We start from the raw sequence: 54,444 nt of genomic DNA on the forward strand, positions 1-54,444 counted from the left end.
GCCTGCCTGACTGCGAGACTGACGAGTCGAGCAGAGACGAAAGTCGGTCATAGTGATCCGGTGGTCCCTCGTGGAAGGGCCATCGCTCAACGGATAAAAGGTACGCCGGGGATAACAGGCTGATGATTCCCAAGAGCTCATATCGACGGAATCGTTTGGCACCTCGATGTCGGCTCATCACATCCTGGGGCTGGAGCAGGTCCCAAGGGTTTGGCTGTTCGCCAATTAAAGTGGTACGTGAGCTGGGTTCAGAACGTCGCGAGACAGTTTGGTCCCTATCTGCCGTGGGCGTCGAAATTTGAGAGGAGTTGACCCTAGTACGAGAGGACCGGGTTGAACATACCTCTGGTGTACCTGTCATCGCGCCAGCGGTGCAGCAGGGTAGCTATGTATGGACGGGATAACCGCTGAAAGCATCTAAGCGGGAAGCCTCCCTCAAGATTAGATTTCATAGAGTCGTCGTAGACCACGACGTTGATAGGCTGGGTGTGGAAGTGCAGTAATGCATGGAGCTAACCAGTCCTAATTACTCAATTCGCGCTTGAAGAGTCCCACCATCAACGACAGTGCGGATCAGCAATGATCCTCGCACCGTCCGGTGGACGAACTTCAGCCCGATACGCCTGATAGAACAGTGTAAACGTGCATCGATTAAACCCCTTATGCGCCGGCTTCATTGCTTGGTGACCATAGCGTCTGTGACCCACCCGATCCCATCCCGAACTCGGACGTGAAACCAGACAGCGCCGATGGTACTGTTGCTTAAGCACCGGAAGAGTAGGTCGTCGCCAGGCATTGCAGCCGGCGCATCAGGGAAAACCCATTCATAATGATCATCTTTAGATGGCCTCAGACGCCGGCAGCCGCATCCGCGGCTTTGGCTTCCGCGCTATAAGACGCGACGGCCGTCCGGCCTTGCGAAGCCTCCGGCTTCGTTCCACTCCTGAGATCATCGATCAAATCCAAGAGGCCCAAGCGGTCTCCCTATCGCGGGATGGAGCAGTCCGGTAGCTCGTCAGGCTCATAACCTGAAGGTCGTAGGTTCAAATCCTACTCCCGCAACCAAACACACAACCGGCGGTCCCAAAACCCGCCGGTTTTTTTGTGCCCAAAATCCGCAGCCTTAAAAGCCGCGCCCGACCAAAGCGCCAGCTTGTATCCAAGATGCGACGGCGCAAACCCAAGACGATCGTAAAAACGATGCGCACCAGTCCGCCGCCGATCCGTCGTCACCTGAACGATCGAACAACCGCGCTGGCGGCATTCCTCGATCGCTCAGCGGATCATCGCCTCTCCGATCCCACGACCGGGTCGATCCGACGCCACGCGAACCGCCTCGATCTGACCGCGCGTCGCACCGTTCTCAATTAGGCCGGCGAGTAAACTAAGCTGGAGCGTCCCATCAGAGCGTCGTGCTCTTCGGCGACGCGCAGAAACTGGTTTGGGTTCGCATCGATCCGCGTGAAGGCCTGTTCGTAGCCCCCGAAGCCCGTCGTTCGATTATGCTCACATAATGAGCAAGGGGGGGGGCGCCGGACGCGCGCCGCCTTCGTCTGAACGGTGGCTAGGTGGCGTGGGCAAATTCGCCTGCATTGATTGACCTTTGTTGGGCGGCCGACAAACGATGCCCGGTGACTGAAGCTGGGGTGGAAGGCGGTCAAATGCGGCGAAAAGGGTTATTGCGAACCCACTAAGTGCGACCAACTACCGTAGCGCCCGTTAACCCTACGGCAGAGACAATGCCGACGTAGCCAATGGCGAGCGCTCCCGCGACTAGTAGAAAGCCAGTCCGATATGAAACCATCGTTCCTTTCGATGAGCGCATTGCCACTGCTCGCCATTTTAACGGCAAGCATGGCAGGTGATTCGAATGTCCGCAACGGTGGCGTCTATTGAAGGGCCGGTTTCAGTGAAGGAAGCGATGATGGCGACCAGGGAAATGGCCAATAGACTTTGTTCTTGCGGCTTTAGCGCGATCACCCCTGCTGGCCGCGCGACAATCTGCGCGCCAGCTTCTTCGTGTCGATGAAGCCCACCGCCAGCCCCGCGATCACCATGCCGGATGCGATAAGCTTCCACATCGGCAACGGCTCGCCGAGTAGGATCACCGATGCGCCGATGCCGAAGACGGGCACCAGCAACGCAAAGGGGGCAATGGTCGCGGCGGGGTAGCGCGCGAGGAGGGTCGCCCAGACGCCGTATCCGAACAGCGTGTTGCCCACGGCCTGCCAGACGATCGCCGCCCAGGCGCGGAGACCTGCGCCCTGGATGCCCGCCATTACCGTGTCCGGTCCTTCTGCCACCAGCGCTAGGATCAGCAGCACTGGGGCGGGCGCCAGGCTGCTCCAGACGATATAGCCCAGCATGTCGGCATCGCCCTTGCGCCGGGCGACCATATTGCCCGCCGCCCAGCTCGCCGCGGCGAACAGGACGAGGAGCAGGCCGAGAATGGTGGTGTCGCCTTCGATATGCAGCGCGATCACGCCGATGCCTCCGGCGGCGAGGAGGAGAGCCATGATCTGCATAACCTTCAGCCGCTCGCCGGTCAGCCAAACCGACAGGCCGATGGTCATGAACACCTGCATTTGCACGACCAGCGAGGCGAGGCCGGGCGTGATCTGCCCGTCCATCGCGATGAACAGCACGCCGAACTGGCCGACGCCGATCAGGAGGCCGTAGAGGATCAGCTGCGCCCACGGCACCGGCGGCTTCTTCACGAACAGGGCGGCAGGCGCGAAGGCGAGGGTGAAGCGCAGCGCAGCGAACAGCAAGGGGGGCAGCACCGCCAGCGCTTCGTGGATCACCACGAAATTCGTGCCCCAGACGGCCATAACCGCAACGGCAAGCAGAATATCGCGAAGGCGCATGGGAAGGGACTTTCCGGTGGGGGAGAGCGCGCCCGTTCGTCCGGGCGTCGGCATAATCGTCTATAGCGGGATCGGCGCGCTGGCCGCGGCGTTCCTGTATCAGGGACTGCATAGGCCAAGGGGGGCGCGAAAGGAATGACGATGCGCCGAGCGATCTTTGTCTCACTACTGATGGCGGCGGCGCTGTCCGCCCCGGCGTCTGCGCAGGACGAGGTGCTGCCCGACGGTACCGTGGTGCGGGCGATCCCCGTCGCGGTGTACGGCAATGATGCCTGCCCCAAGGGGGAGGATGACGAGATCGTCGTGTGCGCGCATCATCCGGAATCGGAGCGCTATCGCATTCCCGAAGGCGTGCGCGAACAGCATCTGGATGCAACCGACCGCAGCTGGACCGACAAGGTGGAGGGGATGGAGGATTCGCTGCGCTACACCATCCCGGGCAGCTGCAGCGCGGTGGGCACCGGCGGCCAGTTCGGCTGCACCGCGGCGATGCTGCGGCAATGGTTCGCGGAGCGGCGGCAGCCGCAGGCCCAGTAAAGCGCGGATCGCTCAGCCGCGCTCAGGCTAGGATATCGGCCAGACCCGGCACGAAGATGCGCCGCCCGCCCCCGAATTCGGTGCGCACGACGATGTGCCCGGTCTTTTCGAAATGTTCGAGCAGGCGGCGGATGCGGCCCGGGGAGCTGCTGCCGTAGACGCGGGCGAGCTCCTCCTCGTCCGGCGCGTCCAGCCCCTCGGCGGCGGCGCGCGCGATGACGAGGAAAGGGGCGAGCACATCGTCCGAAAGATCGCCCGCCAGCTGCAGAATGGTGGCGCGCGTTGCCCTGTCCAGCCGGTCCAGATCGGCGCTGGCGATCGAGAAGCGGCGACGGAATTCGTTCAGATCCGGCGGCACCAGGCCGATCTTCTGCTGGCGCACGCGCGTCGCGAAATCCTGATAGAGCCGGCTCGGAGAGCGGAAGGTGGCGTTCGCCTCGCGCGCCATGGCGGTGAGGACCGCGTCCATCGCGTCGCGGGCATCGGCGGAGGATTCCAGCGTCTGCGGCGGATCGGGCGCGCGGGCGAATTCGGCGATGTCGCTGACCAGCTCCTCGGCGGGGCGCGGTGGTGGAGGAGGGGGCGGTGGCGGCGTAGCGGCGGCCAGCTCCTCGTGCAGTAGCGCCTCCATATCCTCCGCCTTCACTTCCGGCAGAGGCAAGAGGCCGGCTGCGGCGGTGCGCGGGCCGGACTGCACGGGGCCGATCTTCACCGCCACGGGGCGGCGGCTGATTGCGGGGCCGAGGCCGAGAAAATGCCCGCGCTCCAGATCGCGAATGCGCTCGGCCTGCCGCCGCTCCATGCCGAGCAGATCGGCGGCGCGCGCCATGTCGATATCCAGGAAGGTGCGGCCCATCAGGAAGTTGGAAGCTTCCGCCGCGACGTTCTTGGCGAGCTTCGCCAGCCGCTGCGTGGCCACGATGCCGGCCAGCCCGCGCTTGCGGCCGCGGCACATCAGATTGGTCATCGCCGACAGGGTGAGGCGGCGGGTGTCCTCGCTGATTTCCCCGGCGACGGCGGGGGCGAAAAGCTGCGCTTCGTCCACCACCACCAGCGCGGGAAACCAGTGTTCGCGCGGGGCATCGAACAGCGCGTTCAGGAACTGCGCGGCGCAGCGGATCTGCTGTTCCACCTCCAGCCCTTCGAGCGCGAGGACGACGGAGGCGCGGTGGGCGCGAATGCGCGCACCGAGCGCCTCGATCTCGGCAGGCGCATAGCTGGCGCCGTCGATCAGGACATGGCCGAAATGATCGGTGAGCGACACGAAATCGCCCTCCGGATCGATGACCACCTGCTGCACCAGCTTGGCGCTTTCCTCCAGCAGGCGGCGCAGGAGGTGCGATTTGCCCGATCCGCTATTGCCCTGCACGAGCAGGCGGCTTGCCAGCAGTTCCTCGATATCGATCGGAACGGCGGCGCCGGATGCCTCATGGCCTATTACGATATCGTGGCTCATCGCGGATCACGCTACCGCCTGCGCGCGCCGCCCCCAAGACCCGCGGCGAAATGGGTGGGGGAAAAGCCTGTGGATAGCGGCGCGGTTCAGCGCTTCAGCGCGGCTTCCACCTGCGGGGCCACCTTGTCCGCGATCAGCTTTGCGCCCGCCGGATTGGGATGGATGCCGTCGCCCAGCATCAGATTGCCCTTGCCGAGCACGCCGTCGAGGATGAACGGATAGAGCGGCGCGTCATATTTCGCGGCGAGATCTGGGTAGATACTCTCGAACTTGGTGCGATAGTCCGGGCCCAGATTGGGCGGGGCGAGCATGCCGGTGAGCATCACGGGAATGCCGCGCTTTGTCAGCTCCTCCATGATCGCGGTCATGTTTTCGCGCGTTTGCTGCGGGTCTATGCCGCGCAGCATATCGTTGCCGCCAAGCCCGACAAGCACCAAATCCGGCTTCCGGTCCAGCCCGTCGAGCGTGAAGGCGAGGCGCTGCAGCCCCGCCGCCGTGGTATCGCCGGAAACGCCCGCATTCACCACCCGCGTCGGCACGCCGTCCGCATCGAGCGCGGCCTCCAACTGCGGCGCAAAGCCCTGGCCGGGATCGAGCTGATAACCCGCGTAGAGGCTGTCCCCGAACGCCACGACCAGCTTTTCATCCGCCGCGGGCGCGCTCGCGTCGGCTTCGGGCGTTGCCTCCGCGCTGCTCTCCACCGGCGCGGTGGCCGTGTCGCTTTCGGAGGAACAGGCGGCAAGCGGCTGGAAAAGCAGCGCCGCCGCCACATATAGAACGGACCGAAATCGCAAAGGTCGAATCTCCCACATGTCGCAATCCTCTATCGTCGTCGGCGCCCGCAATGTCACGCTGTCGCTGGGCGATGCCGCCGCGCGCGTGGACATCCTTCACGGCATCGATCTCGAGGTGCGCCAGGGCGAAAGCGTCGCGCTGCTGGGTCCGTCGGGTTCGGGCAAAAGCTCGCTGATGGCGATCCTGGCGGGGCTGGAACAGGCGAGCGGCGGGGAGGTGCGCGTGGCGGGCGCGGATTTCACCGCGCTGGACGAAGATGCGCTGGCGCTCGTTCGGCGCGAGCGGCTGGGCATCGTGCTGCAGAGCTTCCATCTGCTGCCCACGATGACGGCGGAGGAGAATGTCGCGGTGCCGCTGGAACTGGCAGGGGCCCCGGACGCCTTCGAGCGCGCGCGGGCGGAGCTGCAAGCGGTCGGCCTCGGCCACCGGCTCACCCATTATCCCGCGCAGCTTTCGGGCGGCGAGCAGCAGCGCGTGGCGATCGCCCGCGCCGTCGCGTCGCGCCCGTCGATCATCTTCGCCGACGAGCCGACCGGCAATCTGGACCGCACGACCGGCGAGGGCATCGTCGAGCTGTTGTTCGAACGGCGCTCCGAAGCGGGCGCCACGCTGATCATCATCACCCATGACGAAAGCCTGGCGGAGCGCTGCGAGCGGGTGCTGGAAATGCAGGACGGCCGGATCGTCTCGGACCGGCGGGCATGACAGCGCTGAACTGGTCCGCCGCCTGGCGGCTGGCGCGGCGCGATCTCAGCGCCAGCCTGCGTGGCCTGCGCCTACTATTCCTCTGCCTGTTCCTGGGCGTCGCGACCCTGGCGGCGATCGGCAGCCTGACCGCTTCGATCACCGGGGCACTGACCGACCAGGGCCGCGAACTGCTCGGCGGCGATGTCGAAGTGGAGATGAGCCAGCGCACCGCCAATGAGGAGGAGCGCGCGGCGTTCGCGCAGGCCGGGACGGTCAGCGAGACTGTACGCATGCGCGCCATGGCCCGCGCGCCCGAAGGCGGCGAATCCGTGCTGACCGAGTTCAAGGGCGTCGATGGTCGCTATCCGCTCTACGGCACGCTGACGCTGGCCGACGGCAGCGCCGCACCCACGCTTGGCGACGACGAAATCCTGATCGACCGGACGCTGGCCGACCGCCTGAACCTGCGTCCGGGATCGCGCCTGCGCTATGGCGAAGCGGATTATACCGTGCGCGGCATCATCGGGGAGGAGCCGGACCGGGTGGGCGAGGGCTTTACGCTCGGCCCCGTCGCGATCGGCTCGCTTGCCGGGCTGCAGCGGGCCGAGCTGATCCAGCCGGGCAGCATGTATGAAAGCAAATATCGCATCCGGACGCGCACCGGCCTCGCGCCCGATGCGGTAACGAAACGCATCGAAAACGCCTTTCCGTCCGCAGGCCTCGACTTCCGCACGCGGGACCGCGCCTCGCCCGGTGCATTTCGCTTCTTCGAGCGAATGGGGCAGTTTCTGGAGCTGATCGGGCTCACCGCGCTTATTATCGCCGGCATCGGCGTGGGCAATGGCGTGGCCTCCTATCTCGGCGGCAAACGCCCCGGAATTGCGACGCTGAAGGTGCTCGGCGCGCGTTCGGGCGATATCGCCCGCATTTATGGGCTGCAGGTTGGCGCGGTGGCGGCGGGCGCAATCCTGCTGGGCCTGATCGTCGGCGCGGCGCTGGTGCCGCTGCTTGCCTGGATGATCGGCGATCTGCTGCCGGTGCGGCCCGAGCTGGGGCTGTTCGGACTGCCGCTCGCCAAGGCGGCGATCTTCGGCGCGCTCATCGCGATCGTCTTCACGCTGCCGCCACTGGCGCGCGCGCGGCTGCTGCCCGCCGCCTCGCTGTTTCGCGGGGTGGTGGAGCGCGGTCGCGGCGGCTGGCGCCCCGGCAACTGGCTCGCGCGCTGGCCGGTCCTGCTCGCCGTCATCGCCATCGCGGCGCTGGCGATCGGTACGGCGCGCGATCCGCTGTTCGCCGCCTCGGTGCTGGGCGCGAGCGCGCTCGTCCTCGCGATCCTGCTCGCTATCGGCTGGGCTATCGCCAAGATCGCCGCGCGCGTACCGCGTCCGCGCAATCCGTTGTGGCGGCTGGCGCTCACCAACCTTCATCGGCCCGGATCGCAGACGCCCGCGCTAGTCGTGGCGCTGGGTCTTGCGCTCACCCTGTTCGTCACGCTGGCGGCGATCCAGACCAGTCTGAATAACGAGATTGCGTCCGTGGTGCCCGAGCGTGCGCCTGACTATTTCGTGCTCGACGTGCCGGTGGATCAGGAAGCCCGGTTCGAGCAAATCGTGAACCGATATGCGCCGAACGCCGATCTCAACATCGTGCCCACGCTGCGCGGTTCGATCGTCGCGTATAAAGGCATTCGCGTGGCCGATCTGAAGGAGATACCGGAAGGCGCCTGGTTCCTGCGCAGCGAGCGGGGCCTTACCTATTCCGATGTTCTGCCGGAAGGCAGCGATCTGACGTCCGGGCAGTGGTGGCCGAAGGATTATAGCGGGCCGCCTTTGATCTCGCTCGATGAGGAAGCTGCGAATGTGCTCGGCCTGAAGCTGGGCGATCCGATCACTGTGTCGATCCTGGGGCGGGAGATCACCTTCACGCTAGCCTCCACCCGCAAGGTGAATTGGGACACGATGGGCTTCAACTATGTGATGGTGGTGACGCCCGATACGCTGAAGGCAGCGCCGCATAATGTGGCGGCGACCATCGCGGCGGATCGCACCGACGGGCTGCAGCGCGCGCTGGTTGAGGCCTTCCCGTCGTCGTCGATCATTCCGGTGGGCGAGGTGGTGGGGCAGATCACCACACTGATGCGCCAGATGGCCAATGCCATTCTGGCGGCGGCTTCGGTGGCGATCCTGGCTGGTATCGCGGTGCTGGTCGGCGCGATCGCCGCTTCCCGCCAGGCGCGCAGCTATGACAGCGTGATCCTGAAGACGCTGGGCGCCACGCGGGCTCAGGTGCTGAGCGCGCAAGGGTTGGAATATGCGATGCTGGCCTTGGCGCTGGCGCTGCTGGCGCTGGCGCTCGGTGGACTGGGCGCCTGGGTGGTGATCGTGCAACTGTTCGAATTCAGCTGGCGGCCGGACTGGGGCACGGTGATCGCCGTACTCGGCGGCGGCGCGTTGCTGACGCTCGGCATCGGGCTGGCGGGATCGGTCCCGCTGATGCGCGTGCGCCCCGCGCGGGCGCTGCGGGCGTTGTGAGGGGGCTAACAATCCAACGTCATTGCGAGGCCGAAGGCCGAAGCAATCCAGAGCCGTTGCAGCGCTGTATCCGGCCTGGATTGCTTCGTCGCCTGGCGGCTCGCCGCAATGACGGCGGTCTTATAAGCAATCGCTGTCCTACACCCACTGTTTCGGTTATGTTCGCCCACATGACCATCGCGGATCATCCTCGGCCTCAGTCAACTATTCATAATGGCGGCCCGAAAGCTGAACGATTTTCAGCCGCTGGACAGTGTGAACTGTGTGAAGCTGGCTTCGACACATGACACCGCGGCTCCCTTCGCTGCGTGGCGCGATCGCGGAGGAGGTGCGCAGTCTGTTCCGCGAGGAGGGGGACGATGCCTCAGTCTACGAAGGAGAGGGGCTGTTCCCGCCCGGCGCGGTGATCCGGGACGTGCATGGCGATGTGATGACCATGATGATCGGCGGCATCGCGGGACTGTTCCTGCAGATGCTCCATCCGCTCGCGCTCGCTGGCGTGTGGGACCATAGCGATTTCCGCCGCGACATGCAGGGGCGGCTGCGGCGCACCGCGCGCTTCATCGCCACCACCACCTACGGCAACCGTGCGCAGGCCGAGGCAGCGATCGACCAAGTCCGGCGCATCCACGGCTATGTCACCGGCACACTGCCCGACGGCACGCCCTATCGCGCCGACGATCCGCGCCTGCTCGGCTGGGTCCACATCACCGAGGCAGTGAGCTTCCTCGGCGCCTGGATGCGCTACCGCGAACCGATGATGAGCCGCGCGCGGCAGGATGCCTATTTCGCTCAGATCGCGCAGATCAACGCGCGGCTGGGCGCCGTCGACCTGCCGACCGACCGGCGCGGCGCGATGACCTATCTGAACGGCTTTCGCACCGAGCTGCTGGTGGATGAGCGCACCGAGGCGGCGAAGCGCGCGCTGCTCGATTACCGGCCGGAACGGGCGAGCCTCGCGCCGATGCAGTCGCTCAGCGTGCAGGCGGGCATCGATCTGTTACCCGGCTGGGCGCGGCGGATGCACGGGCTTTCGGTCCCACCGCTCACGCGGCCGCTGCTGCGCACCAGCGCCTTCGGGCTTACCCATACGCTGCGCTGGGCTCTCGCTGCGCCATGATCCGCGGGCGTGGCGCTTATGTCGCAGATAGGGACGCATTCGACGCGGCGCGGTCGAACCGGCGGAACAAGCAGTCGTCTGAGGCGCTTGTCCAGTCCAGTGACCCGCAGCTTCTCCCCCATTCAGTCGCCCCAGGCGCAAACCGCGTTCCCCGATGAAAGTGGCGCGCTGAACGCACGCCTGCTGCGCGGCGTGATGGACGAGGCGCTGGGCTTCTCCGCGCTGTGCGATGCCGATGGCCGCATCCTGACGGTCGACCGCAAGTCGCTCGAGCTCGGCGGCCTTACGCTCGAGGAAGCGCGCGGTCAGTACTACTGGGAAGGGCCCTGGTGGGCGCATGACGAGGCGGCGCGCACCTGGATTCACGAGGCCTGCCGTGCCGCAGCGCAAGGTGAGACCCGCGGGCGGGAGCTGCATGCGCAGCTCGGCGACGGCAGCCAGCTATGGATCGACTTCCAGGTCAAGCCGCTGCGCGATGCAGACGGTGTTATCCGCCACATCGTGCCCAGCGGCATCGACAGCAGCGTGCTGCTGGAGCACCGGGCGCGGATCGACACCCTGCTGGGCGAGGTCAACCACCGCACCAAGAACCTGCTGGCCATCGTCCAGTCGGTCGCCCGCCACATTGCCGCGCATACCGCGCCGGAGGACGTCGCGATGGAGATCGCGCGGCGCATCGGATCGCTCTCGGCTACGCAGGACCTGTTCATCGCGACGAACTGGGGCGGGGTGGATCTCGCCAAGCTGGCGCATGTCCAGCTGGTCGAGTTCGGCGATCTGCCCGAAGAGTTGGTCGAAATCGACGGCGAGCGGGTGGAGCTGAGCCCGCAGACGGCGCAGACGCTCGGTCTGGCCCTGTTCGAACTGGGATGCGGCGGTGCGGCGCGGCTGAACGCCGAAGACGTGCCGCGGCGGTTCGGCCTCAATTGGCGGATCGAAGGTGATCAGTTCCACCTCCGCTGGACGGAGGTCGACGGCGAGATGGAACCGCGTCCACCGCTCAACCCGTTCAGCGCGTTGGTGCTCGATCAGATGACGCCCGCCGCGCTTTACGGCTCCACCGCATGGGAATCGGGTGAAGGACAGCGCGCTTGGGCGCTCGATTGCCCGCTTTCGAAGATTACTGTTCCCGTTCTGGACTGATTAGGCTATAGTTCGGCTCGGAATGCCGAAAGGAGGTCGGCCGTCGCTATGCGTGTAATGATTATCGACGACGAACCGTTGATCGCAGCGGATATCGAGATGACGCTCCTTGGCGCCGGCTATCAGGTGGCGGCCAACGCCCAGCATCTTTCGACCGCGCTCGAGGCTCTGGAACAGCATGAGGCCGATTTCGCGATTCTCGACGCCAATCTTGGCGGGGAAAGCGCAGAGCCGATTGCCAATGATCTGCATCGGCGTGGTATCCCGTTTCTCATTCTGACGGGATACACGCGGGATCAGATCGGGCCGTGGGCTAGGGATAGCGTGGTTGTCGGCAAACCGGTGACGTCCGAGATGCTGCTTGCGCACATGCCGCCGAAAGCCGTGCTGAATTGAAGGTATTCGGAAGCGCGGGTAGGTATCGCTAAGCCTTCCTCATTTCCGCAGCTTATGTAATCGCCGTATCAACAGATCGGCATCTGTGATCGTCACAATCGCAGCGTAGTCGGATCGACCCGCAACGATTGGTGCGAGGCTATTTGCCGAACGGCGCGAGATGCTGCCGATAGAATTGCTCGGCCGGACCGTAGGTGCCGTCGCAGATTTCAATCAGCTTGTCGCGATTTAGCATTTCGATCTGGCCACGGTACAGTTTGATCGCGCCGGTTTCCTCCAACTGATGCACGGTGTTGGTCACCGTGGGGCGGTAGGAGGATATCATCTGGGCGATCTCCTCATGCGTTATCCGGATGAAATCGCCGAAGGTGCGATCGTGACACATCAGCAGCCACCGGCAGATACGTTCCTCAACACCCTGCTGGTCCATACAGGCGATCGTCGTGTTTTTCTCAACGAGCTGGAAATACAGATAGTCCAACAGCATACGCTCAAGCTTTGACTGGCCTGCGACCCATTCTCGGAATGCCGTGACATCGACTACATTGGCTTCCAGGTCGCCCAACTGAGGCAAAACCACGTAACCCCGCGGCGGATGCATATCTAATACAAGGCCCAGGGGGAAAAGACCTTCGAAGCCGCACATGCTGACCTCCGACGTGCGGCCTGTCCGGGGGGATCGCAGCAGTGTAGCTGCCACGCCCTTTTCAATGATGAATGCGTGTTCACCGTACAGAAGTTCGTCTGGGATGCGCGCGCCTGCCTTGAACGACATTTGCTTCGCGACCGGCAGCGACCTGCCGTCCGATGCCTCGATCATCAGGCGAACCAGTAGATTGGATGTTTGCATACCGAGAACCCCTTGGATCGCGAGTTGTAGATGCCCTATCGAAATTCGGTCAATGTACTGCAACATACGCTAAAAGCATTTTGTCGAACACCGATAGGCTACGAACAAACAAAGAAACTATTGACAGATTGTTCCTATATATTTTCTGCTGCCGCCGTAGAAACGGTAATCTACTGAGCTCTAAGGGAAAAAATCTGGAGTGAGAGCGGTTTGTAGATGACCTAATTTATGATTGGTCGCGCCGGAAATTTTAACGGTCGTCTGTCTGAGAGACTTTGTCGGCTAAATGCGTGACCAATTTGTCGGATTTTCGTGCAGGCAACCTGCACTTCGCGCGAGACTAGGTAGGCAGGGATATGGCTCGATAAAAAATGGACTTGGGGAACAATTCTAATGGATATTTCGCATCGGTTCGCGAGGCCTATCGGTAAGACAGCTCACTCTTCCGCAAGCCCTCCATCGGTAAGAGATCCGCTGATGGCGCGGTTTCAGCGCACGAGGGCGCTGATACGCACATTCCAGTTCGATCCGTGCGCGCAGCCAAATTGGGCGCCGGACGATATCCTCTTCCAGCTTGAAAAACGCATCGAAGCCGTTGCCCGCAATCGTACCGAGCCGGAGGGCGAACATGACAAGCGCTCCGGGCTCGAACTGATGGCCGCACGCGTGATGGAGTTCACGCGGCGTCTTTCCACGGACCGCGGGGCTGCCGAACGGGCCACGGAGGGCATCGAGGCAGCCTATTTGCTCGGCATGATCGCGATGATCGAAGAACTACAGGACCTTCTGGCGAATTAAGCCTCTTCCGGCAGAGGGCGGCTCAGCAGTTCTTCCCAGCTTTTCAGTTCCTTCTTGGACGGGTTGCCCAAGATTTCGAGCGCATGGCGCAGGCGCTCGCGCACGATGTCGCGGCCGAGATGCACGGTTGCCTCGAACAGCGGAACCGAGGTCGGGCTGCCGGTGATGGCGATGAAAAAGGCACGGACCATGAACTTGAACTTCAGGTCCAGCCGGGTTGCCGTGTCGCGCAATACGCCCTCGACCGAGGGCTTGTCCCATTCGGCCAGCTTGTCGAACTGCCACAGGGCAAGTTGGTAAGCCTGGCGCTGTTCCTCGGCTTCGATCTTCACGTCGCGCAGCTTGGTTTCATCCATGTCGAGGCGGTTCTGGAAGAACATTGCCACCAGTCCGCCAAGATCACCCAGCTTTTCGACACGGCTTTGCGCCATTTCGGCAATGGGCAGCAGATACTCCTCGTTGAGCGCCCATTCGCGCACGCGATTAAGGAATTGCGGTGCATCCATCGTCTCGCGCAAATAACGGGCATTTAGCCAGTCCAGCTTGCCGACATCGAACACCGGCCCGCCCAGCGAAATATTGGTGAGTGCGAAATCCTCCCGCAGTTCGGCGAGCGACGTCATCTCGTCGCCCTCGGAAGCCGATTTTGCGGCGAGGCCCAGGAAGTTGATGAGCGCTTCCGGAAGATAGCCGGCGCGCTGGAAAAACAGAATGCTGGTCGGATTCTTGCGCTTCGAAAGCTTGGACTTGTCCGCATTGCGCAGCAGCGGGAGGTGTGCCCATTTCGGCGGTTGCCAGTCGAGATATTGGTACAGAAGCTCATGCTTTGGCACGGAGCTGATCCATTCCTCGCCGCGGATCACATGGGTTATGCCCATGGCGTGATCGTCCACCACATTGGCCATATGGTAGGTGGGAAAGCCGTCCGACTTCATCAGGATCTGCATGTCGACCTTCGACCATTCGATGCTGATCGGATCGTCGCGCAGTTCGTCCTTGAACGTGCACACGCCCTCGCTCGGCACTTTCATGCGCAGGACGAAGCTTCCGTCCGGGCTTTCCGCCTTGGCCTGCTCCCGCCCTTCTTCGGTGAGGCAGCGGCCGTCATAGCGTGGCGGTTCGCCCGCTTTCATCTGCTGCTTGCGCATCGCATCGAGCCGCTCGGCCGTGCAATAGCATTTGAAGGCGTGGCCGTCGGCTTCCAGCTTCGCGGCATGCTCCTGATAGAGCGCGGTGCGTTCGGACTGGCGATAGGGGCCGTGGGGGCCGCCGACATCGGGGCCTTCGTCCCAGCCAAGGCCGAGCCAGCGCAGCGCCTCCAGGATCATCCGTTCCGATTGCGGCGTCGAGCGCACCTGATCGGTATCTTCCACGCGCAGGATGAACTGCCCGCCATGTTTCTTGGCGAACAGCCAGTTCATGAGCGCGATATAGGCGGTTCCGACATGCGGATCGCCGGTTGGCGAAGGCGCGACGCGGGTGCGGACGGTGGTCATGGGAATGAGCTTTCGGTGCTGCGTTCAGGTGCAGGAAGGGCGATGTTCGAGCGCGCTCCTACCAGCGTGGCGGCAAAGCGCCAAGATCAGACCTTCAGTGGCTCCAGCGCGAACAGCTTGCCTGCGGCATATTTCTCGTCGTTCGGATTATAGGTCGTGGCAGGCAGGAAGCTCTGTTCGTGCACGGCGAGATCCTTAAGCCCGTCGATCTTGTAGGTGCCCATCTTATATTCGCGCGGCGGCTTGCCATCGCGTTCCAGCGCGACCGCGTCGACGAAGAGATCGTCATGCCGGGTCCACAGCACATGGGGAGCCAGCTTGACGTTCTGCTTGTTGTACGTCGCCGTGATGCACTTCTGGCGGGCGATGGCTTCTAGGACGATCTGGTTCGGTTCCATGGTGTAAGAATGATGAGGCGGGCAGGTGGTTGCAAGCAATTTTGTGCGCTGCACCATCATTGCGCCGGGACGGGACGGAATCCGTTTCGATTGACTTTTTGCGCCGCAACATCCATGTGGGCTTCAGCGAGGGCGGCAGGGCTGCTTTTGGATGCGCGCAGCGTGTGGGCTGGAAATTTCCGGCATCGGCCGTATCCTTCATCGCGAACCTTTTCACGGCAGCCTGATCACGCGGGTCGCTTTCTTTAGCGATCCGGCCGCATGCGCGGCGCGATCATCCGTACCCGCAGGTCTTGCGGCGAACCGGATGAGGCGCTTCCAGGCAGCCGCCTTATTTCGAAAGATTTCATGACCAATTTTTCCGATTTCGCGCTCGGCGCGACCTTTCAGAATACCCTCAAGAGCGAAGGCTATGAAGAGCCGACGCCGATCCAGCAGCAGGCTATCCCGTTGGCGCTGGAAGGCCGGGACATCCTCGGCATCGCGCAGACCGGCACGGGCAAGACGGCGGCCTTCTCGCTGCCTTCGCTCCACCGCCTGAACGAAAAGAAGCTCGGCACCGGGCGCAATCAGTGCCGCATGCTGGTGCTGGCACCGACGCGAGAGCTGGCGAAGCAAATCGCCGACAGCATGGTCACCTATGGCCGCGGCACGGGGCTGTACGTCACCACCGCGTTCGGCGGTGTGCCGATCAACCGGCAGAAGCGCGCGCTGGCCAAGGGCGTGGACGTGCTGGTGGCAACGCCGGGCCGTCTTCTCGACCTGTACGACCAGAATTCGCTCGATCTTTCGATGGTCGAAATCCTGGTGCTGGACGAGGCGGACCAGATGCTGGACCTCGGCTTCATGCAGCCGCTGAAGCGCATCGTCAAGCTGCTGCCGTACAAGCGCCAGAGCCTGTTCTTCTCGGCCACCATGCCGAAAACCATTGCCGAGCTAAGCCAGCAATTCCTGCGCGATCCTGCCAAGGTCTCCGTCGCGCCGCAGTCGACCACCGCCGAAAAGGTGGACCAATATGGCCTGTTCGTGCGCAGCGAAGACAAGCCGCAGATCCTGGCGAGCCTGCTTCGCAGCGAAGACCCGGACCGCGTGCTCGTGTTCACGCGTACCAAACATGGCGCGGATCGGCTGGTGAAGCATCTGGAGCGCGTGGGCATCGATGCCGTCGCGATCCACGGTAACAAAAGCCAGCCGCAGCGCGAAAAGGCGCTGAACGCCTTCCGCCGCGGCGGCGTCTCCGTGCTGGTCGCGACCGATATCGCCGCGCGCGGTATCGACGTTTCGGGCGTTTCGCATGTCTTCAATTACGAACTGCCCAACGTGCCGGAGCAATATGTGCATCGCATCGGTCGGACAGCGCGCGCGGATGCCAGCGGCACCGCGATCGCGCTGGTCGGGCCGGAAGAGCGCCAGTGGCTGCGCGATATCGAGCGGACCATCAAGATGAAGCTCGAAATCGCACCGCTTCCCAAGGGCTTCGACAAGCCCGAGATCGAGGAGCTTCCCCCGCCGCAGATGGGCGGCCAGCGCCAGCAGCGCTTCAAACCGCGTCCTGCGGGAGCGAAGGGCAAGCCGGCCGGTCGCGACGGAGCGCGCAAGCCCTCCGGCGATCGTCGTGGCGGCGAGGGCAAGGGTGGCCAGCGCGCCGGTGGCCAGAACCGCGGCCCGTCCGCCGGCAAGCCCGGCGGCGGTAACCGACGTCGCCGGACGAACCGCGGCGGCGGTGGCGGTGGCGGCGGACGCCCTCAGGGCTAAGACCTGTTGCGAGTCGCGGGCGCTTGTTGCGACTGGAAAGTCGCAAAGGTCCGTAGACAGGGTAGGGCCTTCACCTTCCCGCTTCGGCTTCTTGCTGGAGCCGTTGGCAACTAGAACTGATCGACGATTGGAAAGAGCCGCCGCACCTTAATGCCGCTGCTTTTGTGTAGGACAGCGATAAACTCTCCTGCCGGAGAGAGCGGCGCGCGGATCAGGCTTGGGTCAGCACGCGTTCGCCGCGCCGCGCGGTGAGGTTTTGCGAACCGGTGATCGTGCTGGAGCGCTGAGCGATATCGCTCACGAAATTCCAGTCGCAGCTGGCGGCCGTTGGCGTCAGTTCCACCGTCATATAGCCGCGCTTGCCGAAATTGGCCCATTTGAGCATCGGATTGGTTTCGCGGATCGCAGCCTCCAGCGTCGCGGCGGGCACGGTGGAGAAATAGCTCTCCATGCCGGGCGAGGTGACGCTGTGGCCGGCAAATTCCACGCCCACCGGGCGGCCGTCCTCGGTCAGATCGAACGCCCAGCCATTATGGCTGTCGCCCGATAGCACCACCAGATCGGCGTCCGCGTCCTGCGCCGCCTTGAACGCCCGGCTGCGCGCGGCGGGATAGCCGTCCCAACTGTCGAAATTGAAGGGCAGGCCCGCCTTGCTCGCCAAGGCGCCGACGGCGGAGCGCTGCTTCACATAGTCCGGCGCACTTTCCGGAATCCACTCCAGCGTCTGCTGCGGCATCAGCAAGGTGCCCATGACCGTCTGCTGCGCCCAGACCTGCCATTTCTCGCCCGCGCCGACGGAGCGCTTGAGCTGATCCGCGAACCAGCCCTCCTGATCCAGCCCCAGCATGGTGTGGGCGGGATCGCGATAGGTCTGCTCGCGAAATTCCACGAGCGCGGCCTCGATATTGCCCTTGCCCTGCAGCACTTCGGACAGATCGAACTGCTTGGCCCGCGCGTGCAGGCGGCTTTCGGTCAGCAGGATGGTGGCAAGATCACCCACGCGATAGCTTTTCCACTGGTCTTCGGTGTCCGGCAGATCGTGCACCGGCATCCATTCGCGATAGGTGCGCCGCGCGATGCGCTTGCGCATCTCGTAATCGCCTTCGTTCGGCTGATGGTTCTGCGCGCCATGCTCCCAGGCGTCATTGGCGATCTCATGATCGTCCCACTGCGCCAGCATCGGCCAAAGCTGGTGGACGCGCTGCAGGTCCGGATCGGCGCGGTAGCTTTGATAGCGCAGGCGATAATCGGTCAGCGTCAGGATTTCGTGATCCGGCTGCACCGCGCGGCCCGGCAAGGCGACATCGGGATAGGTGCCGGGGCCATATTCGTAAAAATAATCGCCCAGATGCATGATGATATCCAGATCATCGCGCGCCGCCGCTGCGGCATAGGCATTGAAATAGCCGAAAGGCATGTTGGAGCAACTGAACACGCCCATGCGCCATTTATCGGTCTCGCCATCGGGCAATGTGCGTGTGCGCCCTTGCGGCGAGGCGCTGCCGTCGGGGGCAACGAAGCGATAATAATACCACCGGCCGGGCTGCAGGCCGTCGACCACCAGCTTGGCGCAATAGTCACGTGTCGGAGAGGCGGTGGTCGAACCGCCGCCGACCACCTTGCCCGTGGCCGGATCGGTGACTTCCACGGTCAGGCGCGTATCGCCGCTGCCGACATAGCGCGTCCATAGCAACACCGAATCCTGTCCCGGCTCGCCCGACGCAACGCCGTGCGAAAAGCCGGTGGCGGACTGGAAGGCGAAGGCGGCACCGGGAATGGTCAGCGCGCCGATGCCGAAGGTGCCTGCCTGCAACAACAGGCGCCGATCGATCTGGAGGGTCATGCGAAATCCTTCTGTGTCTGGCGTGGACGCCTCATGCACCCGCTCCGTGACCGCAGCATGACCTATCCCGCAAGTCCGAGGCCGAGAAGCAGGAAGGTGAAGATAAGGCCGATCACCGGGATAAGGGAAAGTAGGACAACGAGGCGCAACAACGTGGAAAGCCGCGAAAACCCGTAAGCGTGGCGCAGCTGGCGGTAGAGATGGATTGGCGGGAATATCAGGCCGATGGGTATCAATAGACCCGAAGAAACGCCCGCTTTGCCGAGCAGCGTCAGCGCCAGGAACAGGAGCACCATGAAACTAAGCGAGTAGGTTGTGAAGACGGCGTGATCGTAGAAGCGCACGCTTTTGGCGCCGATCGTCACCAGCCAGATGAAGGGCAGGGACAGCGGGATCAGCAGCCAAGCGAATTTATAGCCGTTCGACTGCATCTTATATTGGATCAGCCCCGGATTGGCCTGAAATTTGTGCGCTGCCGTCTCAACTATGTGATCCAGAAGAGGGCTGCCGGTGTTGATCGCCTCAGTTCCGTTTTGGCCGACCCTCTCATCTACGCCGATCATCTCCGGATAAGGCATCGGCTCCTGACGTAGCATGGCAATGCCATTGCGGGCCGCCATCTCCTCACGCAGCGCCTCTTCCAACCCCGCGCGTCCGGTATCGCCGGGTGGGAGAGCCTTCAGCGCCGCCGAGTCTTTGTGGATCTTCTGATCGAGCTGTTCCGATTCCCTTTGATAGGCGGCATCGGTTTCCGGGCTCTGCATGTTTTCGAACGGGCCGCCGGTGAAGCTGAAGATCACGAACATCAGAAAGATCGCGAACAGGAACAGAGCCATCGGGGAGACGAAGCGTTTGCGTTCGCCATCGATATATCTGCGGGTCAGTTCGCCCGGGCGCCAGACGAGCAGCGGCGCGCTATGCCAGAAAGCACCTTCGAAATGCAGCACGCCATGGAGGAAATCATGACCGAGCGCGGACAGTGTGCGGTGGACATGCGCGTGCTGCCCGCAGGCATGGCAGTGCGATCCGATGAGCGCTGTGCCGCAATTGAGGCAGGCGGTTTCCGTCGTGTGCCCATCTTCGGACAGGTCCGTCTGTCTTTCGTCGTTCACCCCGAAGTGCCCCCATTGCCCTGTCCCCGTGGGATTATCAGCCCGGCCGGGTCAGGGCAATGTGATGGCCTTTCGCTATCAAAAGCGAGCGGCGAGTTGGACCCCGTACAGACGCGGTTCGCCCGCGATGTAAGTAGTGGTGCCGAAGGAGCCGCCGGTATTGCCCGCATCGATCAGATAGTCCTTACCGAGCAGATTGCGGGCAAAACCGCTGATCTCATAGCGGCCGTCGTCGAACGTCACGCCGCCGCGCAGATTGACGAGGACATAGCCGTCCTGGCTGGTGGAGGGATCGTTCGGCACCTCGAAGAACACGCGGCTCTGATAGGTGGCGGTGGGCGTGAAGAAAATCGCCGTGCCGCCGCCCAGGTCCGCGTTGAATTCGATCCCGCCCGACGCGCTATGTTCGGGCGTCAGACGGAAACGGCTGTCCTGGAAGGAGAACTGGCTGGCCGTACCCTCCGCCGGCTCGCCGATCTTGGCGTCGATATAGGCGTAGTTGGCGAACAGACGCAGCGCGCGCGACACGCGGTAGCTGGTTTCCACCTCAATGCCGAAATTCGATGCCTGGCCCGCGTTTACCGGAATGACGGTGCCGGCCGGAATGGGGTTGCCATTCTGATCCACCGTGTCCTGCTGGGTAATGAGGCTGGTCTGGAAGTTGCTGTAATCCTGATAAAAGGCGCCGATCGAGCCGGTAAAGCCGCCAAAGCTGCCCTTGATTCCGCCTTCATAGTTCCAGACCGTTTCCGCATCCACGATGGTCAGGCTGGGCTGCGGACCGGTCTCTCCGGCGCGCGGGCCGCGCGCGGTGAGGTTCAGCACCGGCGAGCGGCGCCCCTTGGAGATGGTGGCGTAAACGTTCACGTCCCGCGTGACGCGGTAAAGCGCGTTGAAGCGCGGCAGGAAGGCGTCGAAATCGTCGCTCGCCCGGAACGTCTGCCCCGCGGTGTCCACCGCGCCGAGTAGCGACACGCCCGGCACGCCGAGGCCAGCAAATACCTGGCTACCCGGCTGGCGCGAAAAATAGGTCGATTGGCGTTCCTCGTAGAGGTAGCGCAGCCCCGCCGTCAGCTCGAGTAGACCGAAGATTGCCGTGCCGTCTGCAAATACCGAGTAGCTTGTGTTCTTGCCGCCATTTTCGAAGACGCTGGAATAGGGAATGATGCTGGCCGCCCCGCGCGTCAGAATAGCGCTGGCATTGGGTGCGGTGTAGCCGACGGCTGCGCTGTAGCATGGATTGGCGCCGCCCTGTGCGCCGGAGAGTACGGCCTGAACCGGTGCGAAGGCGGGGAAGGGCGCGCAGGCGATGTACGTGCCTTCATCGGTGGAGAAGGGCACCCCTTGCGTGCCTTCCTCGTGAAAGATGTTGAAACCCGCAAAACCGCGGAAGCGGTCGCTGTCATAGCTGATGCGGGTTTCGTGGCTCATCTGCTGGCCCTTCGCATCCTCTGCAAATTCCAGGAAGAAAAGGCCGGAACCGTCCGCATCGAACACCTCAAGGCTGTCGAACTTGCGGTAGCCGGTGATCGAATCGAGCTGCCAGGCATCGCCGATCGGGAATTCGATGCTGAGATTGGCATCGTAAACCTCGCGGTTTAGCCCGAGTTTTGGCAGGCCGAGAACGCTTTCGCTGAATGGCGATCCACCAAGTTCTGCGAAACTGTAGGGGCTGGTGTCGCCACCGGTGGGCGGCAGCGTGCCGGATTTGAATGCGGTGCCGGGATTACGCTGTTGTTCGTAGGTGGCGATGAAATCGATATGCCCGCCCGCGGCCGGATTGATGCGGATCGAGCCGCGCACGCCGAACTGATTCACCCCGTTCAGATCGTCCTGCTCGATGCCGACCTGATTGCCGCTGACCGTGCCCGGCTGGCCGCCGATATTGCGGACATAGCCGTCACGATATTTGTAGACGGCGGCGAGGCGCCCGGAAATGAACTCGGTGCCCCCGTTCACCACCGCATTGGCCTGCACCGCGTTAAGATTGCCGTAGCTGACCGAGGCGGAGGCGCTTTCTTCCGGCGTCGGCCGGTTGGTGATGACGCTGATCGCGCCGATCGTCGAGGCGGTGCCGAACAGCGTCGCCTGCGGGCCCTTCACCACCTCGATCCGTTCAATATCGAACAGATCGAAATAGGAGCCGCGCGAACGGGAGACGTCGATGCCATTATAATAGATGGAAACGCGCGGCGCGATCTGCGCGCTGCCGGAATCCGACGTAATGCCGCGGATCACGAAGCCGGGATTGTTGGGGCTCTGCTCCTGCACAATCAGGCCGGGAATATAGGCGGCGACCTCATCGAACTCATCGACGCCGATCTCCTTGAGAGCCTCTCCGCTAAGCGCGCTCACGGTGAGCGGCACGTCGCTGATCGACTCTGCGCGTTTTTGCGCGGTGACGACGATCTCCGAATCGATCGCAGCGCTTTCTGCACCGTCGGCAGCAGGATCGGTTGCCTGGGCCTGCGCAGCGGCCGAGCCGAAGGCGGCGAGCGAAATGGCGATGGCGGCGTGGGAGGTAAAACGCATGGAAGAGGGCCCTCTGTTGGCGGTTATTGTGCGCACGCCAGTGAGGATGCGGTGTTACGCGGCGGCGTAGGTCCTGTGTCGCGGCGAAGTCGGGCCAGTGAAAATTTCGTGATGTTGCCTGAAACCAACATTTTGGCAGGCGACGGGCGGCTTTTGCCGGGCTAGACCCGTAAGCTACGCACGGTCCTGGGGCCGGGTGATTTTTATCGGAGCGTTCATTTTTGGCCCATCTGCGATCGATCGGCACCGCCGTTCCGGACACCGTGCTGCTGCAAAGCGAGGTGCTTTCGATCATCGAGGCCGGACGCGGCATGCCGATGCCGGGGCGCATGGAAGCAATCTTGGTCAATACGGGGATCGAGCAGCGCCGCATCGCTCGTCCGGTTGATTTCTACATGCGCCCGCGTAGCTGGCCGGAACGCGCCGCGACCTATGAAGAGGTGGGCAAGGACCTGTTCTGCCGCGCGGCTGGCAAGGCGCTGGATGATGCGGGGCTGGTCCCTGCGGATATCGATACCATCGTCTTCATTTCCACCACGGGCACACTGACGCCTAGCCTGCCGAGCCGCATGGTGGAACTGATGGGCTTCGATCAGGACACGCGCACGGTGCCGCTGTTCGGTTATGGCTGTGCGGGCGGCGTGCTTGGCCTCTCTGTTGCCGCCGATCTGACGCCGCCGGGCAAGACCACGCTGTTCGTGGCGATGGAGCTGTGCAGCCTGGCTTATGATCATCAGCGCATGGACAAGAAGGACGTGGTGGCCGCCGCGTTGTTCGCGGATGGCTGCGCCGCAGCCGTGGTAACCGGGGAGGGGCCGGGCCCACGCTTCGGCCGCTTCGTCCAGCGCGTATGGCCGGACAGCATCGACATGATGGGATGGGAGATCGGCGACACCGGTTTCGATCTGGTGCTTGCGAAGAACATTCCGGCGTTCGTCGCCCAGGAATTTGCGCCTCTGTGCGATGCCTATCTGGCGGACGAAGGATTGACCCTGGACGCGCTGGCAGAGCCCGCCTGTCATCCGGGCGGGGGCAGGGTGGTCGATGCGCTGGCCGACTATTTCGCACCCGCCGCCGCGCCGGTTGAGGAGCGCCTGCCGGCAACACGCGCAGTGCTGCGGGAATATGGCAATATGTCCTCTCCCACGGTGCTGTTCGTGCTGGACCGCTTAATGGCGCAGCGACAGGCGAAGCCGGTTCTGCTAACCGCACTCGGCCCCGGCTTTACCGGTGCGATCGGAGTGCTGAGACCATGACGCCTATCGTCGAATGGCCCGCTTGGGCGGTGCTGCTGATTGCCTATGTCTTCCTGCAGCGGATTGCCGAGCTTGCAATCGCGCAGCGCAACACGCGGGCGCTGATTAAAGAGGGCGCGCACGAGTTCGGGCGCAAAGGCTATCCGCTTTTCATTGCGCTCCACAGTGCGTGGTTGATCTCTATCGTCATCTTTGCCGTGCCGAGTCCGCGGCCTGATTTGTTGTTGCTGCTGCTATTCGCGCTGACCCAGGCGCTGCGTTACTGGGCGCTGTTCACGCTGGGCCGTTACTGGACCACCCGGCTCATCAGCTCGCCCAACTTTCCGCGCATCCGAAAGGGGCCGTACCGGTTCTTCCCGCACCCCAACTATCTGGTGGTGGTGGCGGAGATCGCGCTGGTGCCTTTGATTATGAATGAGGAGACGGTGGCAATCGTCTTCACCTTCCTGAACGCCGCTCTGCTTGTCTGGCGGATCCGGATGGAAAACCGGGTGCTGGGGCACCGGCGCACCGACTGATCGCAGGCGTTCGTAGGGCGGCCGCAGCCCTGTCCGATGCCCCACGAACAGGCGTTGACCTTTGCCGCGCAAGCTTCTAAAGGCCGCGCTTCCGTTTGGCGACCGCTCTGCCGGTCCCTATATGGGAACCCAAGCCAGTAACAGGCTGAAACAAGCGCGCATGGGGCGGGCGGATCAACGGGCTGGCCCCGCCGTCACCACACGCTGCCATGCGTTCTAGTAACCGCCGCCAGGATTCGGGAGAAACGGTTTTCCGTTCCGATGCCTGGCAAGACATAGATACAAGGTGAAGCATTTATGCCGACTATCAACCAGCTGATCCGCAAGGGTCGCGTTCCGCAGAAGGCCAAGAGCAAGGTCCCTGCGATGGAGCAGAACCCGCAGAAGCGCGGCGTTTGCACTCGCGTCTACACGACCACGCCGAAGAAGCCGAACTCGGCTCTACGTAAGGTTGCCAAGGTTCGCCTGACCAACCAGCGCGAAGTCATCTCCTACATCCCGGGCGAAGGCCATAACCTGCAGGAGCACAGCGTTGTGCTGATCCGCGGCGGCCGTGTGCGCGACCTTCCCGGCGTTCGCTACCACGTCCTTCGCGGCGTGCTCGATACGCAGGGCGTCAAGGATCGTAAGCAGAGCCGTTCGAAGTACGGCGCGAAGCGTCCTAAGTAAGAACCGGGTTCAGGAGATAAGATATGTCACGTCGTCGTCGCCCCGAAAAGCGCGAGATCCTTCCCGACCCTAAGTTCGGTGATGTGGTCCTTTCCAAATTCATGAACAACCTGATGTATGACGGCAAGAAGTCTGCCGCCGAACGCATCGTTTATGGTGCTCTCGACACGGTCGAGGCACGCGCCAAGACCGATCCGATCCAGCTGTTCCATGATGCGCTCAACAACATCAAGCCGGGCATCGAAGTTCGCAGCCGCCGCGTCGGCGGTGCGACCTATCAGGTGCCGGTCGAGGTTCGTCCCGAGCGCGCCCAGGCTCTCGCCATCCGTTGGCTGATCTCGGCCGCGCGCGGCCGCGGTGAGACCACCATGGCCGCCCGCCTGTCGAGCGAGCTGATGGATGCTGCCAACAACCGCGGTAACGCTGTGAAGAAGCGTGAAGACACGCACCGGATGGCCGAAGCCAACCGCGCCTTCTCGCACTATCGCTGGTAAGCGCTCGATCATCTGAATGACGGGGAGAGGGGCTGGCCAACACCGGCCCCTCTTCCTATATCGCCCCCGAAAATCCGGTTCTCCGAATCGGACCTGTAATCTTACATCCCCTGGAGTAGCCATCATGGCCCGCGATTATCCGCTCGAAAAATACCGCAATATCGGCATCATGGCGCATATCGACGCCGGTAAGACCACGACGACCGAGCGGATCCTGTTCTACACCGGTAAGTCCTACAAGATCGGCGAAGTCCATGACGGCGCCGCCACGATGGACTGGATGGAGCAGGAGCAGGAGCGCGGCATCACGATCACGTCCGCCGCGACGACCTGTTTCTGGAACGATCACCGGATCAACATCATCGACACTCCCGGTCACGTGGACTTCACCATTGAAGTCGAGCGTAGCCTTCGCGTGCTCGACGGCGCGGTTGCATGCTTTGACGGCGTTGCCGGCGTGGAGCCGCAGTCCGAGACGGTGTGGCGTCAGGCGGACAAGTACAAAGTGCCGCGGATGTGCTTCATCAACAAGCTCGACCGTACCGGTGCCAATTTCGAATTCTGCGTGCAGTCGATCATCGATCGTCTGGGCGCGACGCCGGCCGTTCTCTATCTGCCGATCGGCATCGAGAGCGACCTTCAGGGGCTCGTGGACCTCGTTCACAATCGCGGCATCATCTGGGAATCGGAAGGCCTCGGCGCCGAATTCAACTATGTCGATATCCCGGACGATCTGAAGGACAAGGCCGCCGAATATCGCGAGAAGCTGATCGAGCTTGCTGTCGAGCAGGACGACGAGGCGATGGAAGCCTATCTGGAAGGCAATGAACCCGACGTCGACACGCTGAAGAAGCTGATCCGCAAGGGTACGCTCGAGCAGGCGTTCGTTCCGGTGCTCTGTGGCTCCGCGTTCAAGAACAAGGGCGTTCAGCCGCTGCTCGACGCCGTGGTCGACTATCTGCCGAGCCCGCTCGACGTTCCGGCCATCAAGGGCGTGCTGCCCGACAGCGATCAGGAAGACAGCCGTCCGTCCAGCGACGAAGCGCCGTTCAGCGCCCTCGCGTTCAAGATCATGAACGATCCGTTCGTGGGCACGCTGACTTTTGCGCGCATCTATTCCGGCGTCTTGGAGAAAGGCACCGTCCTGAACTCCGTGAAGGACAAGAAGGAAAAGATCGGCCGCATGCTGCTGATGCATGCCAACAACCGCGAAGACATCGAGGCGGCCTATGCCGGCGACATCGTTGCTATCGCGGGCCTCAAGGAGACGACGACGGGCGATACGCTTTGCGCATCGAACAAGCCGATCATTCTGGAGCGCATGGAATTCCCCGATCCGGTTATCGAGCTGTCGGTGGAGCCGAAGACCAAGGCCGACCAGGAAAAGATGGGCGTCGCGCTCAATCGTCTGGCCGCCGAGGATCCGTCCTTCCGCGTTTCGACCGATCACGAATCGGGTCAGACGATCATCAAGGGCATGGGCGAGCTTCACCTCGACATCCTCGTCGATCGCATGAAGCGCGAATTCAAGGTTGAAGCGAACGTCGGTGCGCCGCAGGTGGCCTATCGCGAGTCGCTGAAGCGTGAAGTCGAAGTCGACTACACCCACAAGAAGCAGTCGGGTGGTTCGGGCCAGTTCGGCCGCGTGAAGGTTGTGGTCAGCCCCGGTGAGCGCGGGCAGGGCATCAACTTCATGGACGAGACCAAGGGCGGCGTGATTCCGAAGGAATATATCCCGTCGGTCGAAAAGGGCATGCGTGAGACGGCTGAGACCGGATCGCTGATCGGCTTCCCGATCATCGACTTCGACATTCGTTTGATCGATGGTCAGACCCATGACGTCGACTCCTCGGCGCTGGCGTTCGAAATCACCGGCCGTGCGGCGATGCGCGAAGTGGCGCAGAAGGCCGGCATCAAGCTGCTCGAGCCGGTCATGAAGGTGGAGGTCATCACCCCGGAAGAGTATCTGGGCGACGTGATCGGCGATCTGAACTCCCGCCGTGGCCAGATTCAGGGTACCGACACGCGCGGTATCGCGCAGGCGGTTGACGCGATCGTGCCGCTTGCCAACATGTTCGGTTATGTGAACCAGCTCCGCTCGTTCACTCAGGGACGTGCGCAGTACACGATGCAGTTCTCGCACTATGAAGAAGTGCCGCAGAATGTGGCCGACGAAGTGAAAGAGAAGCTGGCCTAAGCGCACAGGATCGGCTATCGGGCTCGCTTTCGCGCCTGATAGCCCGTTCATCAGGCGGCGCACAGCCGAGTATAGATGGTTGACTTGGGGCCGAAGCGACGCCAATGCGCGGCGCTTCGGAGCCCGGCAAACGACATTGCAGAAGAAGGTAGGGTAAAATGGCAAAAGCAAAATTCGAGCGGAACAAGCCGCACGTAAACGTTGGTACCATCGGTCACGTCGACCATGGCAAGACCACGCTGACCGCAGCGATCACCAAGGTGATGGCTGAAGTCCATGGCGGCGCCGCCGTCGACTTCGCCAACATCGACAAGGCTCCTGAAGAGCGCGAGCGCGGCATCACCATCTCGACCGCGCACGTCGAGTATGAAACCGCCGAGCGTCACTATGCGCACGTCGATTGCCCGGGCCACGCCGACTATGTGAAGAACATGATCACCGGCGCCGCGCAGATGGACGGTGCTATCCTCGTCGTGAACGCCGCCGACGGCCCCATGCCGCAGACCCGTGAGCACATCCTGCTCGCCCGTCAGGTCGGCGTGCCGGCTCTGGTCGTGTTCATGAACAAGGTCGATCAGGTTGACGACGAAGAGCTCCTCGAGCTCGTCGAGCTGGAAATCCGCGAGCTGCTTAGCTCGTACGACTTCCCGGGTGACGATATTCCGATCGTTGCTGGTTCGGCTCTCGCCGCCCTCGAAGGCCGCGACGACAACATCGGCAAGGAAAAGATCATTGCCCTGATGGACGCCGTCGACAGCTACATCCCGAAGCCGGATCGCCCCGTCGACCGCGACTTCCTGATGCCGATCGAAGACGTGTTCTCGATCTCGGGCCGTGGTACGGTTGTGACCGGCCGCGTCGAGACCGGCGTTGTGAACGTCGGCGACGAAGTCGAGATCGTTGGCATCAAGGACACCACCAAGACGACCGTGACCGGCGTCGAAATGTTCCGCAAGCTGCTCGATCGCGGCGAAGCGGGCGACAACATCGGTGCGCTGCTTCGCGGCACCGCGCGTGACGACGTCGAGCGTGGCCAGGTTCTAGCCAAGCCCGGTTCGATCACGCCGCACACCGAGTTCGACGCAGAAGTGTACGTGCTGTCGAAGGATGAGGGTGGCCGTCACACGCCGTTCTTCGCCAACTATCGTCCGCAGTTCTACTTCCGCACCACCGACGTGACCGGCGAAGTGATCCTCCCCGAGGGCACCGAGATGGTCATGCCTGGCGACAACGTGACGATCGGCGTGAAGCTGATTGCCCCGATCGCCATGGACGAAGGTCTGCGCTTCGCTATCCGCGAAGGTGGCCGTACCGTCGGTGCAGGGGTTGTCAGCACCATCAAGGTCTAATATAGACCCCTCAGCCGCCCGGGTCGTTGATTCGGGCGGCTCTACATTTTGAAGCCGCCCCGGCGTTTCCTGCGGGATTTCTGGGGCGGTTTGTTTTTGGCTCTTTCGCATCGGTAGTGTTTGGACGTTATGGAAACGCAGAATATTCGCATTCGCCTCAAGGCCTTTGATCACCGCGTGCTCGATCAGGCGACCGGGGATATCGCCGATACTGCACGGCGCACCGGCGCCCTTATCCGTGGCCCCATTCCGCTGCCGACGCGTATCGAGAAGTTCACCGTGAACCGCGGTCCGCATGTCGACAAGAAGTCGCGCGAGCAGTTCGAGGTGCGTACCTATAAGCGGCTGCTCGACATCGTGCAGCCCACGCCGCAGACGGTCGATGCGCTGATGAAGCTCGATCTCGCCGCCGGCGTGAACGTGGAAATCAAGCTGGCTTAATCGCTGGCTATGCTCCGGACATGATCCGGGGCTGCGATCGCGGAGCCATCTGGCTCCGTCGGTTCGAGGGATACCTCCGGCGCCGCCTTCGGGCACAGCCGGGCAAGCGTCCCCCGTCTCGCTTCGCCAAGGTCTTTCGGCCTGGCGCTGCACTCAGCCCGGACGGGGCGACGTTACGAACATCTGGGCTGAAACGAGCTTCGTCGAATTGTCGGCGGGGCTCGCACGCCTTTCGGGAATGGTCCCGTCAGGCCTCTGTTGAAGGAGTGTTTGATCATGCGCACTGGCGTGATCGCGAAAAAGATGGGGATGACCCGCCTCTTCCAGGAGGACGGCCAGCACGTGCCGGTCACCGTCTTGTCGCTAGAAAATTGTCAGGTCGTCGGCGAGCGCCGCGAAGAGCGTGATGGCTATTTTGCCGTCGCTCTCGGCGCGGGTGAACGCAAGGCGAAGAACGTCAACAAGCCGCAGCGCGAAGCGTTTGCAAAGGCTGAAGTGACCCCCAAGGCGCGCGTCGTGGAATTCCGCGTCGACAGCGAAGAGGGCCTGCTTCCCGTTGGCGCCACCGTCACCGCCGACCATTTCGTCGCCGGTCAGATGGTCGATATTCAAGGCCGTACGCAGGGTAAGGGCTTTGCCGGTGCCATGAAGCGTCACGGTTTCGGCGGTTTGCGCGCAACGCACGGCGTTTCGCTCAGCCACCGTTCGCATGGTTCGACGGGTAACCGTCAGGATCCGGGCAAGGTCTTCAAGAACAAGAAGATGGCCGGTCACATGGGTGATCGCGTTCGGACCCAACAGAACCTCGAAATCGTCCGCACCGACAGCGATCGCGGTCTGATCTTCGTGCGCGGCTCGGTGCCCGGTTCCAAGGGTGCTTGGCTGATCGTCAAGGACTCGGTGAAGGTGCCGATGCCGGAAGGTCTGCCGTTCCCCGGTGCCATGCGCCGCAACGCGGACCAGTTCTCGCACGAGAGTGCTGATGCCGGCATGATCGAGAGCGCGGCCGAGCATGAGCGTCAGGCGGGTCCGTCCGACGAGGAAATCGCGGCAGCCGCCGCCGAGCTGGAGCGCAGCCAGGAGCTGCAGGCCGAAGCGCAGGCGAATGCCGAGAAGGTAGAAAACCAGCCCAGCGACAGCGACAAGCCTGTCGATGGCGAAGAGAAGGAGGGCTAAGCCGTGAAGCTGAAGGTTCAGACCCTCGACGGCAAGAAAGCCGGCAACGATATCGAGCTTTCCGACGACGTGTTCGGGCTCGAGCCGCGTGCCGATATCCTGCACCGCGTCGTCACTTGGCAGCGTGAGAAGGCGCGCGGCACCGCCCGCCCGACCCGTGAGCGTAGTGACGTCGCCCGCACCGGCAAGAAGTTCGGTCGCCAGAAGGGCGGCGGTACGGCTCGTCACGGTGACCGCGCTGCCCCGATCTTCATCGGCGGCGGTAAGGCCCATGGTGCGCGCAAGCGTGACTTCGACCCGCAGCTCAACAAGAAGGTCCGTGCACTCGGCCTGAAGATGGCGCTGAGCGACAAGGCCAAGAGCGACAGCATCATCATTCTCGACACGCTCGAGATGAAGGATGCCAAGACCAAGGCGCTGAAGGATCAGGCCGCTGGCCTCGGCTTCGGCAAGCGCGTTCTGGTGATCGACGGCGAAAGCGTCGATGCGGGCTTCAAGAAGGCTTCGGCCAATCTGTTCGGCATCAATGTGATGCCTGCGGTCGGCGCCAATGTTTACGATATCCTTAGGGCCGAGACGCTGGTGCTGACCCGCGCCGCGGTCGAGAAGCTGGAGGCGCGTTTCAATGGCTAAGGCGAAAGCGAAAGGCGATATCGATACGCGTCATTACGACGTGATCGTGGCGCCCCACATCACCGAGAAGTCGACGCTTCTTTCCGAGAACAATGCGGTGGTCTTCAAGGTCGCCGGCACGTCCACCAAGCCGCAGATCAAGGCGGCGGTGGAAGCGCTGTTCGACGTGAAGGTCGAGCGCGTGAACACGATGGTCCAGAAGGGCAAGACCAAGCGCTGGAAAGGCCAGCCTTACCGCCGTTCGGACGTCAAGAAGGCCGTCGTTACCCTGGCTGAAGGCCAGAGCATCGACGTGACCACGGGAGTCTGAGATGGCGTTGAAGAGCTATAAACCGACCAGTCCGGCCCGCCGCGGCCTGGTGCTTGTCGACCGGAAGGGCCTGCACAAGGGCGGTCCGGTCAAGGCACTGACCGAAGGCAAGCGCAAGACCGGCGGCCGCAACAACAAGGGCCATGTCACCTCGCGCGGCATCGGCGGCGGTCACAAGCAGAAGTATCGCGTGATCGACTTCAAGCGTCGCAAATGGGACGTGGAAGCCACCGTCGAGCGTCTGGAATATGACCCCAACCGTTCGGCCTTCATCGCACTGGTGACCTACACCGACGGTGAGCAGGCTTACATTATCGCGCCGCAGCGTCTCAACGTCGGCGACAAGATCGTCGCTGGTGAGAAGACCGACACCAAGCCGGGCAACGCCATGTTGCTCAGCCAGATGCCGGTCGGCACGATCTGCCACAATATCGAGATGAAGCCGGGCAAGGGCGGTCAGATCGCTCGCAGCGCGGGCACCTACGCCCAGCTGGTCGGCCGCGATCGCGGCATGGTCATCATGCGGCTCAACTCGGGCGAGCAGCGCTACCTGCACGGCAATTGCATGGGCACGGTCGGCGCGGTTTCGAACCCCGACAACTCGAACACGACGCTGGCAAAGGCCGGTCGCAACCGCTGGCGCGGCAAGCGTCCGCTGACCCGCGGTGTTGCCAAGAACCCGGTCGATCACCCGCACGGCGGTGGTGAAGGCCGGACCTCGGGCGGCCGTCATCCGGTCACCCCGTGGGGCAAGCCGACCAAGGGCATGCGTACGCGTGACCGCAAGAAGGCGTCGAACAAGATGATCATCCGTTCGCGTCACGCGAAGAAGAAGAGGTAATCCATGGCACGCTCCGTATGGAAAGGCCCGTTCGTCGATCTCTACCTTTTGAAGAAGGCGGAAGACGCGCAGGAAAAATCCAGCCGCGCACCGATCAAGACCTGGTCGCGCCGCTCCACCATCTTGCCGCAGTTCGTCGGCCTGACCTTCACCGTTTATAACGGCCAGAAGTTCATCCCCGTGTCCGTCAATGAGGACATGGTTGGCCACAAGCTGGGCGAATTCGCGCCGACGCGGACCTTCCACGGTCACGGCGCCGACAAGAAGGGCAAGCGCTGATGGGACAGGCAAAGAACCCCCGCCGCGTGGAAGAGAATGAAGCGCTGGCCGTCGGCACGATGGTCAAGGGCTCCGCGCAGAAGCTCAACCTGGTCGCCGGCCTGATCCGCGGCCGCAAGGTTGAGGACGCGATGAACGTGCTGCAGTTCTCCAAGAAGGCGATGGCCGAAGACGTGCGCAAGGTGCTCGCTTCCGCCATTGCGAACGCAGAGAACAATCACAATCTGGATGTCGACGCGCTGGTCGTGTCGGAAGCCAGTGTCGGCAAATCGATCCGCATGAAGCGCTTCCGTGCTCGTGCCCGTGGCCGCGCCAGCCAGATTATCAAGCCGTTCAGCCGCATCCGTATCGTGGTGCGCGAACAGGAAGAGGAGGCCTAAGCGATGGGTCATAAGAGCAATCCGATCGGCCTTCGCCTCCAGATCAACCGGACCTGGGACAGCCGCTGGTTCGCCGAAGGCCATGACTATGGCCGTCTGTTGATGGAGGATCTCAAGATCCGTCAGCATATCATGGCAACCGTGCCGCAGGCCGCGATCAGCAAGGTCGTGATCGAGCGTCCGGCCAAGCTGTGCCGCGTGTCCGTATATGCCGCACGCCCCGGCGTGATCATCGGTAAGAAGGGTGCGGATATCGAAAAGCTGCGCCGTGCGCTCAGCGCGATGACGGAGAGCGACGTCTCGCTCAACATCGTCGAAATCCGCAAGCCGGAAGTCGATTCCAAGCTCGTTGCGCAAGGCGTGGCCGATCAGCTGATCCGCCGTATCGCCTTCCGCCGCGCCATGAAGCGCGCCGTGCAGTCCGCGCTGCGTCTGGGTGCCGAAGGCATCAAGATCGTCTGCGCCGGGCGTCTGGGCGGTGCCGAAATCGCGCGTACCGAATGGTACCGCGAAGGCCGCGTGCCGCTGCACACGCTGCGTGCGAACGTGGATTATGCCGAAGCCGAGGCGCTGACCGCCTATGGCATCATCGGCATCAAGGTTTGGATCTTCAAGGGCGAGATCATGGCCCATGATCCGATGGCGACCGACCGGCTGATGATGGAGGCACAGACCTCCGGCGTCCGTCCGGCCCGCTGATCGCCAGCGTTAAAGGATAAGGTAGAGCGACATGCTGCAACCGAAGAAGATGAAGTATCGCAAGGCCTTTAAGGGCCGGATCAAGGGCAAGGCGCCGGGTGGCACCACCTTGAATTTCGGCTCCTATGGCCTGAAGGCGATGGAGCCCGAGCGGATCACCGCGCGCCAGATCGAGGCGGCTCGCCGTGCGATCACGCGTCACATCAAGCGTCAGGGTCGCCTCTGGATCCGCGTCTTCCCGGACGTGCCGGTTTCCAAGAAGCCTGCCGAAGTCCGTCAGGGTAAGGGCAAGGGCTCGGTGGAATATTGGGCGGCGCGGGTAAAGCCCGGCCGTATCCTGTTCGAACTGGACGGCGTTGCCGGTCCGCTCGCGGCTGAAGCGTTCGAGCGTGCCGCGATGAAGCTGCCGATCAAGACCAAGGTCGTGGCCCGTCTGGGCGACGAATCGCACCTGAAAGGCTGAACATGAGCAAGCAAGTGGAAGATTTTCGCGCCAAGAGCGACGACGAGCTCCAGACCGAGCTCGGTCAGCTGAAGAAGGAGCAGTTCAACCTGCGCTTCCAGAACGCGACCGGCCAGATGGAAAAGCCCGCGCGTGTGCGCGAAGTGCGCCGCTCGATCGCGCGCATCAAGACGCTGCAGACCGAGCGGACGGCCAAGGCCGCGTCCGACAAGAGCGCCTGAGGAAGGATAGAAGAACATGCCCAAGCGCGTACTCACCGGCACCATCGTGTCGGACAAGATGGACAAGACGGTGGTCGTTCTCGTTGAGCGGAAGGTGAAGCACCCGCTCTACGGCAAGATCATTCGCCGTTCGAAGAAATACTCTGCCCATGATGAGGACAACCAGTTCCGCACGGGTGAGGTGGTTCGCATCGAAGAGACGAAGCCCGTCTCCAAGAACAAGACCTGGCGCGTTGTCGAGCAGGTTGGCGGCCGCGCCGAGGCCGATGCGCCGGCGGCAGTGAGCGAAGTCGTCGAGCCGGCGGAAGCCTGAGTTCGATTGTCACGTAAGTAGGAACCACCGGGCTTCGTCCCGGCAGGCCCAGAAGAAGGAATCGGATCCATGATCCAGATGCAATCCACTCTAGACGTCGCGGACAACAGCGGCGCTAAGCGCGTCCAGTGCATCAAGGTGCTGGGCGGGTCGAAGCGTCGCACCGCAAGCGTCGGCGACATCATCGTCGTGTCGGTGAAGGAAGCGCAGCCCCGCGGCCGCGTGAAGAAGGGCGACGTCCACCGTGCCGTCATCGTGCGCACCCGCAAGGACGTGCGCCGTCCCGACGGTTCGGTCATCCGCTTCGACGGCAACGCCGCCGTGCTCGTCAACAACAACCAGGAGCCGATCGGTACGCGTATCTTCGGCCCGGTGGTTCGCGAGCTGCGCGCCAAGCGCCACATGAAGATCATTTCGCTGGCTCCGGAGGTACTCTGACCATGGGAATGGCCAAGATCAAGAAGGGCGACAAGGTCGTCGTACTCGCCGGCAAGGACAAGGGCCGCACCGGTGAAGTGACGCAGATGATGCCGAAGGACGGCAAGCTGCTCGTCGACGGCATCAACGTGCATGCCCGTCACCGCAAGCCGACGCAGGAAAACCCGCAGGGCGGCATCGACCGCAAGCCGGCTCCGCTGCACATGTCGAACGTTGCGCTCGCCGATCCCAAGGATGGCAAGCCGACCCGCGTTCGTTTCGAGGAAAAAGACGGCAAGCGCGTTCGCGTCGCCGTGAAGTCCGGGGAGACTATCGATGGCTGATTATACGCCGCGCCTCCGCAAGAAGTATGACGAGGAAATCGTCAAGGCGATGACCGAAAAGTTCGGTTACGCCAATCGCTTCGCTGTGCCCGCGATCGAGAAGATCACGATCAATATGGGTGTGGGCGAGGGTTCGCAGGACAAGAAGAAGGTCCAGAGCGCCCTCGAGGAAATGCAGCTGATCGCCGGCCAGAAGCCGGTTATCACCATGGCGAAGAAGTCGATCGCGCAGTTCAAGCTGCGTGAAGGCATGCCGATCGGTGTTAAGGTTACCCTTCGCCGTGAGCGCATGTTCGAGTTTCTCGATCGTCTGATCACCATCGCGATGCCCCGCATCCGCGACTTCCGTGGTCTGAACCCGAAAAGCTTCGACGGCCGTGGCAACTTCGCCATGGGTCTGAAGGAGCAGATCGTGTTCCCGGAGATCAGCTATGATGCGATCGATCAGGTGCGCGGAATGGACATCATCGTGACGACGTCGGCCAAGACCGATGACGAAGCACGTGAGATGCTGAAGCTGTTCGGCTTCCCGTTCCCCCAGGATGAAAACCAGGAGAAGGAGGCAGCCTGAACAAGGCGCCTCTTTTCCCGAAGAAAGGAAGAGAACTTAAGTCATGGCGAAACTGAGTTCCATCAATAAGAACGAGCGTCGCAAGCGCATGGTCAAGAAATATGCCGGCCAGTATGCGAAGCTGAAGGCACAGGCGAACGACGAGTCTCTCGATGAGAGCGAGCGTCTGATCGCCCGTCTGAAGATGGCGGAAATTCCCCGTAACGGTAACCCCACCCGGGTGCGCAACCGTTGCGAGACGACTGGCCGTCCGCGCGCTTACTACCGCAAGTTTCGGCTCTGCCGCATTCAGCTGCGCGATCTGGCCAACAAGGGCCTGATCCCCGGCGTGACCAAGTCGAGCTGGTAAGGATTTAAATCATGGCATTGACCGATCCCCTGGGCGATATGCTCACCCGTATCCGCAACGGCCAGCAGGCGAAGATGGATAGCGTGATTTCGCCGTCCTCCAAGCTGCGCCAGCGGGTGCTCGACGTGCTCCAGCGCGAAGGCTATATCCGTGGGTACACGGCCGAGAATATCGGCCGTCGTAGCCAGCACGAAGGCATTCGCATCGAGCTGAAATATTTCGAGGGACAGCCCGCGATCCAGCATGTCGCGCGTGTCTCCAAGCCCGGCCGCCGCGTCTATTCCGGCAGCCAGGATCTGCCGCGGGTCCGCAACGGCCTCGGCATCACCATCGTCTCGACGCCCAAGGGTGTTCTGTCCGACGCGGAAGCGCGCGAACAGAATGTCGGCGGCGAGGTTCTCGCGGAGGTATTCTGATGAGCCGCATCGGTAAAAGGCCTGTCGCACTGCCTTCGGGCGTGACGGCGAAGATGGACGGGGGCAAGCTTTCGGTCAAAGGGCCGAAGGGCGAGCTCACCATGCCCACGCTCGACGAGGTGAAGTACGACCTCAACGACAACGAAGTCTCGGTTACCCCGCTGAACCAGACGAAGCGTGCGCGCTCCTTCTGGGGCATGCAGCGCACGCAGGTGCAGAACCTGGTCGACGGTGTCACCGAGGGTTTCACCAAGGTGCTCGAGATCAGCGGCGTCGGTTACCGCGCGAACGTTCAGGGCAAGACCCTGAAGCTGCAGCTGGGCTTCAGCCACGACGTCGATTTCGCGATCCCCGATGGCATCGACATCAAGACGCCGGATCAGACTACGGTCGAGATTTCCGGTATCGACAAGCAGAAGGTCGGTCAGGTTGCCGCCGAGATCCGCCGCTGGCGCAAGCCGGAGCCTTATAAGGGCAAGGGCGTGAAGTATCGCGGCGAGTATATCTTCCGCAAGGAAGGGAAGAAGAAGTAAGCCATGGCGAAAATGTCTCTTTTCCAACGCCGCCGGGCCCGCGTCCGTGCGAAGCTCCGCAAGCAGGGCCTTTCACGTCCGCGCCTTTCGATCCACCGTACCGGCCAGCATATCTATGCGCAGGTCATCGACGACAAGGAAGGCAAGACCATCGCGTCCGCTTCCTCGCTCGATAAGGGTGCGAAGAACAAGAACGCCGCCACCTCCGAAGGTGCTGCCGAAGTCGGCAAGCGCGTGGCCGAGGCTGCGAAGAAGGCGGGCGTTACGAATGTCGTGTTCGATCGCGGCGGCTTCCTCTTTCATGGCCGGGTCAAGGCGCTGGCGGATGCCGCGCGCGAAGGCGGACTGGAGTTTTAATGATGGCTGACGAAAACCAGAACGAAGGCGCAGCCAAGCCCGGCACGACCGGCGAAGGCAATCAGCCCGAGGCGATCCTGGATCCCAAGGCGAACCAGCAGACGATCGAGAACACTCGCAACGACACCGGGCGCCAGGGTGCACGTGGGCGTGGTCGCGGTGGTCCCGGCGGCGGACGCGACAATCGTGGCGGCCGTGGTGGACGCGACGATCGCCGTGGCGGTCGTGGTGGACGCAATCAGGAAGAGCAGGGCGAAGAGCTGATCGAAAAGCTCGTCCACATCAACCGCGTCTCCAAGACCGTGAAGGGTGGTAAGCGCTTCGGTTTCGCCGCTCTCGTAGTGGTCGGTGACGGCCAGGGCCGCGTCGGCTTCGGCCATGGCAAGGCCCGCGAAGTTCCGGAAGCCATCAACAAGGCGACTGCTTCGGCGAAGAAGGCTATGGTTCGCGTGCCCCTGAAGGAAGGTCGCACGCTGCATCATGACGGCAATGGTCGTTTCGGTGCCGGTAAGGTGACGATCCGTACGGCCCCCGCCGGTACCGGCATCATCGCAGGTGGCCCGATGCGCGCCATCTTCGAAAGCCTTGGCGTGGCCGATGTGGTGACCAAGTCGGTCGGCACGTCCAACCCCTACAACATGATCCGCGCCACCTTCGAGGCGCTGACCGATCAGACCAGCCCCAAGGCGGTTGCGGCTCGCCGCGGCAAGAAGGTGGTAGATCTGCTCGGACGCGGCGGAGCGGACCAGCAGACGGCCGAGGCGGAAGCCGCGGCGGTCACGGAGTAAGAAACGATGGCTAAGAACGAAAACGCCACGATCAAGGTGCGCCAGACCGGTTCGCCGATCCGCCGCCCGAAGCAGCAGCGCCAGACGCTCGCCGGCCTCGGCCTCGGCAAGATCGGCCGCACGGTCGAGCTGAAGGACACCCCCGAGGTGCGCGGCATGATCGCCAAGCTTCCCCATATGGTGGAAGTGGTAGAATAACTTGATTTCCCCTCTCGCTTGCGAGAGGGGAGCAAGAATGGGACGGTCGATCGAAGCTTTGCGCTTCCGCATCGATCCCAATAGCGCCCCTTCCGCTCGCGGGAGGGGATATCTTTTTCAGCGCGAACAAAGCGAAAGCGAGTGCGAATTATGAAACTGAACGATCTCCGCGACAATGACGGTGCCCGCAAATCCAAGATGCGCGTGGGACGCGGCATCGGGTCTGGCAAGGGCAAGACCTCCGGCCGCGGCCAGAAGGGCCAGAAGAGCCGTTCGGGCGTCGCCATCAAGGGCTTCGAGGGCGGCCAGATGCCGCTCCACATGCGCCTGCCGAAGCGCGGCTTCAACAACCCGTTCGGCAAGGACTATGCGGAGGTCAATCTCGGCATGGTGCAGAAGTTCATCGACGCCAAGAAGCTCGATGCCGGCCAAGACATCGACCACGCAGCACTGAAGGCCGCCGGTCTCGCGCGCGGCGGCAAGCACGGTGTGCGCCTCCTTGCCAAGGGTGAGCTGAGCACGAAGGCCAAGTTCGTCGTGGCCGGCGCGTCCAAGGGCGCGATTGAAGCGGTCGAAAAGGCCGGTGGTTCGGTCCAGGTGATCGAGCGCAAGGTGGACGCGGACGGCGAGGCCAAGAAGGCCAAGAGCGACGCGAAAAAGGCCGCCAAGGCCAAGAAGTAATCAAATTCAGGGGCTCCGGCCCTGCCGAGCGGTGATGCGTATGCACATTGTCGGCAGGCCCGGGGCCCTTTGCTATTCGGTTGCCGCCGGCCCGGCTTCACGCTGCCCTTGCCAGCGCCCCCGCATGCTCCGATATAGCGCCCCATCGGGAGTAGGCCTCATCCGCGCCGGGAGTCGCGGTCAGGCAAGGAAAAGGTAGGATCGCATGGCTTCCAGAGCCGAACAAATGGCCGCCAACATCAGCCTGTCGAAATTCGGCAAGGCGACCGAGCTGAAACAGCGGCTCTGGTTTACGCTCGGCGCCCTCATCGTTTTCCGTCTGCTCAGCTTCGTTCCGCTGCCCGGCATCGATCCGGTGGCGTTGAACGCGCTCTATGCGAACAACGCACAGGGCGGCGTGCTCGACATCTTCAACACCTTCTCCGGCGGTTCGCTGCAGCGCATGAGTCTCATCGCGCTTGGCGTCATGCCGTACATCACCGCCTCGATCGTGGTGCAGCTGGCCGCGGCGCTTTCGCCTACGCTTGCTGCAATCAAGAAGGAAGGTGAGGCGGGCCGCAAGAAGCTGAACCAGTATACCCGCTACGGCACCGTCTTCCTTACCGCCATTCAGGGATACTTCCTGGCAGCTGGTCTTGAGACGCTGGCGGCGTCCTCTGGACTTCAGGCCGTTGTGGAGCCCGGCATCATGTTCCGCGTCGTGGCGGTCATCAGTCTGGTTGGCGGCACGATGTTCCTGATGTGGCTGGGCGAACAAATCACCAGCCGCGGCATCGGCAACGGCATCTCGCTGATCATCATGGCGGGCATCATTGCCCAGATCCCGAAGCTGATCGGTCAGCTGACTGCTGGCCTTGCTGAGGGCAGCCTGGGCGCGGGCACCGTGCTGATGTTCGTCGGCATGTTCGTCGTCCTGATCCTGCTCATCTGCTTCATGGAGCGCGGCCAGCGCCGGGTGCTGATCCAGTATCCCAAGCGCGCCACGCAGCGGGGCATGATGCAGGCGGATCGCAGCCATCTGCCGCTGAAGGTGAACACCGCGGGCGTGATCCCGCCGATTTTCGCCAGCTCGCTTCTGCTGATGCCGGTGACGATCTCCAACTTTGCGGGCCGCAACCTCAGCCCGGACACCACCTTCGGCAGCGCCATCATCACGGTGAACCAGTATTTGGCCCATGGTCAGCCGCTCTATCTGCTGCTCTACGGCCTTGGCATTGTCTTCTTCTGCTTCTTCTACACCGCCGTCGTCTTCAATCCGGAAGAGACCGCGGACAATCTGAAAAAGCAGGGCGGTTTCATTCCGGGCATCCGCCCCGGCAAGAACACGCAGGATTATCTGGATTATGTGCTGACGCGCATCACCGTGCTGGGCTCTGCATATCTGGCTCTGGTCTGCCTGTTGCCGGAATATGTGATCGGCGCGACGGGCCAGACGCAGTTCTTCGTGATCGGCGGCACCAGCCTGCTGATCGTCGTGAACGTGACGATCGACACGGTCAGCCAGATTCAGAGCCATCTGATCGCGCATCAATATGGCGACCTTATCAAAAAGGCGAAGTTGAAGGGCGGGCGCTCCCGCTTATAAGGGAGGCCGAGAGGGGATTCGGCGGCGCTTTTGCGCTGCCGCTCCGCGACGTTGAAACGCGCCGGAACGGGGATTTATCATGGCCAAGGACATCATTCTCTTGGGGCCTCCGGGCGCCGGCAAGGGGACGCAGGCACATCTTCTGGAAGCGAACCATGCGATGGTTCAGCTATCGACGGGGGACATGCTCCGTGCCGCAGTAAAATCGGGCAGCGATCTGGGTAAAAAAGTCCAGGCTGTGATGGACGCGGGTGAACTGGTTTCGGACGATCTGGTTTCGGCGCTTATCGATGACCGGCTCAACCAGATCGGCCCCGATGCGGGCGCGATCTTCGATGGTTATCCGCGTACCGAGCCGCAGGCCCATTCACTCGACGAACTGCTCGAAGCGCGTGACCGCAAGCTGGATCATGTGATCGAGCTGGAAGTGGACGAAGACGCGCTGGTCGACCGCATCACCGGGCGGTTCACCTGCGCCGTCTGCGGTGAAGGCTACCATGACCGTTATAAGCTGCCAAAGGTGGAAAACACCTGCGACGAGTGCGGTAGCCATGAGTTCAAGCGCCGGCCCGACGATAATGAAGAGACCGTGCGCAAGCGCATGGCCGAATATCGCGCCAAGACCGCGCCGATCCTGCCGATCTATGAAAAGCGGGGCATCGTCTCGCGCATCGACGGCATGGGCGGCATCGAGGAGGTGCGCGCCGCCATCGAGCAAGTGCTCGCTGACTAAGCAAGCAGCGCTGCCCGCTTCGACTGGCTCAGCCGGAGCGGATGTAATGGCTTGTGGGCCGCCGGGGTGGCGCTAAACTCGCCGACATGAAAAAGCTCTTCGCATTCGCCGCTCTGGCGCTCGCCGCCGCCGCATGCGCCACGCCCGCCGCCGCCGAGGTGGACTCCACCTCGCCCCAGGGTTTCGCGATCAAGCACCAGGCGCAGGTGAAGGCCTCTCCCGATGAAGTGTGGGAGGCGCTCGGCGCGCCCAATCGCTGGTGGGATTCGCGGCACAGCTTTACGGGCGATGCCGATAATTTCTTCATGGATATGCAGGCGGGCGGCTGTTTTTGCGAGCGTATCCGCGTCACCAAGGACGGCAAGCTCGAAAATCGCGGCAGTGTAGAGCACATGCGCGTGGTTTATGCCGAGCCGGGCAAGGTGCTGCGCATGGTTGGCGCGCTCGGCCCGCTCCAGTCCGAAGGGGTTGCGGCGACGCTCTCCATAGGCCTGAAGCCGGTGGACGGCGGCACGCGCATCACCTTCGAATATGTGGTGGGCGGCTATATGCGCTATCCGATCGACGAGATTGCGCCCGCGGTTGATGGTGTCATCGGCCAGCAGCTCGCCCGGCTAGCAAAGCTGCTGGGCGGCAAGACTTCGTCATCGGGAGAGAAGAAAGCAGGGCCGGCTGAAAAGCCCGCTGGGCCTGAGGAGAAGAAAGCGCTCGACGACGAGGAGTGATCGGGCGCGGAGCGGAACCGAAGAGCGCTGAAGCCGGTTGGATTTCCATAGGAAACCAAAGCCGGAAAAGAGGCCTCCCATCTCAAGCAAATGCCCCAGCATCGAAGACTTCATGCAAAGCGTGAAGGATCGCAATCCAAATCAACCCGAGTTCGTTCAGGCCGTCCAGGAAGTCGCCGAAGACATCTATGGCTGGGTCGAGGATCGCGACGACTATCACGAAGCGCAGATTTTGCAGCGGATTACCGAGCCCGATCGGATCACCAGCTTCCGCGTGGTGTGGGAGGATGACGATAACAATATCCGCGTGCAGCGGGGCTGGCGGGTGCAGAACAACAATGCGATCGGCCCCTATAAAGGCGGGCTGCGTTTCTCGCCGGGCGTGAACGAGAGCGTTCTGAAGTTCCTCGCTTTTGAACAGACGTTCAAGAACTCGCTCACCGGCCTGCCCATGGGCGGCGGCAAGGGCGGATCGGATTTCGATCCGCATGGCAGAAGCGATGCGGAGGTCATGCGCTTCTGCCAGAGCTTCATGACCGAACTCTATCGCCATATCGGCCCGCAGGTGGATGTGCCCGCAGGCGACATCGGCGTCGGGCCGCGGGAGATCGGCTATCTCTTTGGCCAATACAAGCGGATTACCGGGCGCTGGGAAGGTGTGCTGACCGGCAAGGAGCTTTCCTACGGCGGAAGTCAGATGCGACCCGAGGCAACGGGTTTCGGCGCGGTCTACTTCCTGCGCGAAATGTTGAAGGCCGAGGATGAGGAGCTGGAGGGCAAGACGGCGATCATTTCGGGAAGCGGCAATGTGGCGCTCTATGCCGCGCAGAAGCTGCTCGATTGTGATGCCAAGGTGCTGACGCTTTCGGACAGCGACGGTACGATCGAGATCAAGGACGGGCTGAAGCGTGACCAGCTGGAATGGATCCAGGAACTGAAATTCGAGCGGCGCGGGCGCATCCGCGAGGCGGCGGACGAATTTGACGGCATCGAATATCATGACGGGAAGACGCCTTGGTCCGTGGAAGCGGATGTCGCGATGCCCTGCGCCACGCAGAACGAGATCGACAAGGACGCGGCCACGGCGCTGTGCGGCAATGATGTGCGTTTCGTCGTGGAGGGCGCAAACATGCCCACCACTGCCGATGCGATGGAGCTGTTGCGCGGCGAAGGCGTCGTTCTGGCCCCTGCCAAGGCGGCCAATGCGGGCGGTGTTGCCGTTTCAGGGCTGGAGATGAGCCAGAATGCGGAGCGCATGAGTTGGGAACGCGAGCGGCTCGATTCGCTGCTCACCGACATCATGGCCGATATTCATCATAAGTGCCGCACGGCGGGGAAGGGCGATGACGGCAGCATCGATTATCGCCGCGGTGCCAATATCGCCGGCTTCGAAAAGGTAGCCGACGCGATGCTCGCTTACGGCGTCCTGTGAAGGGCGAATGGGAACTGCCCGAACGGGTGCGCGAGCCGCGCGCCAAGATGGCAGAGCCGATCGAAATCGGGTGGGCCGAGCTGGTCCAGCTTCCCGATCTGGGCCTTGAGCATGTCCGCGCAAAAATCGACACCGGCGCGGCAACGTCTTCGATCCATGCGACGCGACTCAACCCGATCGAGACCGATGAGGGACTGCTGGTCGAGTTCTGGTCGCGCGTGCATCAGGATGAGCCGGAACGGATGTTCACCGCGCCCGCCGTCGCGCGCCGAAAGATCAAATCCTCCAATGGCGAGGTGCAGCTGCGCTATGTGATCGAGACGCGCATGCGCATCGGTGAATTTGCATGGACCGGACACCTAACTCTCGCCAATAGGCGGGCCATGGCCTTTCCGATTCTCATCGGGCGACGGGCGTTGGCGCGGGGCTTCCTGGTCAACTGCTCCCGGCGCTGGATGCTCGGACGCCCCGAGGAGAGAGATTCATGAAAATTGCGATGCTGGCGCGTAACGCCAACCTCTATTCGCACAAGCGCCTGGTCGCGGCGGCGAAAGAGCGCGGGCACGAAATCGACATTTTGAACACCCTGCGCGTGACGATGGACATCGTCTCGCACCGCCCCGGCGCCCGCCATAATGGCGAAAAACTGGTCGGCTATGACGCGGTAATCCCGCGCATCGGCGCATCGATCACCCAATATGGCCTGGCCGTGCTGCGCCAGTTCGAAATGATGGGCGTCTGGCCGCTGAACGAAAGCGTCGCCATCGGCCGCAGCCGGGACAAGCTGCGTTCTATGCAGATCTTCGCCAAGCACGGCCTCGGCCTGCCCGTCACCGCCTTCGCGCATGATCCGAAGCAGACCGACGAGGTTCTGAAGATGGTGGGCGGCGCGCCTGTCGTCATCAAGCTGCTTGAAGGCACACAGGGCATCGGCGTGGTGCTTGGCGAGACGGAGAAATCCGCCAAATCGGTGATCGAGGCGTTCCGCGGCGCCAATGTGAACATCCTGGTGCAGGAGTTCATCAAGGAAGCCGGCTCCAGCGACATCCGCATCTTCGTGATCGGCGGGAAGGTGGTCGCCTCCATGATGCGCACCGGCGCGGAGGGCGATTTCCGCTCCAACCTCCACCGCGGCGGCACGGCCAAATCGATCAAGATCACGCCCGAAGAACGCTCGACTGCCGTGCGCGCGGCCAAGGTGATGGGCCTGAACGTCGCGGGCGTCGATATCCTGCGGTCCAATCACGGGCCGGTGATCATGGAAGTGAACAGCTCGCCTGGTCTTGAGGGCATTGAGAACGCTAGCGGCATCGATGTCGCATCGCGGATCATCGAATTCATGGAAACGCACATGGCCAGCGGGAAGACCAAGACCAAGGGCAAAGGCTGAAGAAGCAGGCGTCGCGATTATGGGTCTTGCGGTTCCGCACCGCTTGACAGCCGCTGGACAGGGTCCTACATCGCCACGCATCCGGACAACGGAAGTCACCAGCAGCGCCACGTGCGCCGCTGGCTTTCGTGCGTTCGGTTTCACGCGATGAGATAGGGTGCCCGTCCGGGCCCTCCCTGTGGAGCAGGAGTTTACGAATACATGGCACGTATCGCCGGGGTCAACATCCCCACCAACAAGCGCGTTATCATTGCGCTTACCTACATCACCGGAATCGGCCGCACCAAGGCCGTCGAGATCGCCGACAAGCTTGGCATCGACCATAGCCGCCGCGTTCAGGACCTGACCGACGCCGAAGTTCTGCAGATCCGCGAAACGATCGACGCAGAGCACACTGTCGAGGGCGACCTTCGCCGCGAGACTGCGATGAACATCAAGCGCCTGATGGACCTCGCGTCCTATCGCGGCCTGCGTCATCGCCGTGGTCTTCCGGTTCGTGGTCAGCGCACGCACACCAATGCGCGCACCCGTAAGGGCAAGGCCAAGCCGATCGCCGGTAAGAAAAAGTAAGAATTCAGTCCGGGGGACTGAATTCTCTTTTTTGCCGCGCGAAGCTCTCTCGCTCACCGCGCGGCCTTTCCGGGAATATCATGCATCCCCCTTCAAGATTTGAAGGAAGAGTAGAATGGCACGTGAACCGCAGCGTATTCGCAAGCGCGAACGCAAGAACATTTCCGCCGGCGTCGCCCATGTGAACGCCAGCTTCAATAACACGATGATCACCATCACCGACGCGCAGGGCAATGCGATCAGCTGGTCCAGCGCGGGCATGATGGGCTTCAAGGGCAGCCGCAAGTCGACCCCTTATGCCGCGCAGGTTGCGGCCGAGGATGCAGGCAAAAAGGCCGCCGATCATGGCGTCCGTACGCTCGAAGTCGAAGTGAAGGGTCCCGGTTCGGGCCGCGAATCGGCTCTGCGCGCATTGCAGGCGGTGGGTTTCACCATCACCTCGATCCGCGACGTGACCCCGATCCCGCATAACGGTGTGCGCCCGTCCAAGCGCCGGAGGGTCTAACCACCTCTCGGGTCCGGACGCCGCATCCTGCAGGGGCGGCTGTCCGGATCGCCGGCCGGGGGCGGACGGCGCTGCTCATTTCCCGCCCCGCGCATATTCACATGAGGGTCCTCTTTGCTCCCGGGGCCCGAACATTAGGGGAATTCCATGGCTGTCAATATGAAGAACTGGCAGGAACTCAAGAAGCCCAGCAACCTGGACCTGAAGTCCACTGGCGATATCAAGCGGAAGGCGACCCTGGTTGCCGAGCCGCTCGAGCGCGGGTTCGGTTTGACGCTGGGTAACGCGCTGCGGCGCGTGCTTCTTTCCTCGCTTCAGGGCGCGGCCATCACCTCGATCAAGATCGAGAACGTGCTGCACGAATTCTCCTCGCTCGCCGGCGTGCGCGAGGATGTGACGGACATCGTCCTCAACGTGAAGCAGATCGCGCTGAAGATGGAAGGCGAAGGCCCCAAGCGCCTGCAGCTTTCTAAGACCGGTCCCGGCGAAGTGAAGGCCGGTGACATTGCCGTGTCTGGCGACATCGAAGTGATGAACAAGGATCTGGTGATCTGCCATCTCGACGAAGACGCGACGCTGAACATGGAGCTGACCGCAGACACCGGTAAAGGCTATGTCCCCGCCGTTGCCAACCGTCCGGCCGATGCCCCGATCGGCCTGATCCCCGTGGACAGCCTCTATTCGCCCGTTCGTCAGGTGGCGTACAAGGTTGAGAACGCCCGTGTCGGCCAAGAGCTGGACTTCGACAAGCTGAGCCTCACCGTCGAGACCGATGGCACGGTGACGCCCGAGGATGCGGTGGCCTATGCCGCACGCATCCTGCAGGACCAGCTGCAGATCTTCGTCCACTTCGAAGAGTCGATGACACAGTCCAGCGCCCCGGTTGGCCAGGCCGCTTCGCCGATGGGTGAAGAGTCCGATGCCAATCAGCTCAATCGCTACCTTCTCAAGAAGGTCGACGAGCTGGAACTGTCGGTCCGCAGCGCCAACTGCCTCAAGAACGACAACATCATCTATATCGGCGATCTGGTTCAGAAGACCGAAGCCGAGATGCTGCGCACGCCGAACTTCGGCCGCAAGTCCTTGAACGAGATCAAGGAAGTGCTGTCCAGCATGGGCCTTCGCCTCGGCATGGACATCCCCGGCTGGCCGCCGGAGAATATCGAAGAGATGGCTAAGAAGCTCGAGCAGGAACTGCTGGGCTAAGCGTCAGGATTAGCCGAAGCCCTGAGCTTGTCGAAGGGCGTTTCTCGATTAGGAGAGACGTCCTTCAATAGGCTCGGGACTTCGGTTCAGGGATAGGGCGGCCTCCCGAAGCGCCGCCGGGACTGAGGTACCTCATACGGCCTCCTTACGAACGAAAAGGAATATCGCATGCGTCATAAAATGGGTGGTCGTAAGCTTCAGCGGACCAGTTCGCACCGTGCAGCCCTGCTGCGCAACATGTCGGCCGCGCTGATCAAGCATGAGCAGATCGTCACCACGCTGCCCAAGGCGAAGGAACTGCGCCCCTATATCGAAAAGCTGGTGACCCTGGCGAAGAAGGGTGGTCTTTCGAACCGCCGCCTCGCGCAGAGCCGCTTGATGGACGAAACGCAGCTCAGCAAGCTGTTCGACACGCTGGCCGATCGCTATTCGAGCCGCAACGGCGGTTACACACGCATCGTCAAGGCCGGCTTCCGCAAGTCGGACATGGCGCCGATGGCGGTGATCGAATTCATCGACCGTGACGAACAAGCACGCGGGCAGGACAGCGGCCCCGTGATGACGGAAGAAGATTTCGAGGAAGCCTGACAGCTCCCGTTCATCTGACATCATTAGAACAAGCATTGGGTCATGGCGCCGACGGGCGTCATGGCCTTTTTGCTGTCCGCTGCGTTGCTCTATCAGTAACCCACTTTTATGTTCAGGCTTCTCGCTTAGTTTATGAACAGATGCTGCCGTACAGGTTCAGAACGGGGTCACAACGACCGCGTTATAACCATAGGCACAGTGGGGAAGACGAATAGGAGCACGACCATGAAAAATCTGAAGAAGGCATTCATTGGCTCGGCCGTCGGTGCGGCCGTGCTTGTTTCCGCCGCGGCCCCGGCCAACGCGCAATATTATCGCGACCGTGATCGCGGCGGCGTGAGCGCTGGAGAAGTGATCGCCGGTGTGGCGATCCTCGGCGGCCTTGCCGCTGTAATCGCAGCGGCAAGCGACAACGACGATCGTTACGATCGCCGCTATAACGATCCGCGCTATCGCACCAATGGCTACCCGACCGGCGGCTATTACAATGATGGCTATAATAACGGCTATTATCGTGGCAGCAGTCGTTACAATCAGGGCCAGCAGGTGATCCAACAATGCGTCCAGGCCGCTCAATATGAGGGCCGCCGTTACGGCAGCGACGTCCGCGTGACGCAGATCGACGATGTCGATCGTATCCGCCGCGGTGTGCGAGTTCGCGGAGACATTGTGGTGAACGAGTATGATCGCCGCGGCAATCGTTGGGGCAATCGCTATCGCAACAATTACGATCGCGGCAGCTTTACCTGCACCGTCCAGCGTGGCCGCGTCGTCGATGTGAACATCCGCGGGATTTGATCGGCCTTTCCAAGCCGATAAAAGAAAAGGCCCGGTCGTGAGACCGGGCCTTTCTGTTTTTCAGCGCCTAAGCGGCAGAGCGCTTAGTTGAAGCGTTCCTTCTTTTCCGCCTTTTCGCGAAGCAGCTTGGAAATCTCGAAGTCGAACTTGTCTTCATGCTTTTCCAGGCCTGCAAGGATCTTCTTGGCACCCTCCAGGTCCGCCCAGAACATTGGGCCGCCGCGATAGACCGGCCAGCCATAGCCGTAAATCCACACGACATCGATGTCGCTCGCGCGCTGGGCGATGCCTTCTTCCAGGATCAGCGCACCTTCGTTCACCATCGGATAGAGCGTGCGCTCGATAATTTCCTCGTCGCTGATCTCGCGCACTTCAGTACCCGCCTTCTTCCGGAAATCCTCGATGATTTCGGCCACGCGCGGGGAAGGGGAGGGACGACGCTTCTCGTCATAATCGTAGAAGCCCGCGCCCTTCTTCTGGCCCCAGCGATCTTCGGCGCACAGTGCGTCGCGGATCGATTCGATGCGGTTCGGATCACGGTGCCAGCCGATGTCCACGCCCGCTAGATCGCTCATCTGGAACGGGCCCATGGGCATGCCGAAATCGGTATGCACCTTGTCGATCTGGGCCGGCGTTGCACCTTCCAGCAGCAGCTTCTGCGCCTCGACCTGGCGCGGCTTCAGCATGCGATTGCCGATGAAGCCGTCGCACACGCCCGCGACCACCGCCACCTTTCGGATCTTCTTGGCGATATCCATCACCGTGGCGAGCACGTCCTTCTCGGTCTGGTCGCCGCGCACGACCTCCAGCAGCTTCATGACATTGGCGGGTGAGAAGAAGTGCATGCCCACGACATCGCCAGGACGGTTGGTGGCGCTAGCTATCTCGTTGATATCGAGATAGCTGGTGTTGGACGCCAGGATCGCGCCCTCCTTGGCCAGCTTGTCGAGATTGGTGAAAATCTCTTTCTTCACGTCCATATTTTCGAACACCGCCTCGATGATGAGGTCGCAATCGGCCAGATCGCCCTGGTCGAGCGAGCCGGTGAGCTGCCCCATCCACTGTTCGACCTGTTCATTGGTGAACCGGCCCTTGGAGGCGCTGTTTTCGTAATTCTTGCGGATCACGCCCACGCCGCGGTCCAGCGCTTCCTGCTTCATTTCCACGATGGTGACCGGATAGCCGGCCTGCAGGAAGTTCATCGAAATGCCGCCGCCCATGGTGCCGGCGCCGATGACGCCCACCTTCTTGACGTCGCGCAGCTTGATGTCGCTCGGCACGTCATCGATTTTCGATGCCTTGCGCTCGGCGAAGAACAGGTGGCGCATGGCGGCGGACTGGCTGCCGAACATCAGCTTGCCGAACTGCTCCCGCTCGAACGCGATGCCTTCCTTGAACGGCATGGTCGTCGCCGCTTCGACGCATTTGATGTTCGCTTCGGGCGCATCGAAGCCCTTGAACTTGCGCGCATTGGCCTCGCGGAATTTGTCGAACACGCCGTCCTCGGCGCTCGCGTCCATCTCGCTCACGCGCGGAATGGGGCGTGCGTCCTTGATCTCGTTGGCGAAGGCGATGGCGTCTTCCCGAAGGCTGTCTTCGCCCGCCATGCGGTCGATCAGGCCCGCCTCATGCGCTTTCTTTGCAGAGATGGGATCGCCTTTGGCGGTCATCTCCAGCGCCAGCTCCACCGTCGCCACGCGCGGCAGGCGCTGCGTGCCGCCAGCACCCGGCAACAGGCCGAGCTTCACCTCGGGCGTGCCGATCTTGGCGCTGGGCACGGCGATCCGGTAATGACAGCCGAGCGCGGTCTCGCAGCCCCCGCCAAGCGCAGTGCCGTGGATCGCGGCGACGATCGGCTTGCCGAACGCTTCCATGCGCTCGATCACTGCGGGCAGCAGCGGCTCGACCGGCGGCTTGCCGAATTCGGTGATGTCCGCGCCCGCAAAGAAGGTGCGTCCTTCGCAGCGCAGGACCAGCGCCTTGATGCTGTCATCGCCCTCGGCTTCGTCCAGCGCGGCGCTGAGGCCGGTGCGGACCGCCGCGCCGAGCGCGTTCACGGGGGGATTGTTCGATGTGACGACCAGGATGTCGCCTTCGCGCGTGGTGGAGATGGGGGAGTCGGTCATATTTTTCTTTCTCTGCTTCCGTGGCCCTTTGAGCTTGTCGAAGGGCGCGTTGCGGTGAGGGACAGGCGGGCTTCGACAAGCTCAGCCCTGCGGTGTTTGGTACGAAACGCTACTCCAGGGCAGCGTAGATCATCGTCTTGAGTTCCCGGCGAACGGGATAAGTCGAGCTCGGCATCAGCTGCGTCATGAAGATCATGAACAGTTCTTCTGCCGGATCCACGAAGAACGCCGTGGAAAACATGCCGCCCCAGTAGAAATCGCCTGCCGAGCCGGGGGTGAGCGTCTTGTGCGGTTCCATCGTGGTGGCAAAGCCCAAACCGAAACCGATGCCCGCATTGTCCGCTTCGGAGAACAGGCTGATCGACAGCTCGGTCAGGTCCTTGCCGCCGGGCAGATGGTTCGCGGTCATCAAGTCCAGCGTCTTGCGGCCGATTATCCGTGCGCCTTCATATTCACCCTGGCCGAGCAGCATGCGGCAGAAGCGCTCATAATCGCCCATGGTGGAGGCCAAGCCGCCGCCGCCCGAGGGCATGGCGCGCGGTTTTGCCCAACGGCTGGTCGGACCGCCTGGATCGAACAGTTTCTTCGTCTCGGCGGAATGGAAATAATAAGCGTCGGCCAGCCGGTCCGCCTTATCGGGAGGCACTTGGAAGAAAGTGTCTTCCATGCCCAGCGGATCGAGAATGTTTTCCTTCAGATACTCGTCGAAGGGCTGATCCGCGATACGCTGAATCAGGCCGCCGAGCACATCGGTGGACACGGAGTAATTCCACGCCTCGCCCGGATCGAACAGCAGCGGATAATCGGCGAGCTTCTTGAGGAAGGTTTCCAGATCATATTGCGCGTTGAAGCTGTCGAGCTGTTCGCGCCGATAGGCGGCGTCGACGGGCGTGCGCTCCTGAAATCCGTAGGTGAGGCCGGAGGTGTGGCGCAGCAGATCGAGCATCTGCATGGGCCGCTTGGGGCGACGTTTCTGAAACGGTGCCTCACCGCCGCCCGCCACGAACACGCCCATATCCTTCCATTCGGGAATGACATCATGGACGTAATTGCTCAGCGCGACCTTGCCCTGTTCCACCAGTTGCATGAACGCAATTGAGGTGAGCGGCTTGGTCATCGAGGCGATGCGGTAGATCGTGTCTTCCGCCAGCGGCTGTCCCTCGCGCGCATCGCCCTGCAGCGACTGATAGGACGGGCCGTCCTTCAGGCCGACGAGGACGCCCGCGTGGGGCAGTTTACCGGTATCGAGATATTTTTGCTTCAGGAACGGCGCGATGCGTTCCAGACGGCTCTGATCGAAGCGATCGCTCATGCCTTCGCTCCGGCACGCTGGGCGAACATCCACGCCGCCTGCGCTAGGAACGGCATTCGCTCGGCGGTCTGCTTCGCGTGCGCGCTCGACGCGGTGCCGTCGATAATACGCTTCTTGATCCCCTGCACGATGCCCGCGAGACGGAACATGTTGAACGCGAAATACCAGTTCAGGTCCTCGATTTTTTCCCGTCCGGTGCGCTCGGCATAGCGATCGAGCATGGCGCGCATGTTCGGAATGCCCAGCGCGTCGAGGTCCAGGCCCGCCAGCCCCGCGCGCCCTTCCGTCGGCGTCTCCCAATTCATCAGCAGATAGGCGACGTCCGCCATCGGATCGCCCAGCGTGGACAGTTCCCAATCCAGCACCGCGGCTATGCGCGGTTCGTCCGGAGCATAGATTACGTTGTCGATGCGGTAATCGCCATGAACGATGCTGGTCCGCTCCTGGCTCGGCAGGGTAGCGGGCAGCCATTCGATCAGCCGCTCGATCTCCGGCATTTCCTCGGTTTCGCTGGCCCGGTACTGCTTGGTCCAGCGGCCGACCTGACGTTCGAAATAATTGCCGGGCTTGCCGTACTCGCCTAGGCCCGCCGCTTCGTGATCGGTCTGGTGAAGATCGGCCAGCGTATCGATCAGCGCATGGTAGATTTCGGTGCGCTGCGCCGGCTCCATATCGGGCAGGCTGCCGTCCCAGAGCGAGCGGCCCTTCACCATCTCCATGATGTAGAACATCGATCCGATGACGCTCTCGTCCTCGCATAGCCCATAAGGCCGCGCGACGGGAAAGCCGGTAGGGTGCAGGCCGCTGATCACGCGATATTCGCGGTCCACCGCATGCGCGCTCGGCAACAGCTCGCCGAAAGGCTTGCGGCGCAGAACGTAGGAACGCCCCGGCGTGTTGATCCGGTAGGTGGGGTTCGACTGCCCGCCCTTGAACTTGGACAGCTCAATCGGCCCTTCGAACCCTTCGACATGGTCCTGCATCCAGCCTGTGAGGGCGGCTTCGTCGAGCCGGTCCTTCTCCGGCACGGCCATGGTGCCGATATTGTCCGCTGCGGGTGCTTCGCTCATTCGCCTGTCTCCGCCCAAGTCAATCGAACCGGATCACGGAGCGCACGGCATCGCCCTTGCGCAGCGCATCCAGCGCGTCGTTGATGCCTTCGAGCCGGATTTCCTCGGCCACCATCAGGTCCAGCTCGAGCTGCCCGTTGAGATAGAACTGCACGAGACGCGGCAGGTCGATCGGCGGTACGCAACCGCCGAGCAGCGAGCCCTGCAGCTTCTTGCCCGAAAGGAAAGTGGGGCCGGGGATCGAAACCGATTTGCCCGGCGCGATCATGCCGAGGATGGTGGCCGTGCCGCCGCGCTTCACGATATTCCACGCCATCTCCGCGGTAGCCGGCTGGCCGACGCATTCGATGGCATAATCGAAGCCGCCGCCGCTCATCTTCATCAGCGACTTGGTGGCGTTTTCCTCCATCGGATCGAACGCGTCCGTGGCGCCCGATTGCAGCGCCAGATCGCGCTTGGAGGCGACCGGGTCGATCGCGACGATGCGGCCGGCACCTGCGATCTTGGCGGCGTTGATGGCGCTGAGGCCGATGCCGCCGCAACCGATGATGGCCACCGTTTCGCCTGGCTTCACATGGCTATCGTTGAACACCGCTCCCGCGCCGGTGAGCACGGCGCAACCGAGCAATGCGGCCTTCTCCAGCGGCATTTCCTTGTCGATCGCGACGCAGGCATTTTCGTGCACCAGCATCTGTTCGGCATAGGCCGAGAGGTTGATGAACTGCGCCAGCGGCTCGCCGTCCAGCGAGAGCCGCGGGGGCGCATCGTCGGGGCGGCGGATCGCGGGGCTGGTGCACAAGGTGTAGTGGCCCGTCAGGCACAGATCGCACTGGCCGCAGAAGACGGTGAAGAAAGTGACGACATGATCGCCCGGCTTCACCGTCGTGACTTCGCTGCCGACCTTTTCCACCACGCCGGCCGCTTCATGGCCGAGCACCGTGGGCAGCGGGTGCGGGAAGGCCCCGTCCGCGAAGTGCAGATCGGACCGGCAGACGCCGCAGGCGACGGTACGGATCAGAACCTCATGCGGCATGGGATCGTCAACGGTGACGTCCACGATTTCCAGCGGCGCATTGGGTTTGGTGAGGAGGGCTGCTTTCATGAGTAAACTTTCAAAATACTACGTCTTTGCGAGGCCGCAGGCCGAAGCAATCCAGGCCAGTGACAGCGCTGCATTTGCTCTGGATTGCTTCGT

The 54,444-nt window shown here is 62.6% G+C and carries 61 protein-coding genes, 1 tRNA gene and 2 rRNA genes (1 of these 64 only partly in view); 50 read left to right on the plus strand and 14 right to left on the minus strand.

Annotated features, from left to right (window positions below; genetic code table 11):
- The 3 genes from I6A82_RS06430 to I6A82_RS06440 all read left to right on the plus strand — a co-directional run.
- Nucleotides 1-546 (plus strand): 23S ribosomal RNA (locus I6A82_RS06430); it begins 2,246 nt to the left of the window's first position.
- A gap of 133 nt (nt 547-679) precedes the next feature.
- A 5S ribosomal RNA gene (gene rrf, locus I6A82_RS06435) occupies nt 680-794 on the plus strand.
- A 194-nt stretch (nt 795-988) separates the two neighbouring features.
- Nucleotides 989-1,065, plus strand: a tRNA-Met gene (locus I6A82_RS06440).
- Here I6A82_RS06440 and I6A82_RS14730 read toward each other — a convergent pair.
- The gene (locus tag I6A82_RS14730; RefSeq protein ID WP_442945063.1) at nt 1,051-1,233 is read right to left on the minus strand and encodes a hypothetical protein; all 183 of its coding nucleotides are present in this window, start codon (nt 1,231-1,233) and stop codon (nt 1,051-1,053) included. The genes I6A82_RS06440 and I6A82_RS14730 overlap by 15 nt on opposite strands.
- On the opposite strand from I6A82_RS14730, the gene I6A82_RS06445 reads away from it, so the two are divergent.
- Nucleotides 1,165-1,371 carry a hypothetical protein gene (locus I6A82_RS06445; RefSeq protein WP_198094200.1) on the plus strand — a complete coding sequence of 69 codons (207 nt, stop codon included), beginning with the start codon at nt 1,165-1,167 and terminating at the stop codon, nt 1,369-1,371. The genes I6A82_RS14730 and I6A82_RS06445 overlap by 69 nt on opposite strands.
- 605 nt (nt 1,372-1,976) lie before the next feature.
- On the opposite strand, the gene I6A82_RS06450 is transcribed toward I6A82_RS06445, so the two are convergent.
- Entirely contained in the window at nt 1,977-2,867 is an 891-nt protein-coding gene (locus I6A82_RS06450) for an EamA family transporter (protein ID WP_198094201.1), read from the minus strand.
- A 141-nt stretch (nt 2,868-3,008) separates the two neighbouring features.
- On the opposite strand from I6A82_RS06450, the gene I6A82_RS06455 reads away from it, so the two are divergent.
- On the plus strand, nt 3,009-3,404 hold the full coding sequence (locus I6A82_RS06455) for a hypothetical protein (RefSeq protein WP_232343332.1): 396 nt from the start codon (nt 3,009-3,011) through the stop codon (nt 3,402-3,404).
- Nucleotides 3,405-3,426: 22 nt separating this feature from the next.
- On the opposite strand, the gene I6A82_RS06460 is transcribed toward I6A82_RS06455, so the two are convergent.
- Nucleotides 3,427-4,860 carry an ATP-binding protein gene (locus I6A82_RS06460; RefSeq protein ID WP_198094202.1) on the minus strand — a complete coding sequence of 478 codons (1,434 nt, stop codon included), beginning with the start codon at nt 4,858-4,860 and terminating at the stop codon, nt 3,427-3,429.
- Nucleotides 4,861-4,946: 86 nt separating this feature from the next.
- Complete coding sequence (locus I6A82_RS06465) at nt 4,947-5,672, minus strand: arylesterase (protein WP_198094203.1); 726 nt, start codon at nt 5,670-5,672, stop codon at nt 4,947-4,949.
- Between I6A82_RS06465 and I6A82_RS06470 the strand changes: the two genes are divergently transcribed.
- From I6A82_RS06470 to I6A82_RS06490, 5 genes are all read left to right on the plus strand, one after another.
- Complete coding sequence (locus tag I6A82_RS06470) at nt 5,671-6,360, plus strand: ABC transporter ATP-binding protein (RefSeq protein ID WP_198094204.1); 690 nt, start codon at nt 5,671-5,673, stop codon at nt 6,358-6,360. The genes I6A82_RS06465 and I6A82_RS06470 overlap by 2 nt on opposite strands.
- Nucleotides 6,357-8,873 carry an ABC transporter permease gene (locus I6A82_RS06475; RefSeq protein ID WP_198094205.1) on the plus strand — a complete coding sequence of 839 codons (2,517 nt, stop codon included), beginning with the start codon at nt 6,357-6,359 and terminating at the stop codon, nt 8,871-8,873. Before I6A82_RS06470 ends, I6A82_RS06475 begins: the two co-directional genes overlap by 4 nt.
- A gap of 283 nt (nt 8,874-9,156) precedes the next feature.
- Nucleotides 9,157-9,993, plus strand: a complete 837-nt coding sequence (locus tag I6A82_RS06480; protein WP_198094206.1) for an oxygenase MpaB family protein — start codon at nt 9,157-9,159, stop codon at nt 9,991-9,993.
- Between the two features lie 87 nt (nt 9,994-10,080).
- Entirely contained in the window at nt 10,081-11,136 is a 1,056-nt protein-coding gene (locus I6A82_RS06485) for an HWE histidine kinase domain-containing protein (RefSeq protein WP_198094207.1), read from the plus strand.
- A gap of 48 nt (nt 11,137-11,184) precedes the next feature.
- Nucleotides 11,185-11,532, plus strand: coding sequence for a response regulator (locus I6A82_RS06490; protein WP_187335637.1), 348 nt, complete (start codon nt 11,185-11,187; stop codon nt 11,530-11,532).
- A gap of 139 nt (nt 11,533-11,671) precedes the next feature.
- Here I6A82_RS06490 and I6A82_RS06495 read toward each other — a convergent pair whose 3' ends face one another.
- Nucleotides 11,672-12,382, minus strand: a complete 711-nt coding sequence (locus I6A82_RS06495; RefSeq protein WP_198094208.1) for a Crp/Fnr family transcriptional regulator — start codon at nt 12,380-12,382, stop codon at nt 11,672-11,674.
- A gap of 477 nt (nt 12,383-12,859) precedes the next feature.
- Here I6A82_RS06495 and I6A82_RS06500 point away from each other — a divergent pair, with 477 nt between their 5' ends.
- Nucleotides 12,860-13,180 (plus strand): hypothetical protein, encoded by a 321-nt coding sequence (locus I6A82_RS06500; RefSeq protein ID WP_198094209.1) that lies wholly within the window; start codon nt 12,860-12,862, stop codon nt 13,178-13,180.
- Here I6A82_RS06500 and gltX read toward each other — a convergent pair.
- On the minus strand, nt 13,177-14,676 hold the full coding sequence (gltX, locus tag I6A82_RS06505) for a glutamate--tRNA ligase (RefSeq protein WP_198094210.1): 1,500 nt from the start codon (nt 14,674-14,676) through the stop codon (nt 13,177-13,179). The genes I6A82_RS06500 and gltX overlap by 4 nt on opposite strands.
- A gap of 86 nt (nt 14,677-14,762) precedes the next feature.
- The gene (locus I6A82_RS06510; RefSeq protein ID WP_187336910.1) at nt 14,763-15,074 is read right to left on the minus strand and encodes a hypothetical protein; all 312 of its coding nucleotides are present in this window, start codon (nt 15,072-15,074) and stop codon (nt 14,763-14,765) included.
- Between the two features lie 348 nt (nt 15,075-15,422).
- On the opposite strand from I6A82_RS06510, the gene I6A82_RS06515 reads away from it, so the two are divergent.
- Nucleotides 15,423-16,829, plus strand: coding sequence for a DEAD/DEAH box helicase (locus I6A82_RS06515; protein WP_187335641.1), 1,407 nt, complete (start codon nt 15,423-15,425; stop codon nt 16,827-16,829).
- A 211-nt stretch (nt 16,830-17,040) separates the two neighbouring features.
- Here the strand turns inward: I6A82_RS06515 and I6A82_RS06520 are convergent, their stop codons facing one another.
- The 3 genes from I6A82_RS06520 to I6A82_RS06530 form a co-directional block, all read right to left on the minus strand.
- Nucleotides 17,041-18,672, minus strand: coding sequence for an alkaline phosphatase D family protein (locus I6A82_RS06520; protein WP_198094211.1), 1,632 nt, complete (start codon nt 18,670-18,672; stop codon nt 17,041-17,043).
- A gap of 62 nt (nt 18,673-18,734) precedes the next feature.
- On the minus strand, nt 18,735-19,784 hold the full coding sequence (locus I6A82_RS06525; protein WP_198094212.1) for a DUF3667 domain-containing protein: 1,050 nt from the start codon (nt 19,782-19,784) through the stop codon (nt 18,735-18,737).
- A 78-nt stretch (nt 19,785-19,862) separates the two neighbouring features.
- A complete protein-coding gene (locus tag I6A82_RS06530; RefSeq protein WP_198094213.1) occupies nt 19,863-22,316 on the minus strand; it encodes a TonB-dependent receptor in 2,454 nt (817 codons plus the stop codon).
- A gap of 221 nt (nt 22,317-22,537) precedes the next feature.
- Between I6A82_RS06530 and I6A82_RS06535 the strand changes: the two genes are divergently transcribed.
- The 38 genes from I6A82_RS06535 (at nt 22,538) to I6A82_RS06720 (ending at nt 48,741) form a co-directional block, all read left to right on the plus strand.
- Nucleotides 22,538-23,572 carry a type III polyketide synthase gene (locus I6A82_RS06535; protein WP_198094214.1) on the plus strand — a complete coding sequence of 345 codons (1,035 nt, stop codon included), beginning with the start codon at nt 22,538-22,540 and terminating at the stop codon, nt 23,570-23,572.
- A complete protein-coding gene (locus I6A82_RS06540) occupies nt 23,569-24,090 on the plus strand; it encodes an isoprenylcysteine carboxyl methyltransferase family protein (RefSeq protein WP_198094215.1) in 522 nt (173 codons plus the stop codon). The genes I6A82_RS06535 and I6A82_RS06540 overlap by 4 nt, the downstream gene beginning before the upstream one ends.
- Nucleotides 24,091-24,387: 297 nt before the next feature.
- Nucleotides 24,388-24,759, plus strand: coding sequence for a 30S ribosomal protein S12 (rpsL, locus tag I6A82_RS06545; RefSeq protein WP_187335647.1), 372 nt, complete (start codon nt 24,388-24,390; stop codon nt 24,757-24,759).
- A 23-nt stretch (nt 24,760-24,782) separates the two neighbouring features.
- A complete protein-coding gene (gene rpsG / locus I6A82_RS06550) occupies nt 24,783-25,253 on the plus strand; it encodes a 30S ribosomal protein S7 (RefSeq protein ID WP_198094216.1) in 471 nt (156 codons plus the stop codon).
- A gap of 124 nt (nt 25,254-25,377) precedes the next feature.
- Nucleotides 25,378-27,450, plus strand: a complete 2,073-nt coding sequence (gene fusA / locus I6A82_RS06555; RefSeq protein ID WP_187335649.1) for an elongation factor G — start codon at nt 25,378-25,380, stop codon at nt 27,448-27,450.
- A gap of 158 nt (nt 27,451-27,608) precedes the next feature.
- On the plus strand, nt 27,609-28,799 hold the full coding sequence (tuf, locus tag I6A82_RS06560; RefSeq protein WP_187335650.1) for an elongation factor Tu: 1,191 nt from the start codon (nt 27,609-27,611) through the stop codon (nt 28,797-28,799).
- 129 nt (nt 28,800-28,928) lie between these two features.
- Nucleotides 28,929-29,240, plus strand: a complete 312-nt coding sequence (gene rpsJ, locus I6A82_RS06565; protein WP_022672862.1) for a 30S ribosomal protein S10 — start codon at nt 28,929-28,931, stop codon at nt 29,238-29,240.
- A gap of 276 nt (nt 29,241-29,516) precedes the next feature.
- Nucleotides 29,517-30,416 carry a 50S ribosomal protein L3 gene (gene rplC, locus I6A82_RS06570; RefSeq protein ID WP_198094217.1) on the plus strand — a complete coding sequence of 300 codons (900 nt, stop codon included), beginning with the start codon at nt 29,517-29,519 and terminating at the stop codon, nt 30,414-30,416.
- Nucleotides 30,417-30,419: 3 nt separating this feature from the next.
- The gene (gene rplD, locus I6A82_RS06575) at nt 30,420-31,049 is read left to right on the plus strand and encodes a 50S ribosomal protein L4 (RefSeq protein ID WP_187335652.1); all 630 of its coding nucleotides are present in this window, start codon (nt 30,420-30,422) and stop codon (nt 31,047-31,049) included.
- Nucleotides 31,042-31,359, plus strand: a complete 318-nt coding sequence (locus I6A82_RS06580; RefSeq protein WP_187335653.1) for a 50S ribosomal protein L23 — start codon at nt 31,042-31,044, stop codon at nt 31,357-31,359. Before rplD ends, I6A82_RS06580 begins: the two co-directional genes overlap by 8 nt.
- 1 nt (nt 31,360) lies before the next feature.
- Nucleotides 31,361-32,200 carry a 50S ribosomal protein L2 gene (gene rplB, locus I6A82_RS06585; RefSeq protein WP_198094218.1) on the plus strand — a complete coding sequence of 280 codons (840 nt, stop codon included), beginning with the start codon at nt 31,361-31,363 and terminating at the stop codon, nt 32,198-32,200.
- A 3-nt stretch (nt 32,201-32,203) separates the two neighbouring features.
- A complete protein-coding gene (gene rpsS / locus I6A82_RS06590) occupies nt 32,204-32,479 on the plus strand; it encodes a 30S ribosomal protein S19 (RefSeq protein WP_187335655.1) in 276 nt (91 codons plus the stop codon).
- On the plus strand, nt 32,479-32,859 hold the full coding sequence (gene rplV / locus I6A82_RS06595) for a 50S ribosomal protein L22 (RefSeq protein WP_187335656.1): 381 nt from the start codon (nt 32,479-32,481) through the stop codon (nt 32,857-32,859). Before rpsS ends, rplV begins: the two co-directional genes overlap by 1 nt.
- Before the next feature lie 3 nt (nt 32,860-32,862).
- Nucleotides 32,863-33,558, plus strand: a complete 696-nt coding sequence (gene rpsC, locus I6A82_RS06600; protein ID WP_187335657.1) for a 30S ribosomal protein S3 — start codon at nt 32,863-32,865, stop codon at nt 33,556-33,558.
- A gap of 31 nt (nt 33,559-33,589) precedes the next feature.
- On the plus strand, nt 33,590-34,021 hold the full coding sequence (gene rplP, locus I6A82_RS06605; protein ID WP_022672854.1) for a 50S ribosomal protein L16: 432 nt from the start codon (nt 33,590-33,592) through the stop codon (nt 34,019-34,021).
- Nucleotides 34,022-34,023: 2 nt separating this feature from the next.
- Entirely contained in the window at nt 34,024-34,242 is a 219-nt protein-coding gene (gene rpmC / locus I6A82_RS06610) for a 50S ribosomal protein L29 (protein ID WP_187335658.1), read from the plus strand.
- Nucleotides 34,243-34,258: 16 nt separating this feature from the next.
- A complete protein-coding gene (gene rpsQ / locus I6A82_RS06615) occupies nt 34,259-34,555 on the plus strand; it encodes a 30S ribosomal protein S17 (RefSeq protein ID WP_198094219.1) in 297 nt (98 codons plus the stop codon).
- Nucleotides 34,556-34,624: 69 nt separating this feature from the next.
- The gene (rplN, locus tag I6A82_RS06620) at nt 34,625-34,993 is read left to right on the plus strand and encodes a 50S ribosomal protein L14 (protein WP_187335660.1); all 369 of its coding nucleotides are present in this window, start codon (nt 34,625-34,627) and stop codon (nt 34,991-34,993) included.
- Between the two features lie 2 nt (nt 34,994-34,995).
- A complete protein-coding gene (gene rplX / locus I6A82_RS06625) occupies nt 34,996-35,316 on the plus strand; it encodes a 50S ribosomal protein L24 (protein WP_198094220.1) in 321 nt (106 codons plus the stop codon).
- Nucleotides 35,309-35,887 (plus strand): 50S ribosomal protein L5, encoded by a 579-nt coding sequence (rplE, locus tag I6A82_RS06630; RefSeq protein WP_187335662.1) that lies wholly within the window; start codon nt 35,309-35,311, stop codon nt 35,885-35,887. Before rplX ends, rplE begins: the two co-directional genes overlap by 8 nt.
- A gap of 43 nt (nt 35,888-35,930) precedes the next feature.
- Nucleotides 35,931-36,236: a 30S ribosomal protein S14 gene (rpsN, locus tag I6A82_RS06635; protein WP_198094221.1), complete on the plus strand. Its 306-nt coding sequence runs from the start codon at nt 35,931-35,933 to the stop codon at nt 36,234-36,236.
- Nucleotides 36,237-36,247: 11 nt separating this feature from the next.
- On the plus strand, nt 36,248-36,652 hold the full coding sequence (gene rpsH, locus I6A82_RS06640) for a 30S ribosomal protein S8 (protein WP_022672847.1): 405 nt from the start codon (nt 36,248-36,250) through the stop codon (nt 36,650-36,652).
- Nucleotides 36,652-37,185 carry a 50S ribosomal protein L6 gene (gene rplF / locus I6A82_RS06645; protein ID WP_198094222.1) on the plus strand — a complete coding sequence of 178 codons (534 nt, stop codon included), beginning with the start codon at nt 36,652-36,654 and terminating at the stop codon, nt 37,183-37,185. Before rpsH ends, rplF begins: the two co-directional genes overlap by 1 nt.
- A 3-nt stretch (nt 37,186-37,188) precedes the next feature.
- Nucleotides 37,189-37,542, plus strand: a complete 354-nt coding sequence (gene rplR / locus I6A82_RS06650; protein WP_187335665.1) for a 50S ribosomal protein L18 — start codon at nt 37,189-37,191, stop codon at nt 37,540-37,542.
- A 2-nt stretch (nt 37,543-37,544) separates the two neighbouring features.
- Nucleotides 37,545-38,330 (plus strand): 30S ribosomal protein S5, encoded by a 786-nt coding sequence (gene rpsE / locus I6A82_RS06655; RefSeq protein WP_232343565.1) that lies wholly within the window; start codon nt 37,545-37,547, stop codon nt 38,328-38,330.
- A gap of 6 nt (nt 38,331-38,336) precedes the next feature.
- Complete coding sequence (gene rpmD, locus I6A82_RS06660) at nt 38,337-38,528, plus strand: 50S ribosomal protein L30 (RefSeq protein ID WP_187335666.1); 192 nt, start codon at nt 38,337-38,339, stop codon at nt 38,526-38,528.
- A gap of 150 nt (nt 38,529-38,678) precedes the next feature.
- Nucleotides 38,679-39,209, plus strand: coding sequence for a 50S ribosomal protein L15 (gene rplO / locus I6A82_RS06665; protein ID WP_198094223.1), 531 nt, complete (start codon nt 38,679-38,681; stop codon nt 39,207-39,209).
- A 205-nt stretch (nt 39,210-39,414) separates the two neighbouring features.
- Nucleotides 39,415-40,794 (plus strand): preprotein translocase subunit SecY, encoded by a 1,380-nt coding sequence (gene secY / locus I6A82_RS06670; protein WP_187335668.1) that lies wholly within the window; start codon nt 39,415-39,417, stop codon nt 40,792-40,794.
- Nucleotides 40,795-40,873: 79 nt separating this feature from the next.
- Entirely contained in the window at nt 40,874-41,527 is a 654-nt protein-coding gene (locus tag I6A82_RS06675; protein ID WP_198094224.1) for an adenylate kinase, read from the plus strand.
- Between the two features lie 86 nt (nt 41,528-41,613).
- Nucleotides 41,614-42,252 carry an SRPBCC family protein gene (locus I6A82_RS06680; RefSeq protein WP_198094225.1) on the plus strand — a complete coding sequence of 213 codons (639 nt, stop codon included), beginning with the start codon at nt 41,614-41,616 and terminating at the stop codon, nt 42,250-42,252.
- A gap of 79 nt (nt 42,253-42,331) precedes the next feature.
- On the plus strand, nt 42,332-43,684 hold the full coding sequence (gdhA, locus tag I6A82_RS06685) for an NADP-specific glutamate dehydrogenase (protein ID WP_332310982.1): 1,353 nt from the start codon (nt 42,332-42,334) through the stop codon (nt 43,682-43,684).
- Nucleotides 43,681-44,172, plus strand: a complete 492-nt coding sequence (locus I6A82_RS06690) for an ATP-dependent zinc protease family protein (protein ID WP_246449526.1) — start codon at nt 43,681-43,683, stop codon at nt 44,170-44,172. Before gdhA ends, I6A82_RS06690 begins: the two co-directional genes overlap by 4 nt.
- The gene (gene rimK / locus I6A82_RS06695) at nt 44,169-45,074 is read left to right on the plus strand and encodes a 30S ribosomal protein S6--L-glutamate ligase (protein ID WP_198094227.1); all 906 of its coding nucleotides are present in this window, start codon (nt 44,169-44,171) and stop codon (nt 45,072-45,074) included. Before I6A82_RS06690 ends, rimK begins: the two co-directional genes overlap by 4 nt.
- Before the next feature lie 201 nt (nt 45,075-45,275).
- On the plus strand, nt 45,276-45,644 hold the full coding sequence (gene rpsM / locus I6A82_RS06700; RefSeq protein ID WP_022672835.1) for a 30S ribosomal protein S13: 369 nt from the start codon (nt 45,276-45,278) through the stop codon (nt 45,642-45,644).
- Nucleotides 45,645-45,759: 115 nt separating this feature from the next.
- The gene (gene rpsK / locus I6A82_RS06705) at nt 45,760-46,149 is read left to right on the plus strand and encodes a 30S ribosomal protein S11 (protein ID WP_198094228.1); all 390 of its coding nucleotides are present in this window, start codon (nt 45,760-45,762) and stop codon (nt 46,147-46,149) included.
- 147 nt (nt 46,150-46,296) lie between these two features.
- On the plus strand, nt 46,297-47,355 hold the full coding sequence (locus I6A82_RS06710) for a DNA-directed RNA polymerase subunit alpha (RefSeq protein ID WP_187335674.1): 1,059 nt from the start codon (nt 46,297-46,299) through the stop codon (nt 47,353-47,355).
- Nucleotides 47,356-47,523: 168 nt separating this feature from the next.
- Nucleotides 47,524-47,943, plus strand: coding sequence for a 50S ribosomal protein L17 (gene rplQ / locus I6A82_RS06715; protein ID WP_198094229.1), 420 nt, complete (start codon nt 47,524-47,526; stop codon nt 47,941-47,943).
- Between the two features lie 225 nt (nt 47,944-48,168).
- Nucleotides 48,169-48,741: a hypothetical protein gene (locus I6A82_RS06720; RefSeq protein ID WP_198094230.1), complete on the plus strand. Its 573-nt coding sequence runs from the start codon at nt 48,169-48,171 to the stop codon at nt 48,739-48,741.
- Between the two features lie 83 nt (nt 48,742-48,824).
- On the opposite strand, the gene I6A82_RS06725 is transcribed toward I6A82_RS06720, so the two are convergent.
- The 4 genes from I6A82_RS06725 to I6A82_RS06740 form a co-directional block, all read right to left on the minus strand.
- Nucleotides 48,825-50,867 (minus strand): 3-hydroxyacyl-CoA dehydrogenase NAD-binding domain-containing protein, encoded by a 2,043-nt coding sequence (locus tag I6A82_RS06725; protein WP_198094231.1) that lies wholly within the window; start codon nt 50,865-50,867, stop codon nt 48,825-48,827.
- Between the two features lie 109 nt (nt 50,868-50,976).
- Nucleotides 50,977-52,179, minus strand: coding sequence for a serine hydrolase domain-containing protein (locus tag I6A82_RS06730; RefSeq protein ID WP_198094232.1), 1,203 nt, complete (start codon nt 52,177-52,179; stop codon nt 50,977-50,979).
- Entirely contained in the window at nt 52,176-53,249 is a 1,074-nt protein-coding gene (locus I6A82_RS06735; protein ID WP_198094233.1) for a phosphotransferase family protein, read from the minus strand. Before I6A82_RS06735 ends, I6A82_RS06730 begins: the two co-directional genes overlap by 4 nt.
- Before the next feature lie 19 nt (nt 53,250-53,268).
- Nucleotides 53,269-54,351 (minus strand): Zn-dependent alcohol dehydrogenase, encoded by a 1,083-nt coding sequence (locus tag I6A82_RS06740; RefSeq protein WP_198094234.1) that lies wholly within the window; start codon nt 54,349-54,351, stop codon nt 53,269-53,271.
- Between the last annotated feature and the right edge of the window lie 93 nt (nt 54,352-54,444).

This window comes from Novosphingopyxis sp. YJ-S2-01, from assembly GCF_016093175.1.
Taxonomy (GTDB): domain Bacteria; phylum Pseudomonadota; class Alphaproteobacteria; order Sphingomonadales; family Sphingomonadaceae; genus Novosphingopyxis; species Novosphingopyxis iocasae.

Excerpts from the sequence above, each read along its gene's own strand:
- I6A82_RS06445 (WP_198094200.1), top strand. The coding sequence starts at position 1,165 with ATGCGACGGCGCAAACCCAAGACGATCGTAAAAACGATGCGCACCAGT.
- I6A82_RS06450 (WP_198094201.1), bottom strand. The coding sequence starts at position 2,867 with ATGCGCCTTCGCGATATTCTGCTTGCCGTTGCGGTTATGGCCGTCTGG.
- I6A82_RS06455 (WP_232343332.1), top strand. The coding sequence starts at position 3,009 with ATGCGCCGAGCGATCTTTGTCTCACTACTGATGGCGGCGGCGCTGTCC.
- I6A82_RS06460 (WP_198094202.1), bottom strand. The coding sequence starts at position 4,860 with ATGAGCCACGATATCGTAATAGGCCATGAGGCATCCGGCGCCGCCGTT.
- I6A82_RS06470 (WP_198094204.1), top strand. The coding sequence starts at position 5,671 with ATGTCGCAATCCTCTATCGTCGTCGGCGCCCGCAATGTCACGCTGTCG.
- I6A82_RS06465 (WP_198094203.1), bottom strand. The coding sequence starts at position 5,672 with ATGTGGGAGATTCGACCTTTGCGATTTCGGTCCGTTCTATATGTGGCG.
- I6A82_RS06475 (WP_198094205.1), top strand. The coding sequence starts at position 6,357 with ATGACAGCGCTGAACTGGTCCGCCGCCTGGCGGCTGGCGCGGCGCGAT.
- I6A82_RS06480 (WP_198094206.1), top strand. The coding sequence starts at position 9,157 with ATGACACCGCGGCTCCCTTCGCTGCGTGGCGCGATCGCGGAGGAGGTG.
- I6A82_RS06490 (WP_187335637.1), top strand. The coding sequence starts at position 11,185 with ATGCGTGTAATGATTATCGACGACGAACCGTTGATCGCAGCGGATATC.
- I6A82_RS06495 (WP_198094208.1), bottom strand. The coding sequence starts at position 12,382 with ATGCAAACATCCAATCTACTGGTTCGCCTGATGATCGAGGCATCGGAC.
- I6A82_RS06500 (WP_198094209.1), top strand. The coding sequence starts at position 12,860 with ATGGCGCGGTTTCAGCGCACGAGGGCGCTGATACGCACATTCCAGTTC.
- gltX (WP_198094210.1), bottom strand. The coding sequence starts at position 14,676 with ATGACCACCGTCCGCACCCGCGTCGCGCCTTCGCCAACCGGCGATCCG.
- I6A82_RS06510 (WP_187336910.1), bottom strand. The coding sequence starts at position 15,074 with ATGGAACCGAACCAGATCGTCCTAGAAGCCATCGCCCGCCAGAAGTGC.
- I6A82_RS06515 (WP_187335641.1), top strand. The coding sequence starts at position 15,423 with ATGACCAATTTTTCCGATTTCGCGCTCGGCGCGACCTTTCAGAATACC.
- I6A82_RS06520 (WP_198094211.1), bottom strand. The coding sequence starts at position 18,672 with ATGACCCTCCAGATCGATCGGCGCCTGTTGTTGCAGGCAGGCACCTTC.
- I6A82_RS06530 (WP_198094213.1), bottom strand. The coding sequence starts at position 22,316 with ATGCGTTTTACCTCCCACGCCGCCATCGCCATTTCGCTCGCCGCCTTC.
- I6A82_RS06540 (WP_198094215.1), top strand. The coding sequence starts at position 23,569 with ATGACGCCTATCGTCGAATGGCCCGCTTGGGCGGTGCTGCTGATTGCC.
- rpsL (WP_187335647.1), top strand. The coding sequence starts at position 24,388 with ATGCCGACTATCAACCAGCTGATCCGCAAGGGTCGCGTTCCGCAGAAG.
- rpsG (WP_198094216.1), top strand. The coding sequence starts at position 24,783 with ATGTCACGTCGTCGTCGCCCCGAAAAGCGCGAGATCCTTCCCGACCCT.
- fusA (WP_187335649.1), top strand. The coding sequence starts at position 25,378 with ATGGCCCGCGATTATCCGCTCGAAAAATACCGCAATATCGGCATCATG.
- tuf (WP_187335650.1), top strand. The coding sequence starts at position 27,609 with ATGGCAAAAGCAAAATTCGAGCGGAACAAGCCGCACGTAAACGTTGGT.
- rpsJ (WP_022672862.1), top strand. The coding sequence starts at position 28,929 with ATGGAAACGCAGAATATTCGCATTCGCCTCAAGGCCTTTGATCACCGC.
- rplC (WP_198094217.1), top strand. The coding sequence starts at position 29,517 with ATGCGCACTGGCGTGATCGCGAAAAAGATGGGGATGACCCGCCTCTTC.
- I6A82_RS06580 (WP_187335653.1), top strand. The coding sequence starts at position 31,042 with ATGGCTAAGGCGAAAGCGAAAGGCGATATCGATACGCGTCATTACGAC.
- rplB (WP_198094218.1), top strand. The coding sequence starts at position 31,361 with ATGGCGTTGAAGAGCTATAAACCGACCAGTCCGGCCCGCCGCGGCCTG.
- rpsS (WP_187335655.1), top strand. The coding sequence starts at position 32,204 with ATGGCACGCTCCGTATGGAAAGGCCCGTTCGTCGATCTCTACCTTTTG.
- rplV (WP_187335656.1), top strand. The coding sequence starts at position 32,479 with ATGGGACAGGCAAAGAACCCCCGCCGCGTGGAAGAGAATGAAGCGCTG.
- rpsC (WP_187335657.1), top strand. The coding sequence starts at position 32,863 with ATGGGTCATAAGAGCAATCCGATCGGCCTTCGCCTCCAGATCAACCGG.
- rplP (WP_022672854.1), top strand. The coding sequence starts at position 33,590 with ATGCTGCAACCGAAGAAGATGAAGTATCGCAAGGCCTTTAAGGGCCGG.
- rpmC (WP_187335658.1), top strand. The coding sequence starts at position 34,024 with ATGAGCAAGCAAGTGGAAGATTTTCGCGCCAAGAGCGACGACGAGCTC.
- rpsQ (WP_198094219.1), top strand. The coding sequence starts at position 34,259 with ATGCCCAAGCGCGTACTCACCGGCACCATCGTGTCGGACAAGATGGAC.
- rplN (WP_187335660.1), top strand. The coding sequence starts at position 34,625 with ATGATCCAGATGCAATCCACTCTAGACGTCGCGGACAACAGCGGCGCT.
- rplX (WP_198094220.1), top strand. The coding sequence starts at position 34,996 with ATGGGAATGGCCAAGATCAAGAAGGGCGACAAGGTCGTCGTACTCGCC.
- rplE (WP_187335662.1), top strand. The coding sequence starts at position 35,309 with ATGGCTGATTATACGCCGCGCCTCCGCAAGAAGTATGACGAGGAAATC.
- rpsN (WP_198094221.1), top strand. The coding sequence starts at position 35,931 with ATGGCGAAACTGAGTTCCATCAATAAGAACGAGCGTCGCAAGCGCATG.
- rpsH (WP_022672847.1), top strand. The coding sequence starts at position 36,248 with ATGGCATTGACCGATCCCCTGGGCGATATGCTCACCCGTATCCGCAAC.
- rplF (WP_198094222.1), top strand. The coding sequence starts at position 36,652 with ATGAGCCGCATCGGTAAAAGGCCTGTCGCACTGCCTTCGGGCGTGACG.
- rplR (WP_187335665.1), top strand. The coding sequence starts at position 37,189 with ATGGCGAAAATGTCTCTTTTCCAACGCCGCCGGGCCCGCGTCCGTGCG.
- rpsE (WP_232343565.1), top strand. The coding sequence starts at position 37,545 with ATGGCTGACGAAAACCAGAACGAAGGCGCAGCCAAGCCCGGCACGACC.
- rpmD (WP_187335666.1), top strand. The coding sequence starts at position 38,337 with ATGGCTAAGAACGAAAACGCCACGATCAAGGTGCGCCAGACCGGTTCG.
- rplO (WP_198094223.1), top strand. The coding sequence starts at position 38,679 with ATGAAACTGAACGATCTCCGCGACAATGACGGTGCCCGCAAATCCAAG.
- secY (WP_187335668.1), top strand. The coding sequence starts at position 39,415 with ATGGCTTCCAGAGCCGAACAAATGGCCGCCAACATCAGCCTGTCGAAA.
- I6A82_RS06675 (WP_198094224.1), top strand. The coding sequence starts at position 40,874 with ATGGCCAAGGACATCATTCTCTTGGGGCCTCCGGGCGCCGGCAAGGGG.
- I6A82_RS06680 (WP_198094225.1), top strand. The coding sequence starts at position 41,614 with ATGAAAAAGCTCTTCGCATTCGCCGCTCTGGCGCTCGCCGCCGCCGCA.
- rimK (WP_198094227.1), top strand. The coding sequence starts at position 44,169 with ATGAAAATTGCGATGCTGGCGCGTAACGCCAACCTCTATTCGCACAAG.
- rpsM (WP_022672835.1), top strand. The coding sequence starts at position 45,276 with ATGGCACGTATCGCCGGGGTCAACATCCCCACCAACAAGCGCGTTATC.
- rpsK (WP_198094228.1), top strand. The coding sequence starts at position 45,760 with ATGGCACGTGAACCGCAGCGTATTCGCAAGCGCGAACGCAAGAACATT.
- I6A82_RS06710 (WP_187335674.1), top strand. The coding sequence starts at position 46,297 with ATGGCTGTCAATATGAAGAACTGGCAGGAACTCAAGAAGCCCAGCAAC.
- rplQ (WP_198094229.1), top strand. The coding sequence starts at position 47,524 with ATGCGTCATAAAATGGGTGGTCGTAAGCTTCAGCGGACCAGTTCGCAC.
- I6A82_RS06720 (WP_198094230.1), top strand. The coding sequence starts at position 48,169 with ATGAAAAATCTGAAGAAGGCATTCATTGGCTCGGCCGTCGGTGCGGCC.
- I6A82_RS06725 (WP_198094231.1), bottom strand. The coding sequence starts at position 50,867 with ATGACCGACTCCCCCATCTCCACCACGCGCGAAGGCGACATCCTGGTC.
- I6A82_RS06730 (WP_198094232.1), bottom strand. The coding sequence starts at position 52,179 with ATGAGCGATCGCTTCGATCAGAGCCGTCTGGAACGCATCGCGCCGTTC.
- I6A82_RS06735 (WP_198094233.1), bottom strand. The coding sequence starts at position 53,249 with ATGAGCGAAGCACCCGCAGCGGACAATATCGGCACCATGGCCGTGCCG.
- I6A82_RS06740 (WP_198094234.1), bottom strand. The coding sequence starts at position 54,351 with ATGAAAGCAGCCCTCCTCACCAAACCCAATGCGCCGCTGGAAATCGTG.